Raw genomic sequence first — 57,671 nt, forward strand, 5'->3', positions numbered from 1 at the left:
CAATCACCGATGGGCCTGCCGGGCTGAAAGTATAACTTACTGTTCCGTCGTAGTTGCCAATGCTGCTGATCTCATCCGCTGCACAACTTGCTGCTGTACTTGTTATCGTTGGTACTGCTGGAGTCTCCAACATCGCCGCATTGCTAAAGCTTACACTCGCTACTGAAGTACACGCTCCGATTCCTGAGGTAACGGTGTATGGTAATCCTACTGTCATGCCTGTGATCAAGCCACCTGCTCCTACTGTTGGACCTGCTGGGCTAAAGGTGTAGGTATTGGTAGAACTATAATTTGAAATTGTACTACTACCAGCAAATGTACAGGTTGGTGCAACAGCTATTAAAGTTGGTACCGCTGGCGTTGGATTCACCACCAAAGTAAAAGTCGATACCGCAAAGCAAGCACCATTGGAAGCTCTTACATAAATAATTTGGTTATTTGAACCTAAGTAAGGGCTAGTAATCGCTCCCAAGTTATTTTGAGCATCAGAGGCAGAAGTATGATAGCTAATTCCAGCTGTCGTTGGCAAAGCTGAAACACCTGCAGCCGTAAAATTGAAAATTGCTTTACCTGGGGTGCTTACTCCTTCACAATTAGATATTACAGGAGTGGCAATCGTAATGACAGGCTTCTCTTTAACTGTAAAAGTGTAAAGAGTCGAATTCGAACATCCAGTCGCTGTATTTGTTGCCAAGAATTTCACCACAATAGTACCGGCCATTGCATTGGCTGGAATTACTAAAGATGTAGAAATACTTCCTGTTGAGCTCAAAGATGCTCCTATTCCAGAAGTTTGAGAATCAATAGACCAAACGTTTGTATAAGTTCCTGTTGGACTTACCCCACCGGAAATTATTCTCGTATCTCCTGCACACAAATCATCACTTCCATTAGGATATATATTCACGATAGGTGCTGGGTTGATTACAACATTTACAACAAACGGAGTTCCAACACAACCATTTGCACCCAATGGTGTGGCTGTATATCTTACTGTTATAGGGTTTGTTCCAAAATTTGTTATGGTATTTGAAATTTCACCATTCAAACTGGTAAAGCTAGTACCAGCTGGATCTGGGTCCAAAAGTGGCAAATTCGGAACTTTTACAACTGAATAGGTATAAGTTACTTGTCCTAAATCAGTACTATTGTTTTGAATATAGGTATCAAAATCAAATGTATAAGGTTCTGCTGAACACTTTTGAATAGTTGTTGTTGGAACAGGATTAGGTTCAGGCTTTATCGTAATTGCCGAGGTAAATGTATTCCCAATACAACCATCATATGTAGGAGTAATGGTATAAGTTACCGTTTGATTTGCTAATGTAACATTATTTCCAGAGCCAGAAATGTTAGTAGTTCCCGTTGAAGCAAGTCCAGTTATTTCTGCTAATTTATCTCTTGTCCAAGAATACGTCGTTCCAGAAAGCGAATTGCTGGTAGATAAAGCAATTGGGGTAATATTATCATCTGAACAAACTGTTTGTGTTAATGGAGTTGGAACTCCTACTGGTTCAGGTTTAACAATTACGGTCGCAGTAAAATCATTGCCTACGCAAGTACCAGAGGTTGGAGTAATGGTATAGGTTACTGTTTGACTAGATCCAGTAATATTGTTCGGGGTTCCTATAATATTACCAGAACCCGATGAAGCCAATCCTGTTACTTCAGTTGTCTTATCCCTTGTCCAAGTATAGGTTGTTCCACTTATAGAATTACTTGTACTTAGCACTATTTCAGAAATTGCGATATCTGAACAAACGGTTTGAGAGGAGAGCGTTGCAACACCTACAGGTTCAGGATTAACAATAACCGTGGCTGTAAATGTATTACCAATACATCCATCTGTTGTTGGTGTAATGGTATATGTAATGGTTTGAGGAACTCCAGTGACATTATTTGGTGTCCCTGTTATGGTGGTAGTTCCAGAGGAAGCCAATCCTGTTACTTCTAAAGCTTTATCTCTGGTCCAAGAATAGGTTGTGCCAACTAATGAGTTACTAGTTCCAAGGGTTATATCCGTAATAGCTACATCCGAACAAACAGTTTGAGTTGCAAGTGAAACTGTTCCTACGGGTTCAGGTTTCACTAATACTTCGGTTGTAAATATATTTCCTACACAAGATCCAACTGAAGGGGTAATAGTATAAACAACTGTTTGTGTTGCTCCAGTAACATTATTAGGTATTCCAGTAATATTTATAGTTCCAGTACTGGCCAATCCTGTAACCGCCGTAGTATTATCTCTACTCCAGGAATAGGTTACACCAGAAAGCATATTACTAGTTCCTAAATTTATAGTTGTAATTGCAACGTCTGAACAAACGGTTTGGGTAGCTAAAGAAACTGTACCTACTGGTTCTGGATTTACCACTACTGACACTGTAAATGTATTTCCTACACATCCATCCGTAGTTGGAGTAATTGTATAAACAATCGTCTGAGGCACACCTGTGACATTATTTGGTGTTCCCGAAACATTAGCTGTTCCCGTATTAGCCAGTCCTGTAACATTGGTAATATTGTCCCTTGTCCATGAATAGGTAGTAGACGCCAAAGAGTTACTAGTTCCAAGTTCTATGGTAGTAATTGCAGCGTCAGAACAAACTGTTTGACTAGCAATTGAGACGGTACCTACTGGCTCTGGTTTAACTGTGATAGATGCAGTAAAAGTGGCACCAACACAGCCACTGGTAGTAGGAGTAATAGTATACACAACCGTTTGACTTGTGCCAGTAACATTATTTGGAATGCCTGTAATATTGGCAGTACCAGTAGTTGCCAAACCAGTAACATTAGTATTATCTCTTGTCCATGAGTAGGTTGTTCCGGCTAAAGAGTTGCTTGTGCCTAATTCAATATCTGCAATTGAAGCATCAGAACAAACTGTTTGCGTAGGAACACTGGCTATCCCCACAGGTTCTGGCTTTACAGTAATAGTAAATGTTTGTGCTGTTCCGGCACATCCTGCCGCACTTGTTGGAGTAACTGTTATGGTAACTGTTTGATTAGTTGCAGTAGTATTCTTTAGCTTGAGATTATCAATATCTCCTGTGCCACTAGGGCTGCTTGCTGTTAAGCCAGACGGTAGACTTGTTGGATTGGTAATACTCCAAGCATAAGTAGTAACAGTTCCTAAGTCATCTGTAAAGTCAACATCAATCTCAACATCTGAACAAACCGTTAAATCCGTCGGATCAACCATTTCTGGCTTGGGATTTACGGTTACAGTAAATGTCTGTGGTGTACCCGAACATCCATTAGCATTTGGTGTAACAGTGATTGTTGCCGTAATAGCAGTGGTGGCTGTATTGTTTGCAGTAAAAATAGCAATATTGCCTGTACCACTCGCAGCTAAACCAATCGCAGTATTTGAATTCGTCCAGTTGTAAACTACACCTGGAAGACTATTTCCAGTAAATGTTACAGCTGTGGTTGAACCCCCTTCGCAAACTATTTGATCAGTTGGATCATCAACAGTTGGGGTTACAGTAGTTACAATAGCTCCTATACCACCACCTGTTACTATTCTTTCATCTGTGGTATTGCCACTAAAAGTGTTTCCAGAAACTGTAATATTACAAATGGTTGGCGAATTTCCTCTTCCGAAATATAGGTCAGCTAAATTTGCTTGATTACTTTCTGTTCCAATATTTGTTGTAAAAGGAGTATGTCCAGCTTGCTGTTGAATACCAATATCGTTATTAGTAAGTATATTACCATTTATAGTATGGTTTTCCCCCTCAACTACTATACCAAAGCCTTCACTATTACTTGTTTGTTGATACCCACTGACATTATTCCCCGAAATTATGACACCATTTGGTGCATCTGGATGATTGTCCGGATTTCCCGAATCGAGGAACCTTCTAAATACGGCTATACCTGCTCTATCCCGCACATCAGAGTTCTGTGATGAAAGAGTAACAGTATTACCAGAAACTGTAGTTGTATTTGCCCCTCCATCGTTATCGGAAGGATTTTTGAGTTCAATACCAAATCTGCCACCGCCGGTTATAATGTTGGTATTTATGGTATTGTTACCTGTAATTGTTCTTAGGCCATTGATGCCTAAGGCATTGTCTCCAGAGCCTATTATAACGGTATTTCCTGAAACATTTACAGCAGAAGCAGTTCCATCTGATAGCTCAATGCCGCAACAATCATTATTAATAATTGTATTTCCAGTGATGGTTATATTCTGCTTGAACCCATTCCAAATGACAATTCCTCTAACTCTTGATGTCACTGAACCATTATTTTCAACCAAAGAGTTGGTGATTGAAACTGTATTTACTGGGCCATTGGCATAAAAACCTGAGGCTGCTACATTGTTTTTAAGTGCTACATTGGTTACCATTAAATTATTATTGCTACCAATTGCATATATACCAGCGTCGGCATTTCCGCCTCCACCAGTAAAGTTTTGAAGTGTTAAGTTTTTGATAATAACACCTGTAACTCCAGAATTAATTTTAATACCACTTTTATCTCCAGCAGCTGAACCGACTGATGTTAAACCTGTACCATCTATTACTGTCAAAGATTTATCAGAATTTAATCCTTCAATTGTCAATGATTTGTCAATAACCGCCCTTTCGTTAAACGTCCACTCAGCTAATTTAATGACATCATTTGGGTTAGCAGCATTAATTGCTGGCTGGATATTGGTATAGTACAAATTTTGAGTGAAATTATGAACTGGCTTAAAATATTGAATTTTACCCAAGCAAGCCAAATCAGGATCATGTGTAAGTTTCGATTCAAGGGTAGTTCTTTGAGCTAAATTCATTGCCGATGGTAATTGTAAACCTGCACCTACATCAAATCTATTGTTTTCGGCATTTAAGTCTTGATCCCAACATGCCATAGCTGTAGGCCATCCTCCAGTTCCAGGATAAGTAGGAAAAGCAGAACTTGTAGATGTTCCCGTTTGTCCATCAAATGCAATATATGAACTGAGAGTAGAAGCAAAATTATTTTCATTGCCAGCAGTACCCATTAGAAAAGTTCCATACGAATCATTGTCGCTGTCGTGGTTGAGGAACATTATTGCGTTACCCGTTCCATTAAAGTTGTTATTTGTAAAAGTACCACCAACTGCTACTTGAGTAATAGTACTAGAGTTACTACTAAGTGATTTAGTGTTTACAACTACTGCCTTCGCTGTGGCAACGCTTGTATTAAATATATTTGCATCAAGTGTGACGGCATTCGTGTTTTCTAAAGAAACCGCCCAATCATGATTTGTAAAGGTATTTGCAGAAATAATATGTGGTATGCTGTTGTAATTATTTTTAACTCTTAGCATTGCAGTTCCTGGTGCACCTACACCTGTGAATATATTGTTTGATACCGTTAATGTTCCCGAACCAGCGTTTTGGTCTGAAAGTTCAATTCCTCCACCATTTAGATTATTGTTAGAAATATTTACAATTCCATTACCGTTAAATCTAACTAAAACATCATGATTAATGGTTTGAAGTGTGTTTCCTGTAATGGTACCTGCACCTTCATCTATAGCAATAGCCGACCTAAAGTAGCCACTAGGAGTTCCAGAAACTGAATTGCCAGTAAATGTCACACTATTTACACCACCCGTTGCTACTCTGTAATTTGTCGAGCCACTATAATTTACACTCACAGCGTTCCTGTCTCCATAGCTACCGGCAGGGGTGCCGTATGCTTCAATAGTATTGTTTTTTACAATGATATTATCTAAACCAGCTGCACTAGCAATTACTGCACTTCTTAGTTTAGACAAATCTACTTTAAAATTAAGGCTATCAATTACAGCCCCATCTACCGACACATCAAAAAGAGTAGGTTTTCCTGAAACAGTTCCAGTGAAATTAATTATTGGTTTTGTCGTACCAACACCCTTAATATTCACCCCTTTAGTCACTAAAACTTGCTCATCATAAGTTCCTGAAGCAATCTCCAAAGTATGTCCAGCTAAAGTCTGTACATCATCAATCGCCCCTTGTATCGTACAGAATATTTCACCTGTAGTTGTATTGGTCACTAAATTTCCTGTAGAGCACCCGTTACAAGTACCTGAAGCTGGTTGAAAGCCAAGAGTTGAGCCGTCTGTATCTGTTCCTGATGTTCTGAAAAACTCAAAGGTAACATTACCCAATACTAGTGGCGATACAGCTCCTGCAATACCTCCCCACCAGTTACAAGTGGCATCTATATTCCCTGTGCCCGCATCCGACCTTGCCAATAAAGAACCAGTAGAAGCATTGCCGTTTAACAAAATACTGTTATCATGAGCCTCGATTAGATTAGTTGTGCCTAGACCTGTAAATAGTCCAAACACTTTAGTGGTACTAGTTGCTGGCAAAGTAATAGTATTGTTTGAAGCTACCACTTGTGAATTTTGTTGTGAAATAATCGTAAATCCATCATTTCCAGAACCAAAGGCATCATTTCCGTTATTGGTAAGGACCGAATTACTTATCGTTGCCAATACTCGACCTCTAGCATCCAAGCCTCGATTTTTGTTGTTAATTATGTTTGAGTTTGTAATATTGACGGTTTGAAAAGGCCCTGTTCCAGAAGTTGAAAAATCTCCTAGATAAATACCAGCACTTGATTGGTTGGGTTTCCCTGTACCGTCAATAGTTACATTATTTACATTGAGGGTAATGCCATTGGTTGCTGAGGCTCCACCTGTAAAGGCATAAATACCTGCATGATGATTATATGCAGTTAGGCTAGGATGACTCCCAGTGAATCCAGTCATAGAAACCCCATTAATTGAAAGATATGAAGGGAAAAAATTAATATTATCCAAAGTATTTACAACTGCAATCCCCTGCATGGTACCTGAAATAGTATCGTTAATTATCATGTTCATAGGGTTCATACCTAACTTATGAACTAAATAACCATAGAAACCTCCGCTAATATTATTGTTGCCAATATTAATTGGTCCAACTGAAGTTATTCCATTGAGCAAGATACCTACTGTCGGTGTAGAAGAAACCACTTGATTAGAAACGTTCAAACAGTTATTTTGAACATTTGTTATAAACATTGGAGAGCTCGGTGGTACGTTATTAATGCTAATTCCGACTGCACCAACATTTACAATATTGTTTCTTACTTGCGGCCCTTCAAAACCAGTTGAAGTAACACCCGTAGAACCATTAATTGTGAAGCCATCAACAACTACCCCATTGGCCGCTATTGTAACCGCTACTCCTGTAGCTCCATTAATAATAGACTCTGCCACCCTAGTACCAGAACATGAAGTTCCATTATTTACTCCTTTTAAAGTAAGTCTTTTAGAGACATTTATATTTTCGTTATAAGTACCAGCGGGAACAGAGATAACGTCACCAACTGTGGTTGAAACTGCATCGATTGCTTCCTGAATGCTATAATGATATGTATTTTGTGTTTCATTATAAATCGGGAAATAATATCTAATATTTCCAAGGCAGGCGTTATCTGGCTTGTGAGTTAGTTTTGTTTCAAGGAAAGTTCTTTGAGACAAATCCATTGCAGACGGCAACAGTAAACCTGTCCCTAAATCAAATTTATTATTCCCAGCATTTAGATCCAAAGACCAACAAGCAGATTGAGTAGGGCCAGGAGTCAAGGTAGAAACATTGTTGTCTAAATAAATAAATGAGGCAATACCTGAAGCAAATTCATTTTCATTCCCAACAGTACCCAATGTAAATGTGCCAAATACTGGTGCTGGACCCGGGGTAACAGTCGTATTATTATCATTATTATAAAAACCTAAAGCTGTACCACCATTTGTTCCAGAACCATTAAATTTATTATTCGTTAGGACAAGGTCAACATTCGGGTCATAAAACCCACTTGATGAACTAAACTCTTTTGTATTTATTGTAAGATGTTTAAACGTAGTAGACCCACTAGACGGTGTAAAAGTATTATTGTTAATAGTAACTGACCTATAATTCTCTAAACTGATACTTTTATCTACCCCAGTAAATGTATTATTTGATACGGTGGTTGCTTTATTTTGAAAATTATTGAATAGTGTCAATCCTGTTTTGCCGAAGGCATTTAAAAAAGTACCTGTGAAGGTATTGCCGGAAATATTTATTGTTCCAGCACCTCCATTGAATTCACCAATACGAGCCCCATTACCATTAAAGTTATTATTGGTTACAACTATATTACCTCCACCTCCAAATCGAACTTCAATATCATTTTCAGGAGTTTGAAAAGTATTCCCGTTTATGGTAAGTCCGGCTTCATCTGTGGCCAAGGCACTTCTAAAACTTGCATCATCGGTCAATACACTTGGAGTACCTCCATCATTGTAAGTCACTGTATTACCAGAAATCAAAATCCCTGTTGGATTTGAATTACTAACTCTGCTATCTCTATAATTTATATTTATTGCATTTCTTCGACCATAACCTCCAATGTATGCTCCACTCAGAATTGGATTGATTATATTATCTTTTACCGTCAAGTTATTGGCATTCGTTCCATTAGCTGCAATTGCACTATTCAATTTGGACAAATCCACATTCATGGCAAAATTCTCAATGGTAGCACCTGCAGAATTAATAGTAACTAAACCTTTTACTAGATCACCTGGAGTGGTACCTGTCCAAGTTAATATAGGTTTTGTTAGCCCAACTCCTCTAATAACTAGGTTAGGTTTATTTACATTGATCAGTTCATTATAAGTACCCGAGGCTACAGTAATCTCATCTCCATTTTGAGTAGAAGAATGGTCTATAGCTTGTTGGATAGTGGCATAGTTTTTAGAACGAGTAACGTTTGTAACTCCACATGAACCAACAGTTATATTAACTCCAGTGAGCGTTGCAATACAATTATCTGCTGAGGTTATTTCAACTGTAACAGTTACGTCTCCTGAGAAACTGGCAGTATAAGTGTTTGAATTACCAGATTGCTCACTTAATCCATTTACTTTAAAGTTATAATTCGAATACCCCAATGGTGCTGTAAAAGTAACTGCATCGCCTGAGCAGATTATATTATCGTTTGGTGTAGTTCCTGAAGTTTCAGTGGCAGTTAACGTTCCTGTTGGAAGCGGGTTTACAGTTACAGTTCTACTTGGCCCAGTTAAAGCTTTGGTACAACCATTTGCAGTGATGCTTTGGAGTGTATAAGTAGTGGTTGTTGTTGGGCTAACACTAATTGGTACTACTCCACCTGATGGTAATGAAACCGTAGATGTGCTTGAACCATCTGAATAATCTATAGAGGCTGCTCCCAAAAATGGCAAGCTAAAAAAAACTAAATTGGTAGATTCTCCAGAACAAATACTGGTTGAAGAATTAGATGCGGAACCATTTAAATTGGTAACCAAATTCATTTTTATTGGAACTGTGACAGTAAAGGCACTACCAATGCACGATCCTACCACACTAGTAGGTGTTACGGTATAGACAACGTTGAAATTACCAGTAATATCGTTATTGGATAGTACATCATTGATAATTGAACCTGTTTGGGCAGTGGTTGACGCACCAGTAATAAATGGTGGTGGGGTGGAAGCAACCCACGAATAAGTACTATTCACAGCAACATTCGTAGTCAAATCATAGCCAACACTTGTTCCTGAACATATAGCTGGCAAAGTGGTATTAGTACCAACTGGAGTTGGATTTACAGTAACAACCGCACTACCAGTAGGAGTGGCAACGGTACATCCATTAGCATCAGTTACAGAAACTATAGTGTAAGTAGTTGTAGATGTTGGGGTAATCATAATTGGACTTCCCGAAATATAACTACTAACAGTGCCACCACTATGTACAACAGTAAATGGAGACTGCCCATCGGTAATATTTACAACCAGACTTGTGCCGAGCCCACTACAAATGGTCGTTGTACCTAAAATAGCTGCCGCTGTTGGTCTTTGATTTACTGTCACAACTGCACTTCCAGAAGGACTTGCCACCGTACACCCATTGGCATCAGTTACGGATGTTAAAGTATAAGTAGTCGTAGATGCTGGGCTTACTGGAATAGCTGCCGTAGAAATATAACTATTAATAGTCCCTCCACTATAAACTATTGTAAAAGGACTTGTACCACCTGTAATTGCTACACCTAGGTTTGTTGAGGCATCACTACAAATTGTTGCCGTTCCACTTAATGCACCGGCCGAAGGTGTTGGATTTACTGTTACTACTGCACTTCCAGAAGGACTAGCAACAGTGCAACCATTGGCATCTGTAATAGAAACTATGGTGTATGTTGTGGTGCTAGTTGGGCTTACCGCAATATTAGAACCACTAGTATATAAACTTAATGTTGTATTGGTGGAGCCATCTGAATAAACCACTTGAAACGGACTTGCCCCGCCAGCAATTGTAACAGTTAAATTTGTACTTTGGCCGCTACAAATAGTTGCGTTTCCAACTATAACACCTGAAGTTGGGCGAGTATTTACTGTTACAGTAGCTCCGCCTGAGGGGCTTGCCACAACACAACCTTCCGCATCTGTTACTGAGACTAATGTATATGTTTTGCTAGAAATAGGACTAACAGGAATATTGGCTCCAGAATTATATGCCGGAACTGGAAAATTAACGGATCCATCATTGTAAACCACTGAAAATGGGCTTGTACCACCTGTAATAGCCACAGCTAGATTTGTACTAGAACCTTCGCATATCGTAGCCGTTCCAGAAAGTACTGCTGCAGTAGGTGTAGGATTAACAACGCCGCTCAAAGCGACTTTCAAATCTGCATCAGCCGTAAATCCACCCCCAATTATAGTTAAATCTCCAGAATAAGATCCCGCCACTGTTGTGGACTTTATTCTTACATAAACTAGATTATTTACGCTTCCTGAACTTGGAGTAATACTCAAAGTACCGCTATATGAAATATTATCAGTAGAAATTTCAAAACCCGTGGGAGCAGTCAAATTAACTGCAGCGGCCAAAAGGCCATCTCCCTTTAATGTAAAAGTTTGGCTTGCACTAGCAATCCCGAAACAGGTTTCAAAACCGGTGAGTGCCAAGGTTTCTGTGCCTAAAATTCGACCTGTTATAGAAAAATCTGGGGCTGTAGAATTGGCAACATCAAAAATATATAATGTACCTGCTGCACTAGTAGCTCCATAAGGCGAAAGATTAAAAGTAATAGGACCTTTAATGTTTTGAAGAAAATTATCAGCACCTAAATTTACTGTTGGTGTAATATCAGCTCCTGTATTTGTAGAATTACCAAAAGCTATTGAGCCTTGGGAAATTCCAGAAGTAACACTATTTGCTGTGGCTTCAATTATTGCATTTGATGGTCCAGTTCCCGACCTTCTATAAGAAAATGGATTTATTGAACTTAAACTCACAGCAAAACCAGACTTCGGAGTAACATTAAAGGTAATATTTTTATTGCTTGAAAGGTTTGCTATTCCAGTTTGTTCCCAATTTGAGCCACCCCAAGCTCTAGTTAATCCTGACGGGGTTACACCTGCTCCTCTAGTAAGTGCACCTGAACTAGTAGCTAAGTTACCATTTGCAAAACCTGGAGCTAAGGATCCAACTGCCGCGGTACCAGTTTGCGTACTCATATCCCAACTCATCAAAGTGGTCTGCCCCATCACTCCCCCACTCACGCCAAGGAGTAACAAAAGCACCCAAGCCTTCAAATATCCCTTTCCCTTATATATGGAAAGTTTAAGTACATCAGGTGTTTCGGTCTTTTGAAAAAGATTTATAAAAAAACCAAGCAACATCGAGAGTGCATTGGATAAGTAAGAAGTAATTTTTGCAGTAGTAGAAAATGTTCTCATAAAGAGGTTATTTTAAAATAGTTTTAAGGAATCTTTTTAATGTATAAATACTAAGGTTGGAAGAAACTAAGAGGCTAGGTCGGCCAAGGTGTCTCGCCGCCGTCGGGAGACTCGGATCTCCTTGCCGTTTTGCAGACATATATAGTGGGTGTCTTTTTTCAAAACTATGGAATCAACAAACAGAGCATTTATCATCATGGACCTATTCACTCTGAGGAAACTTTTGTGCAGTAAGTTCTCTTGATGACGTTTCAGCGTCAAAGATGAAATAACCTTAGAGCCATCGATAAGATGAAACAATGTGTAGTTTTCAAGAGCCTCTAAAAAGACGAGTTGACTAAGATCTACTGAGTCATTTTTTTTTAAGTAGTAAAAATCCATAGTTTCATTAGTTTTTGGGAAATACAAAACTCCGAACTAATGGAAGCCTCTACAATTCCATAATAATGGTAATTTTTATACCAATTGATGGTATGAAATAAGTGTTTTCAGGTATCAAAAATGCAGTCAATAACTGTTTTCCTTTAAAGGTCAATTTTCCTTGAATTCCACGGTGAATATTTACCTGAAAACAAGGCACATACCGAATAATAAATATATTTTTTTTTACAGTTTTAAAGACCTATTTTTGAAAAATACGCCGTTGAATAAATTTTCCAAAGAGTAAAATAGCCCAATAAATCTACAATTATGAGTAGCCCAAACAATATAAAAATAATGGTATTGAGCCATCAATCATTATATATAGATGCTCTAAAATCATTACTAAGTACCGAAAATAAAGATTTCACTGTTGAAGGACTAACAACCTCTGAAAACAGTGTAACGGAAACAATTAAATCCTTCGATCCAGAAGTAATACTTTTGGACGCCAATGGCATGGGAAAGAACATTTGGGATTTCCTAAATCTAACTCACAAGCAAAATCCAAAAGTAAAAATCATTATGTTAGCCAACAGTAATGAACAGATCTATCTGGAATATGCACACAAAAATGGAGCATCGGGATATATATTAAAGTCCTCACCCAAAGAATTACTAGTAGCTGCTATTAGAATTGTCATGAAAGAAGGTTCCTTTTATGACCCTGGTATTAAAGCTTATAACAAAAACGGCGTTCATCATAAAATCCAAGAAAAATATAACCTCAGTGCAAGAGAACTGGAAATTATACTCTTAATAAAAGATGGACTTTCGTCAAAAGATATGGCCAGCTCACTCGGAATAAGTTTTCACACCATTGAAGCACATCGTAAAAACATTTACAACAAATTACAAATAAACAAGGTAACCGAGCTCTTAAAAATCTTTGCAGAGTTTGGCGACTAACATGACATACCTTTCCTGCTGATTCACCTTTTTCAAAAACAGATTGCCTTTGGACATGTTTCCAAAGGCATTTTTGATTTCTGAAATCTTGGCAAGCTCACCGTTCAATAACACATGTTTAATCGAGTATCTCTTCACTGATATTATAAATTCCTATATTTGCAAAGGATAATCCATCCAACATCGTTAAGACGGAGTACTTTGCATTTACTAACTGCGTATATTAGAGTAAATGAAGAAAAGTAAAATGAGAACAAAAACTTAAAAAATGAAAGAAAGATGCTTTACCAAATCAAATTCGATGATTAAAGACTTTATGAGATTCTATCTGGTAGTTTTATGTTTCTCAATAATTCGTTTACCTTCTTTGGCCCAACCTCTAACTGGCCAAGCTTGTGCCATTCATAAAGCAGCAGCCTTGAAACAAAAAAATGCCCAATCGAGAGTACAATATCCGGGCGACATAAACATAGATGTGGGTTATCACCGCATCAAGCTGAATATCAATCCCACCACCAGATTTTTATCGGCCAGCGTGTTTACAAGATTTAAGGTATTATCAGAAATCAAGACAGTAAGCTTCGATTTACAAGCTAACATGAAAGTGGATTCGGTGGTGACTTCAGGCAAAAAAGTTACCTTTAGCCAAGCTTCCAATAAACTTTCCCTCACACTACCCAATACTCTGAAAGCCAATGACATTCAAAGCCTAGAGATATTCTATAAAGGCACTCCTCGCACCTCGGCATTTGGTAGCTTCAGTGTTTCTACCCACGGGCCAGCAAAGTCACCCGTAGTATGGACTTTGAGTGAACCTTACGGAGCACCCGACTGGTGGCCTTGCAAAGACAACCCCGCCGATAAAATAGACAGTTCGGAAGTCTCGATTACTCTGCCTTCGAGCTTTGTGTCGGTCTCCAATGGTGTTCTTATTTCTGAAATTCCAGCCGAAAACGGCCTTAAAACCTACAAATGGAAAAACTCACATCCGATAGCACACTATTTGATATCCATAGCCTGCTCTAACTATCTTACCTACGAAAGTACCTTCAGCTATAAGGGCAAAACTATGCCCGTGGTGCATTATATGTATCCGGAAGCCCTGACCAGCACCGTAAAAAAGCAGCTTGACCAAACCAACGACATGCTAAAATTCTTCTCTGATTTGTTTGGTGAATATCCTTTTATAGACGAGAAATACGGACATGCCATGTGTAATTTTGGTGGGGGTATGGAACATCAAACGGTGAGTTCGATGGGTGGTTTTTCCGAAGATCTCATTGCACATGAACTGGCCCACCAATGGTTTGGCGACAAAATCACTTGTAAAACTTGGTCGGATATATTTGTAAATGAAGCATTTGCGTCCTATGCAGAGGCTTTGTACCAAGAACACAAATACGGCAAAACGGTGTACTTCCAAACTATTAATGACTACATAGCTGCAGCCAAGAAAACCACGGAACCTGTCTATATTTCTAATCCGGCTATCGAAAACCTTGTATTTGACTATGGACTAACCTATGGCAAAGGAGCTGTAGTGTTGCACATGCTTCGTGGCGTATTGAGCGATTCGGTTTTCTTCAAAACATTAAAAAACTACCAAAACTCGGAGTTTGCACACAAAGCCGCCACGGTGGATGACTTCCGGAAAATAGCCGAAGAAACCAGCAAGACGGACCTCAAGTATTTTTTTGACGAATGGATTTACGGCGTTTCTTATCCCAAATATACTTTTGGTTATACACAAACTGCTCCTGATGTTTTAAAAATAGATGTCAGCCAAGAAAAACTTAGTACCAATCCGAGTTTCTTTAAGATGCCGATAGAATTCAGAATAGTGCTACAATCAGGCAAGGAAATATTGCACAAAGTTTTTCAAAACGAGATCACTCAATCATTTGAAATCAAAAACTTACAAGAACCAGTAAAAGATGTCATATTCGACCCAAATGCACTCATCATGAAAGAATTGAAAAGTTTGGGAAGTATTACAGGAAACGAAATCAACGGAAAAGAAATTAACATTTTCCCAAATCCAGCCTCCGAATTCTTAGAATTACAGCACCTCTTGAAGGATTTAAAGTCTATCGAAATCTTAAATACCAATGGACAGTTGATCAAGAATTTAGCTCCAAATTCAAATATAATAGACCTCAGAAACTTACCAAGCGGTAGTTATATATTGAAATTAAATACGCCCAATAGAATCATTTCGAGTACCTTCATCAAAAACTAAATTATTGGTCTGGTTTTTGGAAGATAACCTATAGTAAGATATTTCACTGATTGTCAAAAAATAGCATGCAACGACTTGCAATTTTGTTTCTATTGCTTTTCTCCTACAGTCCGGTTTTTTCCCAAAAAACCATCTTAAACATCACTCTTTTAGACCTCGAAGGAAACACCAAAGAACTGAAAAGTCTGGTTGAACCAGGAAAACCAACTGTCATCAGTTTCTGGGCTAGCTGGTGCAAACCCTGTCTTGAGGAAATAATATCCCTAGATAAAATCATAAAAGAGCAAAAATTAGAAGTCAATTTTATACTCATAAATACCGATGAAGTAAGAAGTTTAAGCAAAGCTAAAACTATTTCAAAACAGAAGAGGTGGTCGGCACATTTGCTTTTTGACACCAATCAAGATTACATGCGTGTCTTAGGAGTAATTAGCCTACCTAAAACATATCTCTACGACAAAACTGGGCTGCTAAAGGCCAGTTTTAATACATATAGCAAAGGCGACGAAAACAATTATGTTGATTTACTGAAATGAAAGTTCTCTTTGCTTTTTTAATTTCCACACAAATGGCCTTGGCTACATCTAATCCAAGCGACAGTGTCAAAACTCCACTGCGGTTTTGGGGAAATTTAAGAAGCTCCCATATTCTCTACAATCAAAGCCTAAATCCTTTCGTCTACTATCCCAACGTTTCAAACCAAAGCTATGCTGATATTTATTTGCAAAAAAACAAAATAACGGCTGGTATTCGGCTAGAAAGCTATTTGGAGCCGCAGGTAGGTATGCCAGATGAAATGAAAGGTTGGGGTTTGGCTTCAAAGTTTGTAAAGTATAAACACAAAAGAGTGGAGCTAGGACTTGGAAATCATTACGAGCAGTTTGGCACTGGTCTGATTTTTAAAACCCAAGAACAACGGGCCATTGGTATGGACAATTCTCTGGATGGTTTTTGGGGAAATTTTATACTTGGCAAAATAATTGTAAAGTCGCTCACTGGTAAACAGCGGGTGGGCTTCAAACATGCCAATGGCTGGGTTTCAGGTTTGGATGTAGAGCTTCGAGACCAAGTAAACAACAGCCTCTTTTTTGTAGGATTGAGTAATGTTTTGAAGACGGAAAAAAATGAGGTATCCGCATTGGCAGCCAAGGAGTTGGTTTACGCCACTGCCCTGAGAACTGGTATTCAGGGCGAAAAACTTTCGGTGAATCTGGAGTATGCTAGCAAGTCGGTGGAATTCGAAGAAATGATAGGTAATTCCAACAATAGAGGTTCCGCAATCGTTGGTATATTCGATTGGTCCAATAGCAAAAATGCCTTAGTTCTTCATCTCAAACGTACCGAAAACATGGATTTTCGCTCAGAAAGAGGTACCAGACTTAATACCGCGGTAATCAACTTTATTCCCAACTTTACCAAACTCAATACTTACAGATTACTCACGCTATATCCTTATGCATCACAGGTAATGGCCGAAATAGGCGGACAGTTAGATTGGACTTATTTTACAGAAAACGGAGTCGAACTCAATGCAAATTTTAGTTTGTACCAACAACCAAAACTTCTTGAAAACCCCATGCCACTTTACCGTGAAATCGGGTTAGAATACGCCAAGGACTTGAATGAAAATTCTAAGCTCCGTCTTTTAGCTAATTATGCCCATTTCAATAAAGGAATTGTTTTGGGCGGATTTCCCGAAATAGTTAAATATCAAGCTATTGTATTAGATATTACGCACAAAATCAATAAAAATCTCAGCCTCAATACCCAAGCTCAACATCTTTATACACGCCAAGACAAAGGCTCTTGGGCTTTGGCATTAGTAGATTTGAGGATTAAATCTAAATGGTCTGTTTTCGTTACTGACGAAGTTAATTATTCTCAGAATGAGCATTATTATCAAGTCGGTAGCAACTTCAATCTTGGCTCAAAAACCCTTGGCATCAGCTATGGAAAAGTAAGAGAAGGCCTATTTTGTGTAGGCGGAGTATGCCAAATCATTCCTGAATATGAGGGTTTAAGTGTGAACTTTGGCATTAACTTCTAATAAATATTTTAACTATATAAATATTTAGACAAATATTAAAATAATAACAGCAACCACACAAAGCTCTAGTGAAACTTTGTGACAACTTTGTGTGTCTTTGTGTAACAACACAGCACCGTTATTTTTAACCGCAAAGACCGCAAAGAAAATGCACGCAAAGGACACAAAGCTTTTTTAAAGTACTTATAAGCAGAACTTTGTGAACCTTTGTGTCTCCTTCGTGCAACTTTGTGTAACAACACAGCACCGTTATTTTTAAACGCAAAGACCGCAAAGAAAATGCCGCAAAGGTCGCAAAGTATCCCTAAAACACTTAAAACTAACTCTTTGTGAACCTTTGTGTCTCCTTCGTGCAACTTTGTGCAATAGCTCATCGCCAACAAAAACACTCAATTTAACAATTTAATAACCCTCTAAAATTGTCAGAACAAACTGATTTTGCAGAAATTTGTGGCATGAATCATACGCTTACAAAGCCATTATGCAAAACCAACCAAAATACACCTTTAGTTCAGAATTGAAAGACGACTTTCAAGACGAAATGCTTAGTCCTGAGGATTTCGATTTCTCAGATTATGAAGATTCAGAATACGACTCTTTAGAAGATAAATAATCAAAAAATACTTTCTGCCACTCTGAAGGTATTGGCATGAGCCTCTACAATATCAGCTATTTTAGGCGAATATCCGCCTCCCATCACCACCACGACTGGAATGTTATTCCTCTTTGCAATCTCCAGTACCATTTCATCCCGTTTTTTACATCCATCAAGGGTAACCTTGAGTTTTCCGAGTTTGTCCGTTTCAAGAATATCAACTCCCGAAACGTAATAAATAAAATCGGGGGCAACTTCTGCCAAAAGTCGGGGTAAATGACATTGTAGCAGGCCAAGATATTGTTCGTCAGCACATCCAGTAGGCAAGGGAATGTCTAAGTCGGAGATTTCTTTCTGTAAAGGATAATTGTCTTTTCCGTGCATAGAAAAAGTAAAAACCTCCGGAGTATTTTCAAAAATCTTGGCAGTGCCGTTGCCTTGGTGTACGTCCAAATCTACCACCATAACCTGCTTGGCTTTTTTGTCATGCAACATCTTCATAGCAGCCACTGCCACGTCATTCAGCAAGCAAAAACCCTCACCAGCAGCTGAATAAGCATGATGGGTTCCTCCAGCTATATTGAACGAAATACCATTTTCAAGGGCAAAATAACTGCAATCTATCGTGCCTTGGGTAATTATCAATTCTCTTTCGACCAATTCCGCTGTCAACGGAAACCCTATCTTCCTAATCATTTTTGGAGATAGACTTAGAGAAAGTAAATCGTTATAATACTCTAGCGTATGGGCCCTCATAACATCCTCAGGTTCTACCTTTTGAGGTTTGAAAAAATTCTCAGGCTTAAATGTCCCTTCGTACAACAATTGTTCGGGCAATAGCTCATATTTGAGCATCGGAAACCTGTGCCCTTCGGGCAAAGGATGACAATAAATGGGATGAAAGGCTATCTTTATCAAAACACTCTCGATTTCACTTCACCAACATTCTACGCAGTTCATTCAGCTTTAGCAATGCCTCTATCGGCGACATGGTATCCACATCCAGTTCGGTCAATTTCGTTTTCAACTCCTCTCCTACCGGATCTACCGGATCAAAAAAGCTTAACTGGAAATTATTCTTCGGAGCTTCTTTTATCTTTTCCTTGTTCTTTTCTTTGATATGGTCTTTCTCGAGGTGATGCAAGATTTCGTTGGCTCTTAAAACCACCGATTGTGGCATTCCCGCAATCTGTGCCACATGAATACCAAAACTATGCTCGCTTCCTCCCTCTTTTAGTTTTCTTAGAAAAACCACCTTTCCGTTCAACTCTTTTACCGAAACATTGAAATTCTTAATGCGTTTAAAATCCTCCGTCAGTTGGTTAAGTTCGTGATAGTGCGTAGCGAAGAGTGTCCAAGGCTTAAACTTGGCGTGATTGTGCAGGTATTCCGCAATACTCCAGGCAATACTTACACCATCGTATGTGCTCGTTCCACGGCCAATTTCGTCCATAATTACCAAACTTCTGTCGCTCAGATTATTTAGAATAGACGACGTCTCAATCATCTCCACCATGAAAGTACTTTCACCACGTGAAAGGTTATCACTCGCCCCTACTCTGGTAAATATTTTATCTACCAGACCGATTTCGGCAGCCGAGGCTGGCACGTAACAACCAATTTGGGTCATTAAAACTATTAGAGCAGTCTGTCGCAACAGTGCTGATTTACCAGCCATGTTTGGACCAGTAATGATAATAATTTGTTGGTCTTGGTCGTCCAAGAAAATATCGTTCGGTACATAGCTCTCTCCCAAGGGTAGCTGTTGCTCAATAACAGGATGACGACCATCTCTAATATCAATCACCTTATCCTCAGTTACTTTTGGCTTACAATATTTATTCTTCTTGGCCACATGAGCAAACGAAAGCAAGGCATCGATGGTAGAAATCACTCGTGCGTTTTGTTGAATCTGTGCCACAAATTCAGAAGCCGTTATAACTAGGTCATTAAAAATCTTGAATTCAATCTCAAAGATTTTGCTCTCGGCTGTTAGAATTTTTTCTTCATAAATCTTGAGCTCTTCTGTGATATACCTTTCGGCATTTACAAGTGTCTGTTTACGAATCCACTCTACTGGAACCTTGTTTTTGTGGGCATTCGAAACTTCGAGATAATATCCAAAAACCTTGTTAAAAGCAATTTTTAGAGAAGGAATACCCGTGCGGTCAGACTCACGATTCTGCAAATCCACTAAATAATCTTTTCCTGAAAAAGCAATTTTGTGCAATTCGTCTAGGTCTGCATCCACGCCTGTGCAAATCATACCTCCTTGATTGCTCAAATTGGGGGCATCATCGCGTAGCTCTTTGGTGATTTTGTCTATCAAAAATTTACAATCATTCAGTTGATTGATGTATTTTTCGAGAACCTTATTTTCATGTGTTTTTTTACCCAAAAGCTCCTTAATGGGTTCAATTTGAAGCAAAGCTCTTTTGAGTTGAACCAATTCTCGGGGGCTGATTCTTCGAACGGCAACTTTAGAAACCAACCGCTCCAAATCACCAATGGGCTTGAGTACTTGGCTCAAATCAGTCAAAATATCCTCGTCTTTGAGAAACATTTCCACTGTATCTAGTCGCTCCTCTATGGGTTTCTTTTCTTTGAGCGGCAGGACCATCCATTTACGGAGCAACCTCGCTCCCATGGGTGTGTAAGTGTAATCCAAAATATCTATCAAAGGAACCCCACCTTCAAATTGAGCATAGATCAGCTCTAGATTTCGAATAGTAAACCTATCGAGCCAAACATATTTTTCTTCGTCAAGCCTTGTTAGGCTACTTACATGATTGATGTCACGGTGTTCCGTATCAGCCAAATATTGCAGAATAACCCCAGCCGCAGTAACGCCCTCCTTGAGGTTTTCTATACCAAATCCTTTCAGAGAGTTGGTCTTAAAATGCCCTGTCAGCAGGTTGTAAGCGAAGTCATAAGAATAGGCCCAATCATCAAAAGTATAGGTGTTGTATTTGTCGCCAAACAAGGCTTCAAACTTTAGCTTGTGCTTTTTACAATACAAAATCTCTGCAGGACTAAAACCTTGAATAAGCTTATCGATGTAAGCCACGGAGCCTTCGGTAGTAAAAAATTCTCCTGTAGAAATATCCAAAAAAGCCACACCCATATAGTCTTCAGCAGCAAAATGCACCGAAGCCAAGTAATTGTTGTGCTTAAGGTCAAGCACATTATCGTTGTAGGAGACTCCTGGGGTTACCAATTCGGTCACTCCACGTTTCACAATACCCTTAGCCTGGCTTGGGTCTTCGAGTTGGTCACAAATGGCCACACGTTGCCCAGCTCTAACGAGCTTTGGAAGATAATTATCTAAAGAATGATGCGGAAAACCAGCCAATTCCTCGTGGGCTCCACCATTGTTTCTTCTGGTAAGCACGATACCCAAAATCTTTGACGCCTTAATGGCATCTTCACCAAAAGTCTCATAAAAATCACCCACCCTGAAGAGTAACATTGCCCCAGGGTATTTTGCTTTTATCTGATTGTATTGTTTTGATAGTGGAGTTTCTTTTGGGGCGGCGGGTTTGGCCATGTTTCTTTAAAAAATATAAAACTTATAGATAGATTTACTCACCTCAAAATTATATAAATTTGTTCGGAAATAGACCTCAAACCTCGAAAATAATAATCCTTTATGCTAAAAATAGAACATATTGGCATTGCTGTCAAAAGCCTGGAAACTTCTAATGAAATATTTAGCAAACTGTTTAATAAAGCCTACTACAAAGAAGAAGAGGTCACCTCAGAGGGAGTAAAAACTTCATTTTTCCAATTGGCAGATTCAAAAATAGAATTATTGGAAGCCACAAATTCTGAAAGTCCCATTGCCAAATTTATAGAAAAAAAGGGAGAGGGAATTCACCACATAGCTTTTGAGGTAAGTGATATAAGGGCTGAAATGAAAAGACTGGAAAGTGAGGGTTTTATCTTACTAAATACAGAACCCAAAAACGGGGCAGACAATAAATTGGTGTGTTTTTTACATCCCAAAACCACCAATAGCGTGCTGATAGAGCTTTGTCAAGAAAAAAATAAAGCCTAAATCTACCAAATCAAAAGGTTATAAGGCTATTTGTCTTAAATTTGTATTTTGATAAAGAGCGTATAACCTATTTCGAGTGTCAGCAAAGAAAAAATTAAGAGCTTTAGCCGTTGTTTTACCCCAGTTTCATCCTTTTCCAGAAAACGACAAATGGTGGGGAAAGGGTTTTACGGAATGGACCAATGTGACCAAGGCCCGCCCGAGTTTCAAAGGCCATTATCAGCCGCATTTGCCAGCAGATTTGGGTTTTTATGACATGCGTTTACTACAAACTCTCATAGACCAAGCCAATTTGGCCAAAGAACACAATCTGGCAGGTTTTTGCTTTTACCACTATTGGTTCAATGGCAAAAGACTCTTAGAAACTCCTGTAAATAAGATACTTGCAAGCAAAAAGCCCGATTTCCCATTTATGTTGGCGTGGGCCAATGAAAACTGGTCGAGGCGTTGGGATGGACAAGACCAAGAGGTGCTGATGGAGCAAAAATACAATGCCGGAGACCATGCCGCTCATGCAAAATACCTTTGCGAAAACGAATTCAAAGATGAGCGTTACATAAAAATCGATGGAAAACCTTTTTTCCTTTTTTACAACTCCCACATCATTCCTGACCTGAAGGAAACGATTCAGATTTGGCGAAATGTGGCAAAAGAGCATGGTTTCAAAGACATCTATTTGGGCGGGATAAAAACCTCTTCACACTATATACCAGACGCCGAAGAATTGGGTTTTGATGTGGTCATAGAATGGCAACCTGATTGGAAAAACTTAGAGATTGTTCCAAATATCTGGGATAGAATCAAAAACAAGTTTTCTTTGGGAAAAACCTATAGAAAAATTAATTTCAAGGAAGTTACAAAACGAATGATGGCCAAATCTTGCCCACCCAACAAGCATTTTCATTGTGTAGTGCCTGGCTGGGACAACAGTGCCAGAAGGAAAAACAACGCCTTTATCATGACCGATGCCACTCCCGATCTATATGCCGAATGGCTAAAAGATACCTGCGAAAAAACAGAGGTTTACTCTGAGGAAGAGAACTTTGTATTCATCAATGCATGGAATGAATGGGCCGAAGGGAATCATTTAGAGCCCGACAGAAAATGGAAGCGGGCATTTTTAGAAAAAACTAGAGACATTTTAAGCATTTATAAATGATTGCGAAAAAAATAAAAGACCTCGTACAAAGCTTGGCCCATAAGTTTGGCTACCATGTATTGAGCAAAAATAGTATCTCAGGTGATATGGTTCTTTTCTTGAAAGGAATCAAAAACAGAGGTGCTTCTGTAAAAAATATACTTGATATAGGAGCTCACAAGGCCGATTGGAGCCTGATGACTTCAGATATTTTTCCCGAAGCGGCCTACTACATGATAGAGCCCCAGGACGAAATGAAGCCTTACATAGAGACTTTCCTAAAATCCCACAATGGAGCATGGTTTCAAGGTGGTGCTGGTGCTGAAAATGGCGAACTAACCCTTAGTGTTTGGGATGATTTTGCGGGTTCATCATTTTTATTGCCTGAAGGAGAAGAAAGTGGAAAACAACAAAGAAAAGTACCTATTTACACCGTTGATTATTTGATAGAAACACAAAAAATGCCGGTCCCGGATATTTGTAAAATAGACGTACAAGGATTTGAAATTGAAGTACTTAAGGGAGCAAAAAGTATCTTAGGAAAGACAGATATTTTTATATTAGAAGCATCACTATTTAGGTTTTCTCCCAATCAGCCATTGCTACATGAAATCATCGATTTTATGGTGCAACATGGTTATGTCATCTACGATTTTGCCGGCTTTGCCAACAGACCATTGGACAAAGCCTTAGGGCAATTAGACATCTGTTTTGTACTAGAAAACAGTCCATTAAGAAGTAGTCAAGGCTGGTAAATACCAATTTAGCCACCCCTTTTTCATTTTATAATCAAACATTATTGTATATTTTTGTGAATAATTAAAAATCGGAAATTCTTATTTCCTGATTTTCTATAAAAACAAGGAGTATAAAAATCAGAATTAATGCCAAAAGTAACCGTCATACTTCCGAACTACAACCACCAAGACTACATAGAAGAAAGAATAGAAAGTATTCTAAATCAAGACTTTAAAGATTTCGAACTCATCATTCTTGACGATGCATCGATAGATAAAAGCCCAGAAAACATCCGAAAGTTTCTCAACGACCCACGTATTAAGGAATTTGTTATAAATGACCAAAACTCCGGCTCCACATTTATTCAATGGGAAAAAGGACTTCAAAGAGCACAAGGCGAATATATCTGGATTGCTGAAAGTGATGACATTGCAGACAAACGATTTTTAACAGAACTTATAGCCATTTTAGATAATCAACCCAAAGTAGGTGTGGCCTTCTGTCCCTCTATTTGGATCGACGAAAAAGGCACCAAGATTTTGGAACCTGACCATGAGGCTGATGAAGACCTTTGGCAGGGAAATGACCTCATTCAAAACGAATTTTTGGCAGGAAATCTCATATACAATGCCAGTTCTGCTGTCTTCAGGAAAAACTTAATCAAGAAAATTAGTTTCTCCCAAATTAATGAATTCAAATATACAGGAGACTGGCTATTTTGGGTACAACTTATAAGTGATGTTCAAGTCAAAAGAATAGGAAAACGTCTGAATTACTTTCGCAGACACGCTGACAACGTTTCTTTTAAGTCTGAAAGAAGCGGATTACAGTTTATAGAGGGTATCAAAATCGCTTTGAACATCTTCAAAACCAATTCAATACCGTGGTTTAAAAAGAGAAAAACGATGTTATTTTGGACAAAAAAGCTTTTTCTAACTGAAAACATAAACCATACCGAAGTCCTCAAGAAAATGCCGTTTGAAGTGAGAACTTATTTTGCTTTTTTCAAACTTTTTGGCAAATAAGATGAACGGTATATCAGTAATTATAGCCTGTTTCAATAGTGAAAAAGTAATTTCGACAACACTCAGGTATCTTCAAAATCAGAAAAATACCGAAGGCATAGCGTGGGAGGTAATATTGGTAGACAATAACTCCACCGATAACACCTCCGATACCGCTAGAAACGTATGGAACCATCAACCCATTGTACCCTTGACGGTGTTGTTAGAAGAGACTGTTGGTGAAGCTCATGCCCGTAAAAGAGGTATTCAAGCAGCTAAGTATAACATTCTGAGTATTGTAGATGACGACAACTGGGTAGCCGAAGACTGGATATTTAAGATTAACGGCTATTTCCAAAATCCTGAAATTGGACTAATTGGCTGTGCTGGAACTGGTGAATTTGAAGAAAATCCAGCCGCATGGTTCTCAGATAACCAACATGCGTTCGCCATCGGTAGGCTATATGAAGGCGATTTCACAGACATTACAGAATATGCCATAGTGCCGGGTGCAGGCCTGAGTGTCCGCAAAAACGTTTATGATACTTTGTTTAGACTCAACTGGAAACCGTTTCTGGAAGGTAGAGTTGGAAACAAACAATCCGCAGGAGCAGATAGCGAAATGTGCTATATTACGCGTTTGCTTGGCTACAAAATATACTACTCTAACCTACTCCATTTCAAGCACTTTACTGCATCTCATAGGATCTCTTGGGATCGACTAACCCGCATGACCGAGGGCTTTGGACAAGCAGATGTTTTCACCTTGCCTTACAAGATAACGTACGAAGAGTCTCAAGGGAAACGTAGTTTGATGAACTCTCTCCGAAAAAAATGGTGGTTTAATTTTTTAGGAAAAAAGATAGCACTTCTACTAAAAGATCCGTTTCAATTCATAGCTCCTCCTCCATTTTCGAAAAAAGAACTGAACAGAATCAGAAATAAAGCTTTTTGTGAGACGATTTGGGTGGAAAGAAAGAAATTTGAGGGTAGTTTTTCTTATTTAGAGAATATATCTAAAGGGAATATTCTGCTCTGAAATGATTGTAGGTCAAGACTAAAAACGTACGATTTGAAAATTTTCGGCAAATCTATCCTTATCCTGTTTTTAATTTACTGCAAAACAACATTTGCACAAATAACTTATATAGAAGGAGTTGTAATATCTTCACTCACCTCTAGACCAATCGAGTACGCCAATATACAAGATAAGATAAATCTAAAAGGGGTTAGCTCAGATTCGCTTGGGAATTTCAAACTGCCGATTTTCTCCAAAAACACTTTGCTCACGGTTACATGTGTTGGTTACGAAAGATCTGAAATCAGGGTAAATCCAAATAGTTTTGTGGTTATAAAGCTCAATCCATTAGACAAACAACTGGAAGAAATAACCGTAAAACCAGAGGAAAATCCGGCTTGGAAAATCATAAGACTAACTCTGGCTAACGCCAACAGAAATAATCCTCAAAAAATAGCACAATTCAAGGCCAGTCATTATTCCAAAATCAGCTTGAATGGTGAAATAGTGCGTTTTCTAAGTAAAAATCCTAAAGACAGCCTCATTGACAAAGAAAGAAGCCTACTGCTGGTGGAAAACCTTGGACATTTCTATCAAAAAAATAAAAGTCAGAAAGATATTATTGCACACACTATAAGCAGTTTCCCAAAAAACTACCCTATCAATTTGATGACCAATAGCCTAATAAATCCACTGGGGTTTTATGAGCCCTTGATACAGATAAACTTGAATCTGCTAACTACAGTATTTGATAACTCAGCTTTACAAAACCAGCGTTTTTATGTAAATCCAATAAATGAAAAAACTTTCTCACAATATAACTTCAGCCTGATAGATACCTTAGACAACGGATCTGATTCAACTTTCTCCATACTTTTTGAGCCCAAAAACTCGGTTTCAATTAATGGACTCAAGGGACTATTGCGAATAAATTCAGACGGCTATGCCATTGAGGAAGTACATGCCTCCAATGCGGATTCTTTGCAAACAATGCAGTTTGTCATCAAACAAAATTATCAAAAAACTAAAGGAATATGGCATCCAAAATTCAGGTTACTGGGCTTAGATTATCTACTAAAAATTGACAAAAAAGACCTAAAATTAACCTACCAAATAGAGGACTATTTCTCTGATTTTACAACAGATTTCAGCCAAAACGAAGTAACCTTTGATGGCACCAATCGCCTGGTTATGCCTAAAGCGGATACGATTTCAAAGTCAGAATTTGACAAAATGCGTGCGGTGCAGTTGCTGCCCAAAGAAGAGCTGCTGTACAAGAAAGCAGAGATGGCCAACAAAAAATTATTCACCCAAAAGGTAATTGTACCCGTAATGGCCCTGTTTAATACGGCCATCAATAACGGCTTAATGGTGGGTCCATTTTTTTTACTCTATAACCAACTGGACTACAACCAGCATGAAGGCCTAAGGTTAGGCTTAGGAATACAGAATGATATACAAAGAACACCCAGGTGGCGAGTTTACCTAGGTTCTGCTTACGGCCTCGAGGATCAAAAACTTAAATATGAAGGCATTTTGAGCTATCACTTTACCAAAGACCGCTACAACAAAATCGAAATATACGGCGGAAACGACCTCCGAAGACCGGGGCAAAATCCATTGCTTTTTGCCAATTATGTTTTACCACAAAGATTGGGATTAAATCTTGGTTCGGGTGAATACTTATTGGATAATTATAAAAAAATAGGTTTAGCGGCATATTTTAAACCATTCAATTGGACACAGGTGAAGGTCTTTCATGAAAGAGAAATCAGAACGCCTGTCAGTTATAAATTAACAGAGAACGCAGTAACAGATTACCTACATACAGGGCTCAGTTTTAGGTTTGCAAGAAAAGAAACCATGACCAGAACGGGCTATTTCGAAAAAGTACTGAACCCTTATTTCCCAATTATAAGGCTCAATATTAGCCGATTCGATAGTCGGAAGGTATATCATGAGAATTTCTGGAAAGCCAATTTGGTCATATCTCACCAGATAAGAACAAAGAAAATAGGAAAAACCATGACCGTCTTATCAGCCGGAAATTCATGGGGAGTTTTACCTTTTCAATACCTTTTTAATAACCTGTCGGTACCATTAAACATTTGGGGAAGCAACAGCAAGGAGGGATTCCAAATGCTCAATACGGCTGAGTTGGGATACAACAACTATGTGTCATTTTCTGCTTTTCATGACTTCGAGAAAAGTATTTGGAAGCCAAACAGCTCATGGTTTCAACCCGAATTTATGATAGGCAACAAAATCGCTATTGGAAAACTCACTCAAACAGCTCCTATCATAAACGAAGAACCACTTAAAGACATTAAATCAGGTGTTTTTGAAGCATCTCTCAGTATCAGAAATATCGTCAAAATAAAACTATTCGGTTTTAAAATTGGCTTAGGTGCTAACCTAGTCTATGACTACTCCTCAGTCAATTTCGGGGTGAAAAGATTTGGTATCCGACCGTTCGTTTTGCCTGTATTCTTTTAAAAATACAGTGTCTATTATCCAAAACTCATCTTTTATTTTTCCTCAGATTATACTTTTCCAAAAACTCTAAAATCATTCTATCGTAGGCATTTGCTCCGATAGATTTCTTTTTAGACAAAATCACCGGAACTTGTTTGGCGGTTGAGTCAATAAAGGCCATGTCACGAGGAATATAGGTATCAAAAACCTGATCTTTGAAGTTCTCTCTCATCAAGCCCAAAATTTGATTGGAGAGGTCATTGTCTTCGTCGTGCATGGTGAGCAATATACCTTCAACGTAAAGTTCGGGTTTTAGTCTTTTCTGGATAATCTTGAGAGTTCCGAGTATGAGTTCTAATCCTTCAATCCCAAAATACTCACATTGCAACGGGATTATCACGGAATCAGAAGCCATAAGACTGTTAATAGGCACAATACCCAATGACGGAGGGCAATCGATAAAAATAAAATCGTACAGAGGTTTAATAGGTTCAAGTTTTTCAGTGAGGATATATTCTCTTTCTGTAAAATTGACCAATTCTATCTCGGCTCCCACCAAATGTGGCGTAGACGGTATAAGGTCTAGATTGGGATAACCTGTACGTATAATACAATCTTGAATAGGGCTGAGACCGACCAAGGCCGCATAAATGCTTTTGTTGTCGTACTCAGACTTAAGACCAAACGCCACCGTGCAACTGGCTTGGTGGTCGGTATCGATTAGTAACACCTTGTAACCGCGAGCAGCCAGACCTGCCGATATATTCACCGCGGAGGTGGTTTTACCCACTCCACCTTTTTGATTCGAAATTGCAATTACTTTAGGAAGCATCTATAATTTTATTGGACTACAAATTAAAAACTAATTTAAACAGCAAAGGAATATTTTTGATTTTTAATTTACCAATTACGCATCTTCCACTTCATAACCACCCTATTGTGAAGTATTGTGACGATTTAGGGCAGAAATAAAAAAAGAATCGAATACTCCGCCAATGTGAAGTATTCGATTTTATATAAAGGAAGTATTCTTGAAGTGCGACTTACTTTATTTCTATCACCTTCTCTATAGCTTCTAGCGGATTAGAATCGCCATAATCTGCAATGGCCAAAAGCGAATATTTACCTGGTTTGATGTCTTTGGGTAAGTCAAGTTTAATAATTCTTTTGCCATAAGGAAACAAAGGAAAATCAGCATTGGGTGCTACCAATTCTTCGCCCGTGGTAATGTTGGTGAGTTCAACATGGGCTTTTACCATGGTCATGACGTTGCCGTCGTTTTCAATCATAAAATCAAAAGTATTTTTTTCATCCTTACTTGGATTCAGCGACACTGCTTTAATGGCCTGTTTAGATAAATTGAAAGGTGTTTGGTACAAATGCACTCCCACTCTAACTATCTCATTTATAAATGTTTTAATCTCTTGCGGGCCGTTAGCTTCTGGTTTTTTCAGTGTAGCACCCTGAATAAAAACCATGGCCCATTTCATTTTTTCCAAAGCTTCAGGATTCTCCGGTGCTTGTAAAGTAACTACAATTTCCTCCATCTCACCGGGCTTGAGTTCAATAAAGTTTTTATTTAATCTTACCCAACTTGCACAAGAGTAAGGTTGGGTATTTGGTGCAAAATATTGATGACTCCCAGTTTCGGTACGAGTCCAATCTCCGAGGTTAATTTCAAATGCTTGAAGCTCCGCTGAATTATTAGTTATGGTGATAGTTTGGTTTTCAGAAGCTCCCGGATTACCTAAGTGGAAATTGATAATTGAAGGATTTATGTTAATTTGCTGCCCGAAAGAAAAAAAACTCGTTAAAGAAATTAGGAATGTGTACGAAATACGTCTCATTTAATAAAGTTTTATTTAGTAAAGTCTCAATTTTATTCAAGACATTAACGTGTTTTTTGCTGATTAATGTCTCCTTTGTATGTAACAAAGTTCATGCCCAAAATCTCACCCTTTCAGTACAAAGTTCGTCACTAAACTTTGATTATTCAAAAGAAAGTGATTTTGAAACCTCTAGAACTATTCAAAAAGCTTTTAAACTTACCGTTTCGTCTAGAAACAGGGGTATTTTCATTTATGGACGCATCCAACCGTCTGCCAATGTACTGATGAGTTCGGTTCCACAAAATCCTTTTGGTGTGAAAGTTAACTACTCTCCTGTTACTATATCGAGTTCTTATTTTCAGCCGAGAAACCTAACGTTTTCAGACATAACGGTGTTGGCCTACAACAGCAGAATAACAAGACCAATTGCCTTCGACTTTGACCTAATTTTGAATCCAATTGGCTACACTATTGCACCCGAAAACTATGATTATTCTATCATTTTCACGATAACCGAACAATGAAAAAAATATTCATCTTAATTACCGTCTTTTCGACTTTTCTAAATGGTAGGCTTTCCTATGGACAAGGTATTAGTCAGCCGGTTTCTGCTCGTTTATCTGTTAAGTCTTTTATTTCGATGAAAATCAATAAATCTCAAAATATTGATTTCAAATTTAATAGTACGGAGCAGATGGAACAAGGTATAACAAAACCCAATGCTTTCAATGTAGAAATCAAAACCAACCAGAACTGGAACCTGAGCGTTTCATCATTAACGCCCAACTTTTTAGCGTTAGGCCCTGACTCTCAAACACTTTTACCTTCGAGCATTTTGGGTTTACGAAAATCCAACACCAGTTCATTTATTTCTGTTGCTCAAAACCCCGTATCGTTGGCAACAGGAGGGAGAGGTAGCAGTACAAATGGTCAGAACCAATTTAATCTAGATCTCAAAGCTACTCCAGGTTTAAATTTCGACGGGGGAAGTTTTACACTTGTGGTTATTTTTACGGTTTCTCCGCAATAAATACCTACTGTTTCTTAATATTGATTTTACGTTTTTTCTGTAAAATCTTGAATTCTAAATTACTAGAGCTGGCATTTCTTAAGTCTACCGTTTTGATACTTTTTTCAATTAAAAGCGTTTCTCCAAAAATATTATCAGGAATCTGAATATTGTAGATATCGTCGTTCAGGTTGAAGAAAAACTCACCTTGGAAGTCTGTAATAGCCTTGAATATTTCACCCTTGCGGTTTACGGCCACCACCAATACGCCATTGAGCGATGGTGGAGGTGCATCAGTGGCATATTCTTTATTGAATACCACCCTGCCGCTAATCATTTTACTTTTCTTAAATGGCACCCCAATATTTACATTTCCCGAGAGCATTATGGTATCTCTCACACCTTTACTGGCAATCCACCCTTTCAAATTACGAACATTTCTATAGTCCACAATATGCTCTCCTTTGTCTGAGTTTTTGTAAGAAGCAAAGCCATTTTTGTTGGTCAAAACATTATTGCCGTTAATCACAAGATTGGCGTTTTCAATAGGTTCCTCCCCTTTGTCGAAAATCTCGTTGCCATTTTCATCTTTAAACAAAAACAACCTAATACTGTGGTACTTAGGAGCAATAGCCATCGGTACATTGAAGGTTCTCTTGAACACCAAACTCAAATTTGGAGAAGATTTTGGACGTAAAACATCAAATGCCGCAACGATATTTAAACCTCCACGTATTTTTGGGATATTCAGATTTATGTCATTCCTTAACAACAAAATAGGGTCAGCAGCTTTAAAAAATTGCATGTAACCTAAACTCATCCGGTTGATAAAATTCGAATTATAATTTTTGGCTTCATAGAAAAGAGAAAAGTTTTTTCGCTCCGAATATATACCTGTGTTTTTAAGATATATGAAGTCGAAATAATAATTTGGACCATACTCGTAGGTTGCCATTAAACCGAGCTTTTTATAGCGGCTATTAGCAAATACATTAATGGCATTATATTGTTTCCCGTTCTCAAAATCACCCAATGAACTTCTTGTCAATGATAGGTTGACAGAATTATTCAGATTTTTTCTTGAATAATTGTAATTGAGTGAGCCTTTATATCCTTCCATTTTGGGATTACTCAAACTGTCCTGTAGCAATGTAATTTTTGAAACTGAAAAATCCATTGAGGTAGCCCTAAATCCAAAACCAATTTTTCCTCCGAAGCTCTGATTACTAAATTGAAAAACCTCATTTGCCACAGTATTTTCTTGGGTGTAAATAATGGGTTGTCTATTATTTTTGTCGGCAAATGCACCAAAATACAGTTTTCCAGCATAGGCTCGGGCTTCATGCTCGGTTATCAGCAAACCACGTGTGATACCAGGGAAAAACGGACTATAGTAAACATAGTTCGACTTTATATTTATGGCCTTTGTATTGGCCTCATATCTGTAGCCGTATGAATAGCCCGACTGTAGCTCACCTATTTTTATAGCTTTTTCGGTGCTATATCCGCCAATTAAAACCAACCTTTGGTTGTTTGAAATTCGAAGAAATAAATTGTGCATGCCAAAGAAGTTTGTTGTTTCAAACTTATTATCTCTAACAAACAATGCATTTGATTTCATATTGGTCGTTTTCCCAATCATCAGGTCATTCCTAAAGCCAATCATATCTACGTTTCCAATTCGGCTCTTGACACCGAACAACTCTGTCTTCTGAAAATTGCTATTCTGAAAAGTTAAATTTATGCCATTACCGTCAATCTGGTAATTCATAAAGTCTATTTGACTTCCGACACTTGCCTGAAACTTCGTTGAGAAATAGTTAAACTGCCTAAAAGTTGGCGAAAAGTTATCGTCAAGACTGACCGCTCCTGACCTATACCTGAAGTTGAAATTTCTATTTTTGCCCAAATCATAAACCCCATCCGTCTCGAAATAGCCAAATCTCGAGTTATTGAGCAAAAGGTTCAAACCAAAAAAAGACGTATTTAACGTCAGATTGGCATACTTTGAAGGATGGGCAAAATAAGTATCAGAAATAAAAAACACCTGCTGTTGCAGTTGTTTAACACCACCTCTGGAGGTGATATCAATATATACGTAGCTTGAAGTTGAAATCTTACTTTTGCTTCTTATAAATACCTGAAGCGTGGTATCCCTACCTGGTGCCAGAAGTACCTGAGTACCCGAAGAAGAGTGACTGAGACGCAAATCAGACTTAAAATCTACCAAAAACAACTCTTTTTTATTTCCTCCATTTGATATTTTCAGAGAAAACTTAGGTATCGTGTCTTCTTTGGTAATGTTTAAAATTTGATTCGGCAGGGTGGCATTCCATTTTATAAGTTGAGAGATTTTGGTCAAAAATTTATAACTCTCCTCATTGTTTGTAAAATTATTGGTCACATAAAGTGTCACAGGGTAGATGATATTGCCTATGGAATTGGTTGATGGTGCTATTCGTAACGGAACAGTAATAGATTGGCCGGCTTCAATCTCTAACAGGGGTTCTATTTGATTTACCAGATTCCAACCTTGTGGCATGCCTAGCTTTACGCTAAGAGACATTTTAGTGTTGGAACTATTAAAAACCGTGAAAGAGTTGAAGCCGAACTGGCCAGCATTAATTTTTAATGAGTCTTTTAGAAAAGTCAGTTGGTATTTTTCATTGGATATTCTATTTTGCCCAAACGCCGAAAGACCCATTGAGATTATCAATGAGCACACTATTAGCAGGGGCCTTATTTTTTTTAGAACACGCAATTTTTTTTATTTTATTAGGAAAAAAAGCAAATTGATTATCCAGAGATAATCAATTTGCGGTGATAGTAAAAACTACCGGTAATGTATAAGTCCCTTCATCATAATTCAATCCAGGAGTTATATCGTAATCCATTGTGAAATAGTTTCCCAAAACATCCCAGTTTCCTTTATTTCCCGTGCTAAGTTGCTGATCAACTGTACTTAACGAAAAATATCCTGACGGAGCCAATGTTTTCCGTATTTTAACAATACTGCAAGGCATAGAATTGGGACCTGCTGGGATTTTATCAAAAAACTGATTTTGAGCTTTTACACTTATCATCCAGCTTTTATTTGACCTCACTTGGAGTGCCGCCGCAGCTATTCTTTCAATTCCGTTATTGAGCCTATTGGCTGTGTTAAAATTAAAATTGAGATTTGGCGTAAATCCTATGTGAAATCTGATATCCAACACTTGAGAAACATTCACGGTTACTTGATGTGATGCTGTGGTTTGGCACTTGGCTAAAATGGCAGCACTCATCAACATAAGCGTAATGAATGTTTTCATTTAATTTGATTTTTTGGTTTAACTTAAAAATTTGATTTTTAAATTATTAGGAAACCCACTCAAATTAAATTTGGAAAAAAACCTAGGCCTTGAAATCCAAGGCCTTCTGGTTGAAATTCAAATTATTGTGCCGAAACCGTGTAAACTACTGGCAAAGTGTAAGTAGCAGGTTCGTGATCAAACGAAGGCAATGCTCTGTAATCAACATTGAAAGTGTTAGCTCCGTATCCACCTTTGTTACCAGTTGTTAACTCTTGGTCAACAGTAGTAAGACCTAAATAAGCACCTGTACCTCTTTTTACAGAAAGAATAGAAGCTGGCATCGCAAGAGCAACTGTAGTAGAAGGAGTAAAGTTAGCTTGACCAGCCTTCACACTTAGTTTCCAGTTTTTGTTCGAACGTACTTGTAAACCTGATGCATTAAGGTTTTCCTTTCCAGTTTCAATCTCAGCACCATCAGCAAAGGTAAATGTGGTGTTGTTAGGGCCTGAAGGCTGGAATCTTACGTCCATCACGGTTGGTATTGTAACCGTCACAGTGTGTGTTGCAGATAACTGAGCGTTAGCTGCAAAAGCTACCAAAACAAGAGCGATTGATGTCAAAATTGACTTTTTCATAAATAATAATTGTTTAGTTTTTTGGGTTAGTTTCACAATGGCTTTTTCCTGACAAATTATTGGAACCGATTGATTCACTAAATCCTAGTTATAAAATAATTTAATTAGCGAGCGGTAGTTTTTATGGGAATAATCCTACATCTCATGAATTGACTACCCAAAATCTATGCCATTGTATGAAGAACAGAAGATACAATTATTTTTAAGAATAAATTATTAAGCGGCACTAAATTCAAAATTTAAAACCAAAAAACACATAACTACCTAATCAACAATAAGTTAAAAATCAAAAACACCCACTCAGTAATTTTTTAAGAAAAATTATAAATGGGTGTCCGAAAAAAATAATTAGAATTTTGATTCTTGAAAAATCAGGCGTGCCAATCTTGAATACTGTTAGAAACGGCTTTGTAAACCTTGGCAAGGTCTTCGTCGTCGGCCAAATATGCCAATTGATTTTTGAGAACAGTGTCGTCTCTTCTTATGGCCGGTCCGGTTTGTACATCAGCAGGATGATTGGCCGCCATGGCTTTTTTGAAAGTTTCGGTTATGAGTGGCCTGAGGAGTTCAAAATCTAAATCTTCGGCCTCTAGAATTTCCTTTGATAGTGCCCAAAGGTGATTGGTAAAGTTGCAAGAAAACACAGCCCCTAGATGTAAAACCGCTCGCTCGGAGGAATTTAAAAGGTAAATTTCTTTTGATATGATTTTACCAAGTTCCACCAACTTTTTTTGTGTCTCTTCATTTTCGGCTTCGATACATATCGGTATTTCTTCAAAACTGACATTTTTGCCTTTTGAGAAAGTCATAATGGGATAAAAAACGCCTGCATTCACTTTCAAATCATGATATATTTCGAGGGTTTTCACAATAACCTCCATGGGTCTAGAGCCAGAAGTATGGACCAAGATGGCGTTTTCGGGTAAAATTATTTTAGAACAGACTTCTTCGATAGCGTCGTCACTAACACAAATAAAAAACACCTCAGATTCACTTTCTGAAAAATCGAGCTCGTCTGTAGCCTGGGTGTCGTATAAATCATCTGCCAATAGAATGGCTTTGCTTATTTCACGGCCGTATATTTCGTTTACTTTGATTTCTTGTTTTTCGAAAACTCTGGCTAGATGCCAAGCAATATTGCCTGTACCTATGATAGAAATATTCATTAGGGTCATAGTTTAAACCCCCAAAATACACACAAATTCAGAAATACCCAACCTTTCAGATTTTTGCTAAGAATTTTATAATGGTATACGTAGCTCCTGACTGAGATTTTACAAAATCTTTGGATGCCTTTTTTACACTTTTAAGTTTTTCTAAATCTAAACCTTCAAATATTTCTACGAACTCACTTAAATCTTTAATCGGGGAGGCCACTTTACTGTCTATCAAACCTTTGGCTTCTTCAAATTTGTGATAACGCCTATCCCCAAAAAATATAGGAACCCCAAAAACCGCCGCTTCCAAAATATTATGCAGCCCTTTTCCGAAACTTCCACCCACAAAAGCAAAGTGTGCATACTGATACAAGGACGACAGAAGCCCTATGCTATCGATAATTAAAACCTGAGCCTCAGGAAGTTTTTTGTCTTTAAAGTCTGAGTATTTAATGGCACTAAGCTCTTTAGCCCAAGTTTTTATTTGTGTTTCATGCAACTCATGAGGGGCAATAATAAATTTTATCTGAGGATGACTTAAAGCAAAAGGAATCAGCACTTGCATGTCCTCTGGCCATGCACTGCCTACCACAAAGACGGGGTCGTGTTTGACAAAATCTGCCATTCCCGCTATGGGCTGAATTTTGGCCAAATTATCCAGAACCCTATCAAATCTTGTATCCCCAGCCACCGTATAACTTTGATAATCAATAGTTTCCAACAAACCAGCGGTTGCCGTATTTTGCACAAAAAGATGTTCGAACGAAAACAACAATTCTTTAAAATAACCGCCCCAAGGCTTAAAAAAAGCTTGACCTTCTCTTAAAATGACCGATATTCCGATAAGTTTTGTGTCGTTTGATCGAAGTGCTTTTATGGTATTGGGCCAGAATTCGTATTTGACAAAGACGGCGATTTTAGGATTCACCATTTTCACAAAATGTTCTGCCTTTGACTTGGTATCGATCGGCAAATAACAAATAAAGTCAGCCAAAGGATAGTTTTTGCGTATCTCGTAGCCCGAAGGAGAAAAGAAAGTTAGAAGAATACTAACATTTGGATTTTGACTTCTAAATGCCTCCAAAACAGGTCTACCCTGCTCAAACTCTCCCAAAGAAGCACAATGAAACCAAATAATTTCCCTGTCTGGATTTTGCTCTCGCCAAGTTTTTATATTTGCTAAAATTGCCGGAATTTGTTTTTGTCCCTCCACAAACAATTTTGCTTTTGGACCAAAAAACTGTACAAAATAGATAAGCTTATCCACCAAAAAGATAAATAAATTATACCCGAAACCTACCAGTGTATCAAAAACTTTCAAGAAGTATAATGTTTAAGTTTTGTCAAAATTAACTTTTGATATTCGGTAAAGAAATATTCATTCTGATAGCCAAAAATCTTATCAAGACTATAACAAAGAACACCAAAATCTCTTTATAGTCTTTCAAAAAATTGAAATTTTCTAATAAAAAATAAAGGAAACCACCTAATATGCAAGCAGTTGCATAAATTTCTTTTCTGAAAAGTGTCGGTATTTCGTTCAAAATAATATCTCGAATCACACCGCCGAAACAGGCAGTAATGGTTCCTAAAATTATACAAGAAGGCCAACTAAGCCCAGCTCCTACCCCTACTTCGATACCCTTAATAGTAAAAAAACCTAAACCTAGGGTGTCAAAGAAAACCAAGGTTTTATCGAGTTTATTGATTTTATTTTTAAAAATGACCGTTAAAACAGAAACGCTGACAATCAAAACGACGATTTTGGTGTCCAGAAGCCATTTTACGGGAAATTGTCCCAAAAGAATATCTCGAAGAGTACCTCCTCCCAATGAAGTCACAAAGGCTATCACCGCCACACCAAAAATATCCAGGTTTTTCCGAATACCCGCTAAAGCACCAGATGCCGCAAAAGCGATGGTTCCGCCTATGGTTATGAAGGAGAAAATTTCCAATGACTGCCTAATTAATTCACAAAATTAGGATAGTATTTTGAATAGATAAGGCAGAATGCCATAAATATGCTTTTTTGAGCAATTTGCATTCTCTCCTTAAAAGTAATTTTCGTATCTTTGCACCCAATTTTTTAAACAGTAAAGTACAATTTTTAGGTGATGAGATATCCAGAGTACAAGGCGGTTAATTATGCAGAAATAGCTGACGAGATATTAGATTTTTGGAAAGAAAACGAAATTTTCGAAAAATCTATTGAGGTGAGAGAAGGGCATCCGGCGTTCAATTTTTACGAAGGACCACCATCTGCCAACGGCACGCCGGGTATTCACCACGTAATGGCCCGTACCATCAAGGATATTTTTTGTAGATATAAAACCCTCCGTGGCTTCCAAGTAAAGCGTAAAGGAGGCTGGGATACGCATGGTTTACCTGTAGAATTACAAGTTGAGAAAGAACTAGGTATCACCAAAGACGATATTGGCAAGAAAATATCCGTAGCCGAATACAACCAAAAATGCCGTGAAGCAGTCATGCGATTCACTGACATTTGGCAAGACATGACCGACAAAATGGGCTACTGGGTGGACATGGAAGACCCTTACATCACTTATAAAAATGATTACATCGAGTCCATCTGGCATTTGCTTAAGAAGCTTTACGACAAAGGTTTACTTTACAAAGGCTATACCATTCAGCCATATTCGCCAGCTGCTGGAACAGGCTTAAGTTCGCACGAACTCAACCAACCAGGCTGTTACAGAGATGTCAAAGACACTTCTTTGACTGCACAGTTTAAAGTTACAAAGAACGCCAAATCTGAGTTTCTTTTTGAGGCTGCAAACAACGGAGAAGTTTATATTTTGGCTTGGACCACTACCCCTTGGACATTGCCATCCAATTCCGCTTTGACGATTGGCAAAAATATTGAATATGCACTGGTTAAGACTTTTAACCCCTACACATTTTTGCCAGTAAACGTAGTATTGGCAAAAGACCTGGTAGGGAAATATTTTTCGGATAAAGGCAAAGATGGTGATTTTGCTGGATTTGAGAATTCAGACAAAAAGACTTTCCCTTGGGAGATATTGAGCACTTTTAAAGGATCAGAAATTGATGGCGTAGAATATGAGCAACTGATGCCCTATGTACAGCCTAAGAGCTCAGCTTTTAGAGTAATCATTGGTGACTTCGTGACTACCGAAGACGGTACTGGTGTGGTTCATACCGCACCTACTTTTGGTGCCGACGACTTTAGGGTGGCTCAGCAGCACGGCATTCCTGCCATAATGGTTTTGGATGAAAGTGGAAAAGAAATGCCTTTGGTGGACCGAAAGGGAAGATTTGTGGCCGAAGTAACCGACTTTGCTTTGGAATATGTAAAAGAAGCATACTACACCGAGCAAGAATTAGAAGCAGAAAAAGTAAAACAGAATAGAGATAAATATCTTTCGGTAGACGAAAGAATAGCGATAAAGTTAAAAACCGAAAACAAAGCTTTCAACGTTCAAAAGTTCGATCACCCTTATCCACATTGTTGGAGAACAGACAAACCAGTTCTATACTATCCGCTTGATTCTTGGTTTATAAGAACAACAGCCGCAAAGGAAAAGTTAGTAGAACTTAACAAAACCATCAACTGGCAACCAGAAAGTACTGGCTCGGGTAGGTTTGGCAATTGGCTAGAAAACTTGGTGGATTGGAATCTTTCAAGATCGAGATACTGGGGAACGCCTTTGCCTATTTGGAGAAGCGAAGATGACGAGGAAGTATGCATAGGTTCAGTAAAAGAACTGCTGGACAGCGTGGAAATGGCTAACTCGTCAGGTAAATTATCGGCGGAGCAGTTGGAGAAGAATAAGGCGTTTTTGGCAAATCTAGATACGGATAAATTCGACCTCCATCGCCCGTACGTTGATGAAATATATTTGGTTTCAACCTCGGGCAAAGTAATGGTTCGTGAAGCTGACCTCATAGATGTTTGGTTTGACTCTGGGGCCATGCCTTACGCTCAATGGCATTATCCATTTAGCCAACAAACCCCCGAAGGGGGCTCAAATACTAAAACTCCCACTGGGGGCTTGGGCACTACTTTCCCTGCCGACTTTATCTCTGAAGGTGTAGACCAAACACGCGGTTGGTTTTTTACACTTCATGCCATAGCAGGAATGCTTTTTGATTCTGTAGCCTTCAAAAACGTAGTTTCTACGGGATTGGTTTTGGACAAAAACGGCAATAAAATGTCGAAAAGATTGGGTAACTCAGTAGACCCTTTTGATACTCTTAAAAAATTCGGAGCCGACCCAACGCGTTGGTACATGATTACCAATGCCGAACCTTGGGACAACCTCAAATTCAATTCTGACGGTATTCAGGAAGTTCAAAGGAAATTTTTTGGCACCCTGACCAATACCTACAATTTCTTTGCACTGTATGCCAATCTGGACAACTACCAACTGGAGCAGTTCGACAGAGTACCGAAAGAAAAACTTACGGAACTAGACAGATGGATAATATCGAAAGTGTACACACTTGTAAAAGAGGTGGGAGAAGAATTTGACGCCTACAACCCAACTAAAGCCGGTAGATTGATACAAGATTTTGTTTGTGATGATTTGTCAAATTGGTATGTAAGACTCAATAGAAGACGTTTTTGGCAGGGTGAAATGACCGAAGACAAGCGTGCGGCTTACCAAACTCTGCAGCACTGCTTGGCTGCCGTAGCACAATTGATGTCGCCAATAGCTCCTTTCTATGCCGATTGGTTGTATAAGAACCTTACAGATCAAGTCAGACAAGAATCAATTGAAAAAAATACGCCATTCAGACACGAATCGGTGCATTTTTCAGAATGGCATACCTACGATGAATTTTGGGTAGATTCTGAACTGGAAGAAGCAATGACTTTGGCCCAAAACATCTGTTCAATGGTGCATGCCTTGAGAAAGAAAAGTAGCTTGAAAGTTCGTCAGCCATTACAAAAAATACTCATTCCGGCTACCTCGGCAAAAGTGAAGGCCCAAATTGAACACATTACCTCTATCATACTTTCGGAGGTAAATGTAAAAAGTGTGGAGTTTTTGGATGATGAAAGTGGTATTTTAAAGAAAAAAGTAAAGGCCAATTTCAAATCATTAGGACCAAAGTTTGGCAAAGATATGAAGGCAGTGGCCGATACCATTCAAAACATGAATGCCGATGAGCTTAAATCGCTTGAAAAGACTGGCAATATCAACCTCAACGGATTCGAACTTGCATTGAGTGATGTTGAAATACTCACTGAAGACATTCCAGGCTGGCTTGTAGCCGTAGAAGGCGGTATAACGGTAGCTTTAGACATCAACCTCAGCGAAGAGCTTAAGCAAGAAGGCATTGCCAGAGATTTTGTCAACAGAATCCAGAACCTAAGAAAAGAAAGTGGTTTTGAGGTAACCGATAAAATCGCAATTCAATTAGAAAATACGAACAAGGAAGTATCGACAGCGGTAAATAATTTCAAATCTTATATTTCTACTGAAGTACAAGCCTTAGAATTAGAAATTACTAATGCAGTTTCGGATGCTGTGGAGGTAGAAATGGACGAAATAAAACTAAAAGTAAAAATAGTTGTAAAAAAGTAAAAACCTAAGGGCTTAATTTTAAATAGCTTAGAAAATACTTTAGAAAAATCCATAATTTTTTTTCGCAAAGAGTATTGACAATAAAAATTAAGCCCTTATCTTTGCACCACGTTTAAGAGAAACGCAAACGGTTTGGTAGTTCAGCTGGTTAGAATACCTGCCTGTCACGCAGGGGGTCGCGGGTTCGAGTCCCGTCCAGACCGCAAAAAGCACTCATTTTGAGTGCTTTTTTTGTTTTTAAGCCGTTTTTGCTACGTTTCCCGACCCTTCTCTTAGTATGTTTTACCATATGTTACCATAATTTTTGTTACTGGTTTGTTACTCACTTTAATTGGCTTTTGTTTCCATAGGTTTGTTATTTAAAACAATAATATTTGGAATATGAAAGTTAATTATGATATCGTCTTTGACATTAAGAAGGAAATTAGTACCAAGAAAAAAGAAAAAGGTCTAGTTCAAATTAGAGCATACTACAATGGCTCCAGGAAATACTTCACAACAAGATTATATCTTAAAGAAAATGAATGGGACTTTAAAAAAAATCAACCTAAAGACCCAGTTCAAGCAAGGTCTATTCGAAAACTAATTGACAAATTAGAAGATTTTGAAACTCAATACAGACTGCAAAATGATAGCTTCCACTTATCAAATTTTGATATATATTTAAAACCAAAGAAAAAAGAACCTGAGATTATTAAAATTTCCTTTTCCGAGTTTTTTAAAATGCAACTAACCAAAGAGTCTCAACTAAAAAGAGTAACATTGGTTAACCAAATTAATACGTTGAAAAAGCTGACAGAATTCAAAAAAGTAATTCAATTTGAGGATTTGAACTACCAACTAATTCAGGATTTTGAGATTTTCCTTCGTCAAAAGAAAAACCTAAGAACAAATACAATAGAAAAATATCATAGGCAAGTTCGGAAATATATCAACCTAGCTATAAAGCAAGACCTATTTCCTGAAAATAAGAATCCATACAAAAATTATAAACTTACCATAGAAGAAACTGATACCATTTTTTTGCTTCCCGAAGAAAGACAAAGAGTCGAAAATCTAATATTTGAGGAACCTATTCGTAATTATAAAGATCTCGAAATGGCAAGAGACATGTTTTTATTTGGATGCTATACAGGACTCAGGTATTCAGATTGTTTTGCACTTACTGCAGACAATTTCAATGAAACTGAAAATGGTTTAATTCTTAAATTCAGAGCGAATAAAACTAATAAAATTGGGTCAAGACCGCTGTATTTACTATTTGATGGCAAACCTGAAAAAATTATTAAGAAATATTTACCAAAAACTGGCAATCAAAAGCTATTCAAAGGCATGAATAACCCAAAAGTGAACAGAAGCCTGAAAGTAATTGCTGAAATGGCAAATGTTCATAGAGGTTTGTATTTTAAGGCTTCTAGAGATACCTTTGGTACAACGTTATATATGCTATCCGGTGACGATAAACTAGTGCAAAAGCAATTACAGCACAGCAAAAGGGACCAGACGGACAAATATGTTCACTTAGTAGAACAAATTCAAAATGAAGGATTACAAAAAATATTTAAATCCATCGGAAAAGGTACCGATGATTGAAGTACTAAATGACAATGAATTAGTTGACCTAATTAATAGAACCAAAAAGAAAGTCTCAATAAAACATTACTTGAATACTTATTTGTTTCCAGTAGGTGATGACGGAAATGGTAATCAAAGATATCCCGTTTATTACAGAATTATTTTTAACAGACAATCTGTTAAATTAAAAAGTAATACGAATCTAATACTTTCAAAGATTGAATTCGAGCAGTTAACAGAACAAAATTGGAAATTATTAACCAGAGAGGCACTATTCCTTACCTACTTAATTAACAGAATTTACAACAACGTTTTAACAGAAACAAACCGATACTCAGAGCCTTTTCAAATGGGCATTGAAAATTTTGATATTAATCAAATTTTTCACGACTTCAATTTCGGGCAATATGAATTGCCCTCTGTTGTTAATAGAATATTACTATCAAAAATGGAATTATTTTCCAAGAACAATAACCTAAACGAAATCACTTTTGATTTGCTCTCAACCAACTTTAATGCATATCAGCTTTTAACATTCTTAAAATTAGGAAACAATATCTGGGGAAAATTTGAAAAAGAATATAATTCTCTAATTTGGTTTTTTAATATCGAATATGCAACTTTCAAATCAGAAAGCACCCTATATGACAGTTTTGGAGCAACTGAGGTAGACCTACTATTTTTAGATTTCTCCAAATCATTTTCTGACAAACAATCTTCAAAAGAACATAGTGAGTTTCTTCTAGAGCTTGATGCTCTTATAAGGAGTAATAAAGCTTATTAAATTCGATCCAGAGTCTAATTTAGCAATTATTTTTAGCAATACTAAAATGTTGTAACCATTACAACTTTTTAGTATTACCTTCGCATATCAAATAATAACAAATTTTTTATGCACCAAAATCAATCAGAAAAAACTGCCATTAGTCCAGAAATTGAATATCTGGCATCTATCCTTGAGGATAGATTTAAAATTATTGAAAACCACTTTTTAAAACCACCCGAACCCAGGATTCCTGAAACTGCCCAACCAAGTGAAGTTTGCAAAAAAATGGGTTGGTCAAGGTCAAAATTTGAAGAATTCAAAAGAGCAGGACTTTTCCGCACTGAAAAAATAGGAGGGAAAATTTATGTTTCTACTGCAGATTTACGGAAACTATTCCCAAAAGACTTTTTCTAAAAAGGGAGGTGCATAAAAAAGCCGGCATGTTGGACCATGTCGGCTATAATAATGCTCATTTCTATTGATCATCACTATCTTAACAAAACAAAAGTATGAAATTCTGCTTAAAAAACAAACCTCGGTTAGCCGAGGATCGTCTATCCTATGGCTCAAAAACTAGGTATTTACTAAAAAACCCAAATAAGAAACCTAGTTTCTCAAGAAATTCTTTAAAGCCAAAGGGATTATTTAAAAAAGTGTTTAAATCATATCCTATTTTAAATATCCATGGTTGATTACAAATACAAATTCGAAAAACACCCTAATAAAAAGGGTACTTGCCCTGCCTGCGGAGAAAAAAATCAGTTTAGGTACTACCAAGATCAAAATGGTGAAAGATTAAGCACTGAATTCGGAAAATGCGAAAGAACAAATTCATGCGGATATCACAGTAAACCTAGCAAAGATGTTACATTTATTGCACCCGTCAAAAAGAAAATTGCTAAAGTGGAATACATATTTCCTGATCAAAAACTAGTTGCTAGAATTACCTTTTGGAATGAAAATCAAGAAAGCAACTTACATAAACATTGGAATAAGATAGGAATTCCATTAGAACATTTCAAAAAACAAGGAGTTGGCACCGATGAAAATGGAAATACTACATTTATACACCGTAATATAAATGGACATATAACTAATGTTAAAAAGATCAGCTATAATCCAGAGGGCAAAAGAGATAAAGTCAAAAAAGTCAATCACTATCTCAGTCAACCTAATGGTGAAACGAAAAAATTCAGCGTTTGCCTTTTTGGTGAAGAATTATTAGATCCTGAAAAAAAACGCAAAGTAATAATTGTCGAATCAGAGAAGTCAAAAGTTATTGGCTCATTCTACTATCCTGATTATGATTGGGTCGCTTGTGGCTCTTGCAATGGCTTAACACTTGACAAAGTGAAGGTTTTGGAAGGTAGAGAGGTTTATTGGCTTTGTGATGCTGATAATGCTGGTAGAAAAAACTCAAGTATCAATAATTTACATTCGGAAACGTTTAATTTTCATATCGTAGACCTATTTCCTTCGAGGGAGGACGGCTTTGATATAGCTGATTCACTTGAGGTTGGGAATAAGCCTTCATTACATCAAGAAATAAACAAAATTTCACATATTGTAGAAACAGTTGAAGAAGAACATTTGAAAAACAACAGTGTAGATTACAGAAAAAATACATCTATCTGGATAAAAACTAGGAATAATTGGGAAGTAATTGCAGATAATTTTCATATTTTCATCAAATATCAAACGAAAGATGATAATGAAGAAATTTCTTGGATAATTGAGGTAAAAATCAAGGGAAGACCATCAGAATTCATCGAGATTTCTCACGAAGACTTTTGTTCAGCAAAAAAGATGAAGACAATCTTGGCGACCAAAAGACTAAGTTTTAAGGCCAATGACAACCACATCTCAGAATTACACTCATTGTTGTTTTCAACCCCTTTTAATACTGCTAAGAAAATCACTCGATTTGGTTTTCATAAAGAGTCTGAGACATTTTTCTTTTCGAACAAAGCATTATCTAAAAACGGTGAACTGCTAATACCTGACAACTTTAGTATAGTTAATCCTGATGATTTCTGCCTCTCCATGCCTTTAAGTAATCATAAAATGAAACGGAGGTTCGAACTAACAGAAAACGAAATAACCTTTAATCAGTGGTATGTTGAATACTCCAAAACACATACCCAGGAAAAGGCATTTGTGCCAGTTTGCTTTTATATCATGGCTTTATTCAGAGACGTCGTTATTAATCATAAAGGCTCTTCTCCCATTCTGTTCCTGAAAGGATCAGCTGGTACTGGTAAAAGCAGCATTATTCGAAGCCTAACATGTCTTTTTGGCTTTCAACAAGAAGATATAAATCTGAAGTCAAAAAATACGGAAGCAGCATTGGTGAAACTAATGAGTCAATCCGCCAACTCTTTGATTTGGATGGATGAATTTCACAATGAGTTTCCGCATGAAGGCCTTTTACAAGCGGCCTACGATAATGCTGGATACCATAAAACGCCAGATCAATCAAAAAGTAAAACTGATACAGATAGTATCGAGATCCATTCTGCATTGGCTCTTACAAGCAATTATATCCCTTCAAATGATATTTTCTTTTCAAGATGCTTACTTGTACATGTAGAGAACAAAGAAAAGACACATGAACAGAAAATGGGATTTGCCACTATGAAACGCTTTGAACAGCAAGGATTGGGTTGCATCACAGTTGAACTTTTGAGGCATAGGCAGCTAATCATAGAAAAATATGATTCAGAGTTTAAAAAACTGTCATTGGAGCTAGAATCACGTTTTCAAAACGAAAATATTCCTGAGCGTTTATTCAGTAATATGGCTCAAACCATGACTTGTGCTTTGATCCTTCAAAAAATAGGTAAGATTGAGCTATGTGAATATACTGATGAGAATGATATCCTTACCGAGTTTGTAAATATTGGAGAGAAGTATATAAGAGCCCAGAGAGAAATACAGCAAGAGAATTCAGTGTTATCAGAATTTTTCGGGATACTCCAAGTTTTATTCGAGAATTTCCAAATTCAAGAAGGGGTTCATTTTCGATTCGAAAATGAATTACTTTATCTAAGATTGCCGTCCATTTTCCCTTTGTATAAACAAAAATACAGGTCAATTTATTTTAAAGAGTCACCTGATAAAGATTCGATTTTACAAGATATCTTAAAGCTGGAAGAAAGAGATAAAACGGAAATCTTGAAAACTATTCGATTTAGAGAAGAGGAAAACGGCAATTCTTTAAAAAATACCGTAACAAATTCTCTTTCAATAACTTACGAAATTTACTTTACGAAATTCAGTCTAGATTTTACAAATAGACGAAAATTAGCCTAAAATCTTATAACAGTTACAACAACGAGTTAACATACTTATAATCATTATATTATTGTTTTTTTGTTGTTGTAATTCCGTTGTAATTCCGTTGTAGCCGTTGTAAAAATCGGAAATATTTCCGTTGTAAATGTTGTAGCCATTTACAACGGAATTACAACAATGACCATCTTTTATTTATCTTATTTTCAACTAGTTAACTAATTGCGTTGTGTGTTGTAATAAAAAATGGAAAAATACACTATGCTTATCATTTTTTAAATAAATAAATTATGAAATTAATACTTAGGGCCGCTGATGTTCAGATAATATTAAATGTATGTAGAACCGATAGTTATAGAATTATTAAAGAAATTAAAGAGGATTATCCTTACTCTGGTTTACTAACTGGTAGCAAAATAAAAATTGAAGATTTAGCGGAACATTATAAACTTAAAGTGGAAGAAATATGTGCTCTACTAAGTGAACATGAAGGGCCATAAAGGCATTGTAAAACACAATTCATATAATTCATATTGTCCAAAAACTCTGAATATGATACCCTAATTTTGCATGTGATACAAGGTAAAACAAAGTAAAACTGCCTAAATATGACGTTTTATCGCTGTATTTTAAATAAATAACACATTTAAAAAAACATCAAAATGAGTGAACTTACTCAAAACATCAATGTCAGAATGACCCATGAAATGAAAAAGAAAATCATGGATGAGTCGTACAAAAGAGGAATTAGCATCTCTGCTTACATTCTATTTTTAATCCAAGAACATTGGGAAAGACCTTGCCTAGTTCAAAATGATATTCAAGGTGAGTATAATCCAAGAGAACATGAAGAAGGAGAAATCTGTGACAAAGAGTATAAGGAAATGTACTTAGAAGCAGAAGATGAAATCAAAAGACTTGGTATTTATTCGAACAGATTACTTGAAATTTTAGAAGAGAATTCTATAACTGTCCTTCACCCAAAACGAATTGGATTATTTGAGAGAGAAAAAGCCATAAATAATGGAACGCTACAAGAATTACTTAAAATTGAAAAAGATCCTAAATCAATAACAGCTGTTTCTCAAAATAAAGAGCAATTGCTTAAAGCAAGTGAGAAAATTAGATTTATAGAGCAAAGGCTAAATTCATACGAAACTCCAGTTTTGAAAAGTATTTTCCGTTTTACGCAAGGACAAGTCTCATTAGCACCTTCTATTAGGGACTTACCAGATGTAGTACAATTTTTAGCAAATTCATATAATCAACAATTTTTAAATTCTTAAAACTATGCAAACACCAATTTTTAGATACCAACAAGATCCTTTCAGGATATTCAGTACAAATCCTGCACCTATATTTCCAAACAAGAATAAACCTGACCACCCCATTTATTACTATCCAATCAAGGAAAAAAGCAATTTGAAGGGACTATTTATAGCCTTATTCGCTGTTTTGACTTTGATTTTAATATTTATTTATCGAAAAACTATTATGGTCATTATCTTAAAAATCATGAGAAAGGATCAAAAAATAGAGGAGAATGATTTTGTTGAAATGGAAGAATATGGACCTAAAGTCAATTAACTAAATTTCAAAATCAAAAATCAAATAATTTCCGAAATACCTACCAATATCATGGCAGGTATTTTTTTATTTAAGAAAAATAAATATTTCAAAACCTATCCAAAAAGAGCAGTAACTATCATTGAATATAGATATAAAATTGCAATATTTGTATTTTATGATGTATTAGAATTTGAAACACAGACCTTCCAATTATTAGTTATCGAGTAATTAAAATCAAAATTTTTAAGTAATTCTACTAATATCATGAATATAGAAATTTCCCAAAATGACCATTAACACCGACATAAATATACTTGGAGGACTACCTGACTGGAACTTGGTTAATGTTTTCTTACAAGATAGTATTACGACATTAAAAGAAGATGGTACACTTCATACTTATTCATCAATAAAGACTGACAAATCAGTTAAACGATTCGAAAAAACCATATCTACAACTTTGATTCACTTTTTGAATAAAGATGTTGAGCTGCTACTTAGAAGCCTACTCAAAGTTGAGCGTATTTCAAAAGACAGTCTCCAATTATTGTTTTGGAATGCTTCTTTAAATAACGACTTATTAAACTATCTCAATTCTCAAATATACTTTCTTGCATTTTACAGTGGCCGGATTTCTATTAAACAGGATGAGGTTTTGGCTTGCTTGAAAGACTTGAAAGAAAGGGAAACCGAATTACAGAATTGGTCTATTTCAACACTTGAAACCACTGCCTCAAAATATTTGACATTGCTCAAAAAATTTGGATTAATGGGAGGATCACTCCATAAATCCATTTTGCACCCTTATTTAAGTGATAAAATGTTTGTTGTTTTTGTTTATTGGCTTAAAGCCATTGAAACAAAATCAAATTTGATGGAAAGTGCATGGCTCAAGTATGCTTTTTGTGAAATACCGGTGTTGATTGATAGATTGATGCAAAAAAAGTTTGCTACTTACTTTTTAATTAACTTTACAGGTGATAACCTTAAAATAGAAACCACTATACCTTACGAAACCATTTACGATGCTCTTAAATGACCCTTCACATACAATAATAGAAGCCAAAAGGCTCGTAGAATCAGACAGTCGGTCTGAAATTCGATTAAATGCTAATGGTGGGAATTCTATTTTGATTGTTTGTGAACCAATACGTGAGTTTGAATACATAGCTGCCATTAATAACCTTCTGAATCCAGAGAATTTTGAAATCATCGACCTCAATGCCTGCCTGATTGATTTCGTTTCCAATCATAAAGAAGAGTTGGTCGAATTGTACGATTTATTACAGTCTGCTACTCATGAAATTTTCAGAGCTCCAGCTGGTGAAGAATCTACAGATTTGTTTAAAACCATTATCTCGCTCATTCAGAATGCACTACAAGAAAACAAAGTGCCAGTTCTAATCAACACAGGGGCCTTGTTTGGCACTGGCATACACAATATTCACATTATGGAGAATGAGGTCGTGATGAACGCAGCCTTGCCATTATTAATTTTATACCCAGCAACCGTTGACCATGAGCAGATACTATTTTTAGGAAAGTACCCTGCATCTAAATACCGTTGTATGATAATCCAATAAAAGAAAACTAATTATGCTTATAAAAGATATTTTGACGATAGACCTAAGCGAAGACATCAAAAACGTAATCGACTTAGAAGACATTTCTGAAAATGCCATACAATCTGAAATTGAAAACTACATAATTACAGATGGACTGGCCAAAGAATACGGTGATTTTGTTTCAATTTATTCATCCAACATCATTGAAACAGGTGTTTGGCTTTCTGGGTTTTATGGATCTGGAAAATCTTATTTTGGAAAACTAATCGGTTATTTGATAAGTAATAGACTCATTAACGGTACTCCTGCTAGAGATAGAATACTTCAGAGATTTACTGGTATTGATGATGAGGCTCTTGTGAAAAATTCAATTTCTAAATTGAATAGTATCAACTCTAGGGTGGTTTTTATGGATATCGCAAAGCAAGACACCTCAAAAGGCTTTGCTTATGCATTATTCCGAAATTTTCTAAAATCACTTGAGCTTCCTGAAAATGAGCATGGATTTTTGCTCTTTTCACTTATTTATGAGGCATCATATACCAATGTTGCGGATTTTATTCATGACAAAACAGGTAAAGATTGGAATGAGTTAAAGAGCAATAGAACTTCTTACATTGCAAAAATAAAAGAGATATATTTAAGCTTAGCCAAATCAGAGGCGGATTACATAGAACGACTAACCACCATTCGAAGAGAAATTGATGAATTCAGTTCATCGAAATTGAAAGAGGAACTTCAATCCTATTTTAAAATCGTAAAGGACGAAAAAGTAGTTTTTCTATTTGATGAAGCAAGTGAGGCCATTAACCAGAAAAAATTTACATTGTTAGACCTCGAAGGTTTAAGTGAATCATTGTCGTCTTTAGGTGGCAAAGTCTGGACTATAGCCATTGCACAAGAAAAATTGGATGATGTTATAAACAACTCCAATATCAATAAGGCTCAGCTTACCAAAGTAACAGACAGATTCAAAACCAAAATTCACCTAGAGGCTACAGAGGTTGATGTTATTATCAGAAGCCGCTTATTAAAAAAGAACGATTCTGCTTTAGCCTCATTAAAAGAGCATTACAAAAACAATTCAGGCAAAATAGCCGATCACAGCGGGTTAACAGGTGCTGGTAAGACTGACAATTTGGATTCTTATTTGACCTATTATCCTTTCTACCAAAATCAGTTTGGTTTATTACAAAACTTCCTATTTGGGCGACAAGGATATGCATCAACAAAAGTGGCAGCCAGAGGCATGATAATTACCACTTATGATATTCTTAAACGTGAAATCCAAAACGAAAAGGTTTACAATGTGGTTACAGGCTGGCAAATAGCCAAAGAGGCACAAACTCAACCACCAGTAAGATTAGTAAACAGATTTACGAATGCAGAGTCTATTCTAAAAAACGAACATTTCGAAATATCGGGCCGTCGCCTGTTAGAAACCATTCACTATTTGACAGAAGCCGAAATAGCCACAACGTCACTTAACAATATCGTTAAGGCATTTATTAAATCACCCGAGGAGCAGCATGCCGTTTTGCCAACCATTACAAAGGCCTTGGAGCTTTTGGTAGATCAAAAGATATTGCTTTTGACCAATGGTACCTATCGAATTACATCTGACATAGAGCAGCGACTACTTGATGAAATGAAACAAATTCCAGTGGCTGTTTCAAAGAAAAAACAACAGGTAATGAAGGAGTTTAAAAACGCAAGTTTGATTCGGACAATTGCAAAAACTGCCGACAATTCCGTAAACTACGATTTCTATATCACTTCTGACAACGATGATGAGCTTACCTCACCCTCGCAAAAACAGCTCAAACTCAAGGTTAAAAGTCTGTATAGTTACAGTGATGACCGCAATGGTGAAATAGAACAACTAAAAACACAGTATCAAAACGATAAAGATGTCATTTGGTTGGCACCTGACAATAGCCAATTCAAAGAAATAGACAAACTTCTTGATGAAATTGAACGTATCACGTTTCTGAAAGATAAATATACCAATCCTAACTCTGAAGAAGGGCCTATTGTGCGTTCGTTTCAGGCAGAGCGATCAGCCAAAGAAATTCGACTTAAAGAAATGGTGGAGCATTCGCTGACCGAAGGAACGGCTGTTTACCTATACAATGCAGTACAATTGAACAAAACCAATTGGCAATCTACCCTTACGAACCTTCAGAGGCAGGTCATACAAAACGTTTACAGCCAACGGCTATCATCTCAATTGTCTGATGCCATCGCAGAGAAAATAGTAAAAGAGGCAAATGGCGAAAGGTTGCATACGTATTTTACAAGTCAAGGAGCAGATTTTCAGTTTTTTGATACTAAAGGGAATTTCATCGGCGATTCTCTTAAACCAGCTGAGCATATCCTTTACAAAATAAGAAACACATTTATTGATGGTGCTTCACTTGAAAATGATTTGGCTCAACCACCAACAGGATTCGTTTTTGGTACAGTAATCAGTACTATTGCTGCCCTCATGCGTGGCGGCAAGGTTATGGCCAAATTTAACGGAGCCGAAAAATTCTCCTGGAAAGATGATGGCGTAGCTGGATTCTTTTCTAATACCAGAGATTTCAGAAAAGCTTCCTTTAAAGCCATTTCAAAATCAATAAGCTCTACTCAAAAAAACAGCATAGTCACTTCACTGCAAGAACTTGATATTGAAACCCACATCAACAAAAAGGTGGATTGGAACACCAATGATTTTGATTTAGTGACAGCGGTTAGGGAACTGGCCAAACGCTTTTGTGACAAAGTAGATGACATGAAACGCCAAAACAGAGACTTTGATGTTCTGTTTGGCAATCTTGAAATTTCAAAAGACCACTTAGCTCAGTTCACTGGAGCTGTGAGCGAAGCCAATTATATTGACAAAGCCGAGGACTATCTGGCCCATACTGACACATTTTCTGTTGCAGTAAAAGAGATAGAAAAAACAGAGAAGTTTATTAGAAACAATCTGGATAAAATCAAACAGTGGAAATCCTTTGCAGATGCAGTGGTTGACGAACTCAACAAGGCTACTCAATCTGATTCAAACCTAAGTGACCTGTTAGCAAGCTTTAACAGTCTATATAAAGGTGAAGTGGTCAAAAACTTCAGAAGTCTACAAGAAACTATCCAGAAAGTCAAAGATGCTTATTTCTTGTTGATTCAAACTGCCGCTATCAATATGGCAGCTAAGTACACGCAGTTGCAAAAAGACGCTCAGATCCTATCTGATGAAATCGATAATTTGCCTGTAGGGCTAAACAACGATGCCAAAACCAACGTCAGGCAAATTGCCCAGTATGCAAGCCAAAGAACCAGTGCAATGGTAGAAATAGACTATGACGTAAAAGACAAACATACCCGGTTTACTTATTCCGAAATGCTTTCTTTTATACAACTATACAATACCAAAAGCACGGAAATACAGATTATCAGGTCGGGGTTAATCAAAACCGCCCCACCAGCACCAAAGCCTGGTGGTGATCCTACTCCACCACCTACTATCAAAACTTTTTCATCTACATTGCCCGGTAGAAAACTCAAAATAGCAGCCTACAAAAACTGGCTTCAAAATGAGCTTCAGAAAATATCAGGTGCGAGTGCTGATGATGAAATCGAAATTAACTAAGTTTGCTTATGCTCAACCATGACGACATAAAACTCTTAATATCAGGCAGCGAAAGCTATAATTCAGAATTTAAAGTGACCGTACCCAACAAGGTAAAGGAGCTCACCGAAGAGATTTGTGCAATTACCAATGCTGCTGGAGGAGTGTTGCTGATTGGTGTGAACGACCAAAACGAGCTTAGAGCCATAGTAATAGACAATGCCAAGCCGCAGTTTAAAACCGAAGGTATGTTTGTGGTAGTAGTAAAACGCAGAAAAAAAACTTCGGAGAAAACTTCGGAGAAAACTTCGGAGAAAACTAGGGAGAAAATTGTAGAATTGATACGTAACCATAAAGAAATCACGATAGACGAATTAGCAAGCACTTTAAAACTCTCCACAAGGGCTATTGAATTGCAATTGAGTGCTTTACGAAAGAATAATACTATAGAACGCATTGGTTCTGACAGGGATGGTTTTTGGCAAATTAATGAAAAAATAATCCAAAAAAACATTTCTGAAACTACAGAAAAAACTAGGGTAGAAACAGAAAAAAAAACTAGGGTAGAAAATCAAAAACCTAGGGTAGAAAACCTGGAGAAAACTAGGGTAGCAATAGTGAATGCCATCAAAGAAAATAATCAGATAACTGCCCTCGGCTTAGCTGAATTATTAGGTTTGACTACAAAAGCAATTGAGGCTCAACTGAACAAACTTAAAAAACAAGGTACCATAGAACGAATAGGCCCAAACAAAGGTGGCCATTGGAAAATAAACGAATAAACACGCATGAAACTAAGCGACCACGTAGAACATATACGACAACTGATAGACACTGCCTTTCGCAACCGATTAGGCCGTATGGGCTTTGCCAACCACGAACTAAGCCAAGCGACCAGAGAAGCTGGTCTCAATAAAGAACAAGAGCGTTTAAATAATATTCTGGAGACGTTTCAGCTCGAAACAGGCAACAAACCCGATGCATTCGAAAAACTGGTAGAAGAACTCACTTTTACCTTGTTTAACCGTCTGGCGGCTCTCAAGGTGATGGAGGCCCATGCCTTGCACCCCGAAATAATCACCAAAAACAGCCTGCATGGCAACCGCTCTTTTGCCCACAAAATGTGGCTCGAAGCCAACCCCGACCACCGCAATGAAGAACTGGAGGCATTAGGAAGTTTTATTGAAGTAGAATTGGGCAAACTAGCCAAAGAAATACCACTGTTTAGTCTGCAACACCCCTACCATTTGCTACCCACTACCTTTGAGCTCAGCGGCATCATCAATGCCTTCAATCAAGTAGAGACCGATGCACAGGTAGAAGACCACATCTGGAAAAGCGACGATGTGCTGGGCTGGTTGTACGAAAGCTACAATGTATTTAAAAAGAAGCAACACGACTTAAGTGGCTTAAAAACTGAATACAATAAAGTAAGTATCCAAAGTCAATATTATACTCCTCGCTGGGTAGTACAATTTTTAGTTGATAATAGTTTGGGTAAACTTTATTTAGAAATGTACCCCAATAGCGACATACGCCATAAGTATAAAATTGCCAATGCTCCAAATCATAAAATAAGAGAACGAAAGCCATTGCACGAAATACGAATGATTGACCCTTCCACGGGATCGGGCAATTACCTATTGTATGGCTTTGATATGTATTATGATTTATACATAGACCAAATAGAAAACTATGGTGCAGATTACAACGAAGCTGATGTGCCCAAACTGATTATTGAACACAACTTGCACGGAGTGGACTTAGACGACCGTGCCATACAGTTGGCCCAATTGGGTTTGTATATTAAGGCAAAAAGAAAGAAGCGTACTGTAAAAATTGAGCATTTCAATATTGTGAGTTCCGATTTTTACTTACCGGCATACAGCGAAGTAAATCATATTTTTGAATCCGAAGGTATCGTAAAGGAAAGAGAACGGAAAATTATAGAGGAAGTATGGGAAGACCTCCAACAAGCCCATAAATTTGGCTCGCTTATACGATTGGAAGAAAAACTGCATTGGAAGTTTTTTGGTAAAAATGATGGCATAGTTACCCTCTTTGACCAACAAGAATTAGAAGATTTTGATACTTTCAGAGAACACTTCTTTACCAACTTACAAAAAGCGGTAGCTCAAAACGCCGAAAAACAAGGCGAAACCTTTCTAAATACCAAAACCCACGATGCCATTACGTTTTTGGAGCTAATGACCCAAAAATACGACGTAGCCGTAGCCAACCCACCTTATACAGATAGTGCAGATTTTGGTCCAGAACTAAAAAAATTTGTAGATGCAAATTACAAAAAACCCTATAAATTCAATACTAACCTTTATGCCGTTTTCATAAATCGTTGTTTCGAATTAACAACTGAAAACGGAAAGATAGCACTCATCCATCCATTAACTTTTATGTACATCAAAACTTTTGAAGATGTACGTAAATTTATTTTGGGGAAAACACATATCAGTGTTTTTGTAGATTATAGTGCAGATAGTACCAATTTATTTGATGGTGCTTTTGCTTCAGCACCTGCATTTTATGTACTTGAAAAAGGAAATGAGAAGCAAGAAAAATCTTGGTTCATATCATTAGACCAATACACAAGGACACCAAATGAAAAGTTAAAAAAAGATTTCTGTTTAGAAGCCTTAGATGATATTATTTCTAACCGACCAAATAAACACAACATAAAGCTTTTTCAAGAAAAACTCAAAACTATTGAAGGTTCGCCTTTTATTTATTGGATTAGTGATGGATTCAGAGAAAAATTTAAGGAGAAAGCCATTGATGATATTTTAAAACCTCGTCAAGGAATTGCAACAGGGAACAATGATAAATGTGTAAAATATTGGTGGGAAATAGAACAAGCTGAGATATCAAAAGATTTAAATGATATGAAGAAATGGAAGTTCTATTCTAAAGGTGGGGCTTATAATAAATGGTATGGAAACTTTTGGACAGTAATTGATTACAGCCCTTCGGGATATAATTTTTTATTAAATAGTGGCAACCATCTTCCAAGCCGTAATTATTACTTTTTAGAAGGAGTTACTTATTCCGCCTTAGGTAAAGGTGTTTCATTTAGATATATGCCTCCTAACCAACTATTTGATGTTGGTGGTTCCTGTATATTTCCAGGAGAATTTAAGAATGTAAAATATTATTTATCTTTTTTAAACACTAAATTAACATTCTATTTAGCTAATTGCTTGAACCCTACAGTAAATACCCAAGTAGGTGACTTAAAGAGAATACCTTTTGTAATTCCTTCAAAAAAAATAGAAAATACAATATCACAATTTGCCACCTATAACATAGACGTTAAACATATTTTTTGTTCATATCGAATTACTGAAACCAACTATAAGCAATCACTTCTTATT

General features: G+C 37.2%; 39 protein-coding genes and 1 tRNA gene (1 of these 40 running past the window's edge). 28 read left to right on the forward strand and 12 right to left on the reverse strand.

Going from position 1 to position 57,671, the window contains the following annotated elements; all coding sequences use genetic code 11:
* A partial coding sequence (locus EGI31_RS04725) for a PKD-like domain-containing protein (protein ID WP_255036014.1) occupies positions 1–11,773 on the reverse strand: 11,773 nt, incomplete at its 3' end.
* Positions 11,774–11,839: 66 nt separating this feature from the next.
* Positions 11,840–12,154, reverse strand: a complete 315-nt coding sequence (locus EGI31_RS25390) for a LytR/AlgR family response regulator transcription factor (protein ID WP_374760676.1) — start codon at positions 12,152–12,154, stop codon at positions 11,840–11,842.
* A 309-nt stretch (positions 12,155–12,463) separates the two neighbouring features.
* Between EGI31_RS25390 and EGI31_RS04730 the strand changes: the two genes are divergently transcribed.
* The 5 genes from EGI31_RS04730 to EGI31_RS04750 all read left to right on the forward strand — a co-directional run bounded on the left by EGI31_RS04730 (position 12,464) and on the right by EGI31_RS04750 (position 18,001).
* Entirely contained in the window at positions 12,464–13,102 is a 639-nt protein-coding gene (locus tag EGI31_RS04730; RefSeq protein WP_255036015.1) for a LuxR C-terminal-related transcriptional regulator, read from the forward strand.
* Between the two features lie 268 nt (positions 13,103–13,370).
* Positions 13,371–15,341: a M1 family metallopeptidase gene (locus tag EGI31_RS04735; protein ID WP_255036016.1), complete on the forward strand. Its 1,971-nt coding sequence runs from the start codon at positions 13,371–13,373 to the stop codon at positions 15,339–15,341.
* Between the two features lie 65 nt (positions 15,342–15,406).
* A complete protein-coding gene (locus tag EGI31_RS04740) occupies positions 15,407–15,877 on the forward strand; it encodes a TlpA family protein disulfide reductase (RefSeq protein WP_255036017.1) in 471 nt (156 codons plus the stop codon).
* Entirely contained in the window at positions 15,874–17,388 is a 1,515-nt protein-coding gene (locus EGI31_RS04745) for a DUF6029 family protein (protein WP_255036018.1), read from the forward strand. The genes EGI31_RS04740 and EGI31_RS04745 overlap by 4 nt, the downstream gene beginning before the upstream one ends.
* 481 nt (positions 17,389–17,869) lie before the next feature.
* Positions 17,870–18,001: a hypothetical protein gene (locus EGI31_RS04750; protein WP_255036019.1), complete on the forward strand. Its 132-nt coding sequence runs from the start codon at positions 17,870–17,872 to the stop codon at positions 17,999–18,001.
* Here EGI31_RS04750 and EGI31_RS04755 read toward each other — a convergent pair whose 3' ends face one another.
* Both EGI31_RS04755 and mutS read right to left on the reverse strand, forming a co-directional pair.
* Positions 18,002–18,901, reverse strand: coding sequence for a histone deacetylase family protein (locus EGI31_RS04755; protein WP_255036020.1), 900 nt, complete (start codon positions 18,899–18,901; stop codon positions 18,002–18,004). It lies immediately after the preceding gene.
* A gap of 13 nt (positions 18,902–18,914) precedes the next feature.
* Complete coding sequence (gene mutS / locus EGI31_RS04760; RefSeq protein ID WP_255036021.1) at positions 18,915–21,530, reverse strand: DNA mismatch repair protein MutS; 2,616 nt, start codon at positions 21,528–21,530, stop codon at positions 18,915–18,917.
* Positions 21,531–21,632: 102 nt separating this feature from the next.
* Between mutS and mce the strand changes: the two genes are divergently transcribed.
* From mce to EGI31_RS04790, 6 genes are all read left to right on the forward strand, one after another.
* A complete protein-coding gene (gene mce / locus EGI31_RS04765) occupies positions 21,633–22,040 on the forward strand; it encodes a methylmalonyl-CoA epimerase (protein WP_255036023.1) in 408 nt (135 codons plus the stop codon).
* 76 nt (positions 22,041–22,116) lie between these two features.
* Positions 22,117–23,199: a glycoside hydrolase family 99-like domain-containing protein gene (locus EGI31_RS04770; protein WP_255036024.1), complete on the forward strand. Its 1,083-nt coding sequence runs from the start codon at positions 22,117–22,119 to the stop codon at positions 23,197–23,199.
* Positions 23,196–23,933, forward strand: coding sequence for an FkbM family methyltransferase (locus EGI31_RS04775; protein WP_255036025.1), 738 nt, complete (start codon positions 23,196–23,198; stop codon positions 23,931–23,933). The genes EGI31_RS04770 and EGI31_RS04775 overlap by 4 nt, the downstream gene beginning before the upstream one ends.
* A gap of 129 nt (positions 23,934–24,062) precedes the next feature.
* On the forward strand, positions 24,063–24,941 hold the full coding sequence (locus tag EGI31_RS04780; RefSeq protein WP_255036026.1) for a glycosyltransferase family 2 protein: 879 nt from the start codon (positions 24,063–24,065) through the stop codon (positions 24,939–24,941).
* Position 24,942: 1 nt separating this feature from the next.
* Entirely contained in the window at positions 24,943–25,959 is a 1,017-nt protein-coding gene (locus EGI31_RS04785; RefSeq protein WP_255036027.1) for a glycosyltransferase, read from the forward strand.
* A gap of 33 nt (positions 25,960–25,992) precedes the next feature.
* The gene (locus EGI31_RS04790; RefSeq protein WP_255036028.1) at positions 25,993–28,434 is read left to right on the forward strand and encodes a DUF5686 family protein; all 2,442 of its coding nucleotides are present in this window, start codon (positions 25,993–25,995) and stop codon (positions 28,432–28,434) included.
* Positions 28,435–28,459: 25 nt separating this feature from the next.
* Here EGI31_RS04790 and EGI31_RS04795 read toward each other — a convergent pair whose 3' ends face one another.
* Together EGI31_RS04795 and EGI31_RS04800 are read right to left on the reverse strand one after the other, a co-directional pair.
* Positions 28,460–29,245, reverse strand: coding sequence for a ParA family protein (locus tag EGI31_RS04795; protein WP_255036029.1), 786 nt, complete (start codon positions 29,243–29,245; stop codon positions 28,460–28,462).
* A gap of 211 nt (positions 29,246–29,456) precedes the next feature.
* Positions 29,457–30,260, reverse strand: coding sequence for a fimbrial biogenesis chaperone (locus EGI31_RS04800; protein WP_255036031.1), 804 nt, complete (start codon positions 30,258–30,260; stop codon positions 29,457–29,459).
* A 56-nt stretch (positions 30,261–30,316) separates the two neighbouring features.
* Here EGI31_RS04800 and EGI31_RS04805 point away from each other — a divergent pair, with 56 nt between their 5' ends.
* Positions 30,317–30,766, forward strand: a complete 450-nt coding sequence (locus tag EGI31_RS04805) for a hypothetical protein (protein ID WP_255036032.1) — start codon at positions 30,317–30,319, stop codon at positions 30,764–30,766.
* Complete coding sequence (locus EGI31_RS04810; RefSeq protein WP_255036033.1) at positions 30,763–31,272, forward strand: hypothetical protein; 510 nt, start codon at positions 30,763–30,765, stop codon at positions 31,270–31,272. The genes EGI31_RS04805 and EGI31_RS04810 overlap by 4 nt, the downstream gene beginning before the upstream one ends.
* Positions 31,273–31,276: 4 nt before the next feature.
* On the opposite strand, the gene EGI31_RS04815 is transcribed toward EGI31_RS04810, so the two are convergent.
* The 6 genes from EGI31_RS04815 to EGI31_RS04840 all read right to left on the reverse strand — a co-directional run bounded on the left by EGI31_RS04815 (position 31,277) and on the right by EGI31_RS04840 (position 38,291).
* Complete coding sequence (locus EGI31_RS04815; protein ID WP_255036034.1) at positions 31,277–33,967, reverse strand: COG1470 family protein; 2,691 nt, start codon at positions 33,965–33,967, stop codon at positions 31,277–31,279.
* Between the two features lie 94 nt (positions 33,968–34,061).
* The gene (locus EGI31_RS04820) at positions 34,062–34,562 is read right to left on the reverse strand and encodes a hypothetical protein (protein ID WP_255036035.1); all 501 of its coding nucleotides are present in this window, start codon (positions 34,560–34,562) and stop codon (positions 34,062–34,064) included.
* Between the two features lie 122 nt (positions 34,563–34,684).
* Complete coding sequence (locus EGI31_RS04825; RefSeq protein ID WP_255036036.1) at positions 34,685–35,179, reverse strand: hypothetical protein; 495 nt, start codon at positions 35,177–35,179, stop codon at positions 34,685–34,687.
* A 371-nt stretch (positions 35,180–35,550) separates the two neighbouring features.
* The gene (locus EGI31_RS04830; protein WP_255036037.1) at positions 35,551–36,345 is read right to left on the reverse strand and encodes a Rossmann-like and DUF2520 domain-containing protein; all 795 of its coding nucleotides are present in this window, start codon (positions 36,343–36,345) and stop codon (positions 35,551–35,553) included.
* A 55-nt stretch (positions 36,346–36,400) separates the two neighbouring features.
* On the reverse strand, positions 36,401–37,657 hold the full coding sequence (locus EGI31_RS04835) for a 3-deoxy-D-manno-octulosonic acid transferase (protein WP_255036038.1): 1,257 nt from the start codon (positions 37,655–37,657) through the stop codon (positions 36,401–36,403).
* Positions 37,658–37,685: 28 nt separating this feature from the next.
* Positions 37,686–38,291 carry a trimeric intracellular cation channel family protein gene (locus EGI31_RS04840; RefSeq protein WP_255036039.1) on the reverse strand — a complete coding sequence of 202 codons (606 nt, stop codon included), beginning with the start codon at positions 38,289–38,291 and terminating at the stop codon, positions 37,686–37,688.
* A 159-nt stretch (positions 38,292–38,450) separates the two neighbouring features.
* On the opposite strand from EGI31_RS04840, the gene ileS reads away from it, so the two are divergent.
* The 15 genes from ileS to pglX all read left to right on the forward strand — a co-directional run.
* Positions 38,451–41,909, forward strand: coding sequence for an isoleucine--tRNA ligase (ileS, locus tag EGI31_RS04845; protein ID WP_255036040.1), 3,459 nt, complete (start codon positions 38,451–38,453; stop codon positions 41,907–41,909).
* A gap of 129 nt (positions 41,910–42,038) precedes the next feature.
* A tRNA-Asp gene (locus EGI31_RS04850) sits at positions 42,039–42,112 on the forward strand.
* 178 nt (positions 42,113–42,290) lie between these two features.
* Positions 42,291–43,502 (forward strand): site-specific integrase, encoded by a 1,212-nt coding sequence (locus tag EGI31_RS04855; protein ID WP_255036041.1) that lies wholly within the window; start codon positions 42,291–42,293, stop codon positions 43,500–43,502.
* Positions 43,450–44,268, forward strand: coding sequence for a hypothetical protein (locus tag EGI31_RS04860; protein ID WP_255036042.1), 819 nt, complete (start codon positions 43,450–43,452; stop codon positions 44,266–44,268). Before EGI31_RS04855 ends, EGI31_RS04860 begins: the two co-directional genes overlap by 53 nt.
* A gap of 108 nt (positions 44,269–44,376) precedes the next feature.
* Complete coding sequence (locus EGI31_RS04865) at positions 44,377–44,664, forward strand: hypothetical protein (RefSeq protein ID WP_255036043.1); 288 nt, start codon at positions 44,377–44,379, stop codon at positions 44,662–44,664.
* Between the two features lie 270 nt (positions 44,665–44,934).
* Positions 44,935–47,562 (forward strand): DUF6371 domain-containing protein, encoded by a 2,628-nt coding sequence (locus EGI31_RS04870; RefSeq protein ID WP_255036044.1) that lies wholly within the window; start codon positions 44,935–44,937, stop codon positions 47,560–47,562.
* Positions 47,563–47,831: 269 nt separating this feature from the next.
* Positions 47,832–48,041 carry a hypothetical protein gene (locus EGI31_RS04875; protein WP_255036045.1) on the forward strand — a complete coding sequence of 70 codons (210 nt, stop codon included), beginning with the start codon at positions 47,832–47,834 and terminating at the stop codon, positions 48,039–48,041.
* Between the two features lie 162 nt (positions 48,042–48,203).
* Positions 48,204–48,827 (forward strand): hypothetical protein, encoded by a 624-nt coding sequence (locus EGI31_RS04880; protein WP_255036046.1) that lies wholly within the window; start codon positions 48,204–48,206, stop codon positions 48,825–48,827.
* A gap of 4 nt (positions 48,828–48,831) precedes the next feature.
* Entirely contained in the window at positions 48,832–49,128 is a 297-nt protein-coding gene (locus tag EGI31_RS04885; protein ID WP_255036047.1) for a hypothetical protein, read from the forward strand.
* 51 nt (positions 49,129–49,179) lie between these two features.
* On the forward strand, positions 49,180–49,338 hold the full coding sequence (locus EGI31_RS04890; RefSeq protein ID WP_255036048.1) for a hypothetical protein: 159 nt from the start codon (positions 49,180–49,182) through the stop codon (positions 49,336–49,338).
* A gap of 58 nt (positions 49,339–49,396) precedes the next feature.
* Positions 49,397–50,149, forward strand: a complete 753-nt coding sequence (locus EGI31_RS04895) for a BrxA family protein (protein WP_255036049.1) — start codon at positions 49,397–49,399, stop codon at positions 50,147–50,149.
* The gene (locus tag EGI31_RS04900; protein WP_255036050.1) at positions 50,136–50,693 is read left to right on the forward strand and encodes a hypothetical protein; all 558 of its coding nucleotides are present in this window, start codon (positions 50,136–50,138) and stop codon (positions 50,691–50,693) included. The genes EGI31_RS04895 and EGI31_RS04900 overlap by 14 nt, the downstream gene beginning before the upstream one ends.
* A gap of 13 nt (positions 50,694–50,706) precedes the next feature.
* The gene (gene brxC / locus EGI31_RS04905) at positions 50,707–54,306 is read left to right on the forward strand and encodes a BREX system P-loop protein BrxC (RefSeq protein ID WP_255036052.1); all 3,600 of its coding nucleotides are present in this window, start codon (positions 50,707–50,709) and stop codon (positions 54,304–54,306) included.
* An 8-nt stretch (positions 54,307–54,314) separates the two neighbouring features.
* Positions 54,315–55,067, forward strand: coding sequence for a winged helix-turn-helix transcriptional regulator (locus EGI31_RS04910; protein ID WP_255036054.1), 753 nt, complete (start codon positions 54,315–54,317; stop codon positions 55,065–55,067).
* Between the two features lie 6 nt (positions 55,068–55,073).
* Positions 55,074–57,671: the 5' portion of a BREX-1 system adenine-specific DNA-methyltransferase PglX gene (gene pglX, locus EGI31_RS04915; RefSeq protein WP_255036055.1), read on the forward strand. Its footprint extends 1,098 nt past the window's final position; only the first 2,598 of its 3,696 coding nucleotides appear in the window; its start codon is at positions 55,074–55,076; the stop codon falls past the right edge of the window.

Origin of the sequence: Lacihabitans soyangensis (assembly GCF_024343775.1) — a bacterium.
GTDB lineage: Bacteria > Bacteroidota > Bacteroidia > Cytophagales > Spirosomataceae > Leadbetterella > Leadbetterella soyangensis.

Excerpts from the sequence above, each read along its gene's own strand:
- EGI31_RS25390 (WP_374760676.1), bottom strand. The coding sequence starts at position 12,154 with ATGGATTTTTACTACTTAAAAAAAAATGACTCAGTAGATCTTAGTCAA.
- EGI31_RS04730 (WP_255036015.1), top strand. The coding sequence starts at position 12,464 with ATGAGTAGCCCAAACAATATAAAAATAATGGTATTGAGCCATCAATCA.
- EGI31_RS04735 (WP_255036016.1), top strand. The coding sequence starts at position 13,371 with ATGAAAGAAAGATGCTTTACCAAATCAAATTCGATGATTAAAGACTTT.
- EGI31_RS04740 (WP_255036017.1), top strand. The coding sequence starts at position 15,407 with ATGCAACGACTTGCAATTTTGTTTCTATTGCTTTTCTCCTACAGTCCG.
- EGI31_RS04745 (WP_255036018.1), top strand. The coding sequence starts at position 15,874 with ATGAAAGTTCTCTTTGCTTTTTTAATTTCCACACAAATGGCCTTGGCT.
- EGI31_RS04750 (WP_255036019.1), top strand. The coding sequence starts at position 17,870 with ATGCAAAACCAACCAAAATACACCTTTAGTTCAGAATTGAAAGACGAC.
- mutS (WP_255036021.1), bottom strand. The coding sequence starts at position 21,530 with ATGGCCAAACCCGCCGCCCCAAAAGAAACTCCACTATCAAAACAATAC.
- mce (WP_255036023.1), top strand. The coding sequence starts at position 21,633 with ATGCTAAAAATAGAACATATTGGCATTGCTGTCAAAAGCCTGGAAACT.
- EGI31_RS04775 (WP_255036025.1), top strand. The coding sequence starts at position 23,196 with ATGATTGCGAAAAAAATAAAAGACCTCGTACAAAGCTTGGCCCATAAG.
- EGI31_RS04780 (WP_255036026.1), top strand. The coding sequence starts at position 24,063 with ATGCCAAAAGTAACCGTCATACTTCCGAACTACAACCACCAAGACTAC.
- EGI31_RS04785 (WP_255036027.1), top strand. The coding sequence starts at position 24,943 with ATGAACGGTATATCAGTAATTATAGCCTGTTTCAATAGTGAAAAAGTA.
- EGI31_RS04795 (WP_255036029.1), bottom strand. The coding sequence starts at position 29,245 with ATGCTTCCTAAAGTAATTGCAATTTCGAATCAAAAAGGTGGAGTGGGT.
- EGI31_RS04800 (WP_255036031.1), bottom strand. The coding sequence starts at position 30,260 with ATGAGACGTATTTCGTACACATTCCTAATTTCTTTAACGAGTTTTTTT.
- EGI31_RS04810 (WP_255036033.1), top strand. The coding sequence starts at position 30,763 with ATGAAAAAAATATTCATCTTAATTACCGTCTTTTCGACTTTTCTAAAT.
- EGI31_RS04820 (WP_255036035.1), bottom strand. The coding sequence starts at position 34,562 with ATGAAAACATTCATTACGCTTATGTTGATGAGTGCTGCCATTTTAGCC.
- EGI31_RS04825 (WP_255036036.1), bottom strand. The coding sequence starts at position 35,179 with ATGAAAAAGTCAATTTTGACATCAATCGCTCTTGTTTTGGTAGCTTTT.
- EGI31_RS04830 (WP_255036037.1), bottom strand. The coding sequence starts at position 36,345 with ATGAATATTTCTATCATAGGTACAGGCAATATTGCTTGGCATCTAGCC.
- ileS (WP_255036040.1), top strand. The coding sequence starts at position 38,451 with ATGAGATATCCAGAGTACAAGGCGGTTAATTATGCAGAAATAGCTGAC.
- EGI31_RS04855 (WP_255036041.1), top strand. The coding sequence starts at position 42,291 with ATGAAAGTTAATTATGATATCGTCTTTGACATTAAGAAGGAAATTAGT.
- EGI31_RS04860 (WP_255036042.1), top strand. The coding sequence starts at position 43,450 with ATGAAGGATTACAAAAAATATTTAAATCCATCGGAAAAGGTACCGATG.
- EGI31_RS04865 (WP_255036043.1), top strand. The coding sequence starts at position 44,377 with ATGCACCAAAATCAATCAGAAAAAACTGCCATTAGTCCAGAAATTGAA.
- EGI31_RS04870 (WP_255036044.1), top strand. The coding sequence starts at position 44,935 with ATGGTTGATTACAAATACAAATTCGAAAAACACCCTAATAAAAAGGGT.
- EGI31_RS04875 (WP_255036045.1), top strand. The coding sequence starts at position 47,832 with ATGAAATTAATACTTAGGGCCGCTGATGTTCAGATAATATTAAATGTA.
- EGI31_RS04880 (WP_255036046.1), top strand. The coding sequence starts at position 48,204 with ATGAGTGAACTTACTCAAAACATCAATGTCAGAATGACCCATGAAATG.
- EGI31_RS04885 (WP_255036047.1), top strand. The coding sequence starts at position 48,832 with ATGCAAACACCAATTTTTAGATACCAACAAGATCCTTTCAGGATATTC.
- EGI31_RS04890 (WP_255036048.1), top strand. The coding sequence starts at position 49,180 with ATGGCAGGTATTTTTTTATTTAAGAAAAATAAATATTTCAAAACCTAT.
- EGI31_RS04895 (WP_255036049.1), top strand. The coding sequence starts at position 49,397 with ATGACCATTAACACCGACATAAATATACTTGGAGGACTACCTGACTGG.
- EGI31_RS04900 (WP_255036050.1), top strand. The coding sequence starts at position 50,136 with ATGCTCTTAAATGACCCTTCACATACAATAATAGAAGCCAAAAGGCTC.
- brxC (WP_255036052.1), top strand. The coding sequence starts at position 50,707 with ATGCTTATAAAAGATATTTTGACGATAGACCTAAGCGAAGACATCAAA.
- EGI31_RS04910 (WP_255036054.1), top strand. The coding sequence starts at position 54,315 with ATGCTCAACCATGACGACATAAAACTCTTAATATCAGGCAGCGAAAGC.